At 71.5% G+C, this 57,287-nt stretch carries 56 protein-coding genes and 2 pseudogenes (1 of these 58 cut by a window edge); 46 read left to right on the forward strand and 12 right to left on the reverse strand.

All coding sequences use genetic code 11. The features are described 5' to 3' along the window. Positions 1-163: 163 nt before the first annotated feature. The gene (cofC, locus tag BM204_RS03190) at positions 164-793 is read right to left on the reverse strand and encodes a 2-phospho-L-lactate guanylyltransferase (RefSeq protein WP_246165832.1); all 630 of its coding nucleotides are present in this window, start codon (positions 791-793) and stop codon (positions 164-166) included. A gap of 74 nt (positions 794-867) precedes the next feature. On the opposite strand from cofC, the gene BM204_RS03195 reads away from it, so the two are divergent. Further along, positions 868-1,626: a lysophospholipid acyltransferase family protein gene (locus tag BM204_RS03195; RefSeq protein ID WP_246165834.1), complete on the forward strand. Its 759-nt coding sequence runs from the start codon at positions 868-870 to the stop codon at positions 1,624-1,626. Next, positions 1,623-2,627, forward strand: coding sequence for an NAD(P)H-dependent glycerol-3-phosphate dehydrogenase (locus BM204_RS03200; protein ID WP_091110347.1), 1,005 nt, complete (start codon positions 1,623-1,625; stop codon positions 2,625-2,627). Before BM204_RS03195 ends, BM204_RS03200 begins: the two co-directional genes overlap by 4 nt. A gap of 94 nt (positions 2,628-2,721) precedes the next feature. Here the strand turns inward: BM204_RS03200 and BM204_RS03205 are convergent, their stop codons facing one another. Continuing rightward, positions 2,722-3,798: a trans-sulfuration enzyme family protein gene (locus BM204_RS03205; RefSeq protein ID WP_091110349.1), complete on the reverse strand. Its 1,077-nt coding sequence runs from the start codon at positions 3,796-3,798 to the stop codon at positions 2,722-2,724. Between the two features lie 32 nt (positions 3,799-3,830). On the opposite strand from BM204_RS03205, the gene BM204_RS03210 reads away from it, so the two are divergent. Next, the gene (locus BM204_RS03210) at positions 3,831-4,961 is read left to right on the forward strand and encodes a D-alanine--D-alanine ligase family protein (RefSeq protein ID WP_091110350.1); all 1,131 of its coding nucleotides are present in this window, start codon (positions 3,831-3,833) and stop codon (positions 4,959-4,961) included. 3 nt (positions 4,962-4,964) lie between these two features. Here the strand turns inward: BM204_RS03210 and BM204_RS03215 are convergent, their stop codons facing one another. Then, positions 4,965-5,501, reverse strand: coding sequence for a DUF3515 domain-containing protein (locus tag BM204_RS03215; protein WP_170259066.1), 537 nt, complete (start codon positions 5,499-5,501; stop codon positions 4,965-4,967). Between the two features lie 11 nt (positions 5,502-5,512). After that, a complete protein-coding gene (locus BM204_RS22510) occupies positions 5,513-5,749 on the reverse strand; it encodes an Lrp/AsnC ligand binding domain-containing protein (protein WP_091021602.1) in 237 nt (78 codons plus the stop codon). A 147-nt stretch (positions 5,750-5,896) separates the two neighbouring features. Here BM204_RS22510 and BM204_RS03225 point away from each other — a divergent pair, with 147 nt between their 5' ends. Next, on the forward strand, positions 5,897-6,850 hold the full coding sequence (locus BM204_RS03225; RefSeq protein WP_091110352.1) for a thiamine-phosphate kinase: 954 nt from the start codon (positions 5,897-5,899) through the stop codon (positions 6,848-6,850). Between the two features lie 217 nt (positions 6,851-7,067). Here BM204_RS03225 and rpmB read toward each other — a convergent pair whose 3' ends face one another. Next, the gene (gene rpmB / locus BM204_RS03230; protein ID WP_056862348.1) at positions 7,068-7,253 is read right to left on the reverse strand and encodes a 50S ribosomal protein L28; all 186 of its coding nucleotides are present in this window, start codon (positions 7,251-7,253) and stop codon (positions 7,068-7,070) included. Positions 7,254-7,396: 143 nt separating this feature from the next. Between rpmB and BM204_RS03235 the strand changes: the two genes are divergently transcribed. The 16 genes from BM204_RS03235 (at position 7,397) to ftsY (ending at position 24,866) form a co-directional block, all read left to right on the forward strand. Beyond that, the gene (locus BM204_RS03235) at positions 7,397-9,067 is read left to right on the forward strand and encodes a DAK2 domain-containing protein (protein ID WP_091110353.1); all 1,671 of its coding nucleotides are present in this window, start codon (positions 7,397-7,399) and stop codon (positions 9,065-9,067) included. A gap of 10 nt (positions 9,068-9,077) precedes the next feature. After that, positions 9,078-11,330, forward strand: a complete 2,253-nt coding sequence (locus tag BM204_RS03240) for an ATP-dependent DNA helicase RecG (protein ID WP_091110355.1) — start codon at positions 9,078-9,080, stop codon at positions 11,328-11,330. A gap of 7 nt (positions 11,331-11,337) precedes the next feature. Further along, positions 11,338-11,928, forward strand: coding sequence for a 16S rRNA (guanine(966)-N(2))-methyltransferase RsmD (gene rsmD / locus BM204_RS03245; RefSeq protein ID WP_091110356.1), 591 nt, complete (start codon positions 11,338-11,340; stop codon positions 11,926-11,928). A gap of 10 nt (positions 11,929-11,938) precedes the next feature. Then, positions 11,939-12,439, forward strand: coding sequence for a pantetheine-phosphate adenylyltransferase (gene coaD, locus BM204_RS03250; protein ID WP_091110358.1), 501 nt, complete (start codon positions 11,939-11,941; stop codon positions 12,437-12,439). A gap of 104 nt (positions 12,440-12,543) precedes the next feature. Continuing rightward, positions 12,544-13,071, forward strand: a complete 528-nt coding sequence (locus BM204_RS03255; RefSeq protein ID WP_246165836.1) for a YceD family protein — start codon at positions 12,544-12,546, stop codon at positions 13,069-13,071. A gap of 63 nt (positions 13,072-13,134) precedes the next feature. Next, a complete protein-coding gene (gene rpmF, locus BM204_RS03260) occupies positions 13,135-13,320 on the forward strand; it encodes a 50S ribosomal protein L32 (protein ID WP_091110359.1) in 186 nt (61 codons plus the stop codon). Positions 13,321-13,382: 62 nt separating this feature from the next. Continuing rightward, complete coding sequence (gene rnc, locus BM204_RS03265) at positions 13,383-14,096, forward strand: ribonuclease III (protein ID WP_439895887.1); 714 nt, start codon at positions 13,383-13,385, stop codon at positions 14,094-14,096. 17 nt (positions 14,097-14,113) lie between these two features. Beyond that, positions 14,114-15,001 carry a bifunctional DNA-formamidopyrimidine glycosylase/DNA-(apurinic or apyrimidinic site) lyase gene (gene mutM, locus BM204_RS03270; protein WP_091110361.1) on the forward strand — a complete coding sequence of 296 codons (888 nt, stop codon included), beginning with the start codon at positions 14,114-14,116 and terminating at the stop codon, positions 14,999-15,001. Positions 15,002-15,075: 74 nt separating this feature from the next. After that, positions 15,076-15,282 (forward strand): hypothetical protein, encoded by a 207-nt coding sequence (locus BM204_RS03275; RefSeq protein ID WP_091110363.1) that lies wholly within the window; start codon positions 15,076-15,078, stop codon positions 15,280-15,282. Positions 15,283-15,375: 93 nt separating this feature from the next. Beyond that, positions 15,376-16,884 (forward strand): LVIVD repeat-containing protein, encoded by a 1,509-nt coding sequence (locus BM204_RS03280; RefSeq protein WP_091110365.1) that lies wholly within the window; start codon positions 15,376-15,378, stop codon positions 16,882-16,884. A gap of 27 nt (positions 16,885-16,911) precedes the next feature. Next, on the forward strand, positions 16,912-18,153 hold the full coding sequence (locus BM204_RS03285; RefSeq protein WP_091110367.1) for an MFS transporter: 1,242 nt from the start codon (positions 16,912-16,914) through the stop codon (positions 18,151-18,153). A gap of 271 nt (positions 18,154-18,424) precedes the next feature. Continuing rightward, positions 18,425-21,973 (forward strand): chromosome segregation protein SMC, encoded by a 3,549-nt coding sequence (gene smc / locus BM204_RS03290; protein ID WP_091110369.1) that lies wholly within the window; start codon positions 18,425-18,427, stop codon positions 21,971-21,973. Next, positions 21,973-22,425, forward strand: coding sequence for an acyl-CoA thioesterase (locus tag BM204_RS03295; RefSeq protein ID WP_091110371.1), 453 nt, complete (start codon positions 21,973-21,975; stop codon positions 22,423-22,425). Before smc ends, BM204_RS03295 begins: the two co-directional genes overlap by 1 nt. Then, entirely contained in the window at positions 22,422-23,387 is a 966-nt protein-coding gene (locus tag BM204_RS03300; RefSeq protein ID WP_091110373.1) for a class I SAM-dependent methyltransferase, read from the forward strand. Before BM204_RS03295 ends, BM204_RS03300 begins: the two co-directional genes overlap by 4 nt. Positions 23,388-23,454: 67 nt before the next feature. Further along, positions 23,455-23,679, forward strand: a complete 225-nt coding sequence (locus tag BM204_RS03305; protein WP_091110374.1) for a hypothetical protein — start codon at positions 23,455-23,457, stop codon at positions 23,677-23,679. 35 nt (positions 23,680-23,714) lie between these two features. Further along, positions 23,715-24,866, forward strand: coding sequence for a signal recognition particle-docking protein FtsY (ftsY, locus tag BM204_RS03310; RefSeq protein WP_174812975.1), 1,152 nt, complete (start codon positions 23,715-23,717; stop codon positions 24,864-24,866). A 49-nt stretch (positions 24,867-24,915) separates the two neighbouring features. On the opposite strand, the gene BM204_RS03315 is transcribed toward ftsY, so the two are convergent. Continuing rightward, positions 24,916-28,029 (reverse strand): glycosyltransferase, encoded by a 3,114-nt coding sequence (locus BM204_RS03315; RefSeq protein WP_091110376.1) that lies wholly within the window; start codon positions 28,027-28,029, stop codon positions 24,916-24,918. A 246-nt stretch (positions 28,030-28,275) separates the two neighbouring features. Between BM204_RS03315 and BM204_RS03320 the strand changes: the two genes are divergently transcribed. The 7 genes from BM204_RS03320 (at position 28,276) to BM204_RS03350 (ending at position 36,074) form a co-directional block, all read left to right on the forward strand. Then, positions 28,276-29,586, forward strand: coding sequence for an ammonium transporter (locus BM204_RS03320; protein ID WP_218031129.1), 1,311 nt, complete (start codon positions 28,276-28,278; stop codon positions 29,584-29,586). Continuing rightward, a complete protein-coding gene (locus BM204_RS03325) occupies positions 29,583-29,921 on the forward strand; it encodes a P-II family nitrogen regulator (protein WP_091110378.1) in 339 nt (112 codons plus the stop codon). The genes BM204_RS03320 and BM204_RS03325 overlap by 4 nt, the downstream gene beginning before the upstream one ends. 92 nt (positions 29,922-30,013) lie before the next feature. After that, positions 30,014-31,384 carry an ammonium transporter gene (locus tag BM204_RS03330; protein ID WP_246165837.1) on the forward strand — a complete coding sequence of 457 codons (1,371 nt, stop codon included), beginning with the start codon at positions 30,014-30,016 and terminating at the stop codon, positions 31,382-31,384. Further along, entirely contained in the window at positions 31,381-31,719 is a 339-nt protein-coding gene (locus BM204_RS03335) for a P-II family nitrogen regulator (RefSeq protein WP_091110379.1), read from the forward strand. The genes BM204_RS03330 and BM204_RS03335 overlap by 4 nt, the downstream gene beginning before the upstream one ends. A 4-nt stretch (positions 31,720-31,723) precedes the next feature. Then, positions 31,724-33,949, forward strand: coding sequence for a [protein-PII] uridylyltransferase (locus BM204_RS03340; RefSeq protein WP_091110381.1), 2,226 nt, complete (start codon positions 31,724-31,726; stop codon positions 33,947-33,949). Between the two features lie 79 nt (positions 33,950-34,028). Continuing rightward, the gene (gene ffh / locus BM204_RS03345; protein WP_091110382.1) at positions 34,029-35,594 is read left to right on the forward strand and encodes a signal recognition particle protein; all 1,566 of its coding nucleotides are present in this window, start codon (positions 34,029-34,031) and stop codon (positions 35,592-35,594) included. Between the two features lie 108 nt (positions 35,595-35,702). Next, on the forward strand, positions 35,703-36,074 hold the full coding sequence (locus BM204_RS03350; protein ID WP_091110384.1) for an NYN domain-containing protein: 372 nt from the start codon (positions 35,703-35,705) through the stop codon (positions 36,072-36,074). A gap of 14 nt (positions 36,075-36,088) precedes the next feature. Here the strand turns inward: BM204_RS03350 and BM204_RS03355 are convergent, their stop codons facing one another. Further along, a complete protein-coding gene (locus BM204_RS03355) occupies positions 36,089-37,258 on the reverse strand; it encodes an ROK family transcriptional regulator (protein ID WP_091110386.1) in 1,170 nt (389 codons plus the stop codon). A gap of 166 nt (positions 37,259-37,424) precedes the next feature. Between BM204_RS03355 and BM204_RS03360 the strand changes: the two genes are divergently transcribed. Both BM204_RS03360 and BM204_RS03365 read left to right on the forward strand, forming a co-directional pair. Further along, positions 37,425-39,416, forward strand: a complete 1,992-nt coding sequence (locus tag BM204_RS03360) for a glycoside hydrolase family 3 protein (protein ID WP_218031130.1) — start codon at positions 37,425-37,427, stop codon at positions 39,414-39,416. A 47-nt stretch (positions 39,417-39,463) separates the two neighbouring features. Continuing rightward, a complete protein-coding gene (locus tag BM204_RS03365) occupies positions 39,464-40,534 on the forward strand; it encodes an amidohydrolase family protein (RefSeq protein ID WP_091110387.1) in 1,071 nt (356 codons plus the stop codon). A 17-nt stretch (positions 40,535-40,551) separates the two neighbouring features. On the opposite strand, the gene BM204_RS03370 is transcribed toward BM204_RS03365, so the two are convergent. Then, on the reverse strand, positions 40,552-41,142 hold the full coding sequence (locus tag BM204_RS03370; protein WP_143099643.1) for a hypothetical protein: 591 nt from the start codon (positions 41,140-41,142) through the stop codon (positions 40,552-40,554). 181 nt (positions 41,143-41,323) lie between these two features. Here BM204_RS03370 and rpsP point away from each other — a divergent pair. From rpsP to BM204_RS03405, 8 genes and pseudogenes are all read left to right on the forward strand, one after another. After that, positions 41,324-41,773, forward strand: a pseudogene (gene rpsP, locus BM204_RS03375) (30S ribosomal protein S16); the annotation flags it as partial. Positions 41,774-41,910: 137 nt separating this feature from the next. Beyond that, complete coding sequence (locus BM204_RS03380; protein WP_091110393.1) at positions 41,911-42,153, forward strand: RNA-binding protein; 243 nt, start codon at positions 41,911-41,913, stop codon at positions 42,151-42,153. A 107-nt stretch (positions 42,154-42,260) separates the two neighbouring features. Beyond that, positions 42,261-42,812, forward strand: coding sequence for a ribosome maturation factor RimM (gene rimM / locus BM204_RS03385; protein WP_218031131.1), 552 nt, complete (start codon positions 42,261-42,263; stop codon positions 42,810-42,812). Next, positions 42,809-43,480: pseudogene (gene trmD / locus BM204_RS23125) on the forward strand (tRNA (guanosine(37)-N1)-methyltransferase TrmD); the annotation flags it as partial. The gene rimM and the pseudogene trmD, both read left to right, overlap by 4 nt. Positions 43,481-43,606: 126 nt before the next feature. Then, complete coding sequence (locus tag BM204_RS23130; RefSeq protein WP_256215530.1) at positions 43,607-43,978, forward strand: GNAT family N-acetyltransferase; 372 nt, start codon at positions 43,607-43,609, stop codon at positions 43,976-43,978. 197 nt (positions 43,979-44,175) lie between these two features. After that, on the forward strand, positions 44,176-44,526 hold the full coding sequence (rplS, locus tag BM204_RS03395) for a 50S ribosomal protein L19 (protein WP_091110397.1): 351 nt from the start codon (positions 44,176-44,178) through the stop codon (positions 44,524-44,526). A gap of 42 nt (positions 44,527-44,568) precedes the next feature. Beyond that, positions 44,569-45,450: a signal peptidase I gene (gene lepB, locus BM204_RS03400; RefSeq protein WP_246165838.1), complete on the forward strand. Its 882-nt coding sequence runs from the start codon at positions 44,569-44,571 to the stop codon at positions 45,448-45,450. Between the two features lie 6 nt (positions 45,451-45,456). Next, positions 45,457-46,161: a ribonuclease HII gene (locus BM204_RS03405; RefSeq protein ID WP_091110399.1), complete on the forward strand. Its 705-nt coding sequence runs from the start codon at positions 45,457-45,459 to the stop codon at positions 46,159-46,161. On the opposite strand, the gene BM204_RS03410 is transcribed toward BM204_RS03405, so the two are convergent. Continuing rightward, complete coding sequence (locus tag BM204_RS03410; protein ID WP_246165841.1) at positions 46,144-46,875, reverse strand: YqjF family protein; 732 nt, start codon at positions 46,873-46,875, stop codon at positions 46,144-46,146. The two genes, BM204_RS03405 and BM204_RS03410, sit on opposite strands and share 18 nt — an antisense overlap. A 140-nt stretch (positions 46,876-47,015) precedes the next feature. Between BM204_RS03410 and BM204_RS03415 the strand changes: the two genes are divergently transcribed. The 9 genes from BM204_RS03415 (at position 47,016) to BM204_RS03455 (ending at position 56,152) form a co-directional block, all read left to right on the forward strand. Next, positions 47,016-47,324: a DUF2469 domain-containing protein gene (locus BM204_RS03415; protein ID WP_091110400.1), complete on the forward strand. Its 309-nt coding sequence runs from the start codon at positions 47,016-47,018 to the stop codon at positions 47,322-47,324. 128 nt (positions 47,325-47,452) lie between these two features. Beyond that, a complete protein-coding gene (locus BM204_RS03420) occupies positions 47,453-47,926 on the forward strand; it encodes a TadE/TadG family type IV pilus assembly protein (protein WP_170259068.1) in 474 nt (157 codons plus the stop codon). Next, a complete protein-coding gene (locus BM204_RS03425; RefSeq protein WP_091110403.1) occupies positions 47,923-49,626 on the forward strand; it encodes a pilus assembly protein TadG-related protein in 1,704 nt (567 codons plus the stop codon). The genes BM204_RS03420 and BM204_RS03425 overlap by 4 nt, the downstream gene beginning before the upstream one ends. A gap of 133 nt (positions 49,627-49,759) precedes the next feature. Beyond that, positions 49,760-50,182, forward strand: coding sequence for a TadE family protein (locus BM204_RS03430; RefSeq protein WP_091110405.1), 423 nt, complete (start codon positions 49,760-49,762; stop codon positions 50,180-50,182). After that, complete coding sequence (locus tag BM204_RS03435) at positions 50,182-51,930, forward strand: pilus assembly protein TadG-related protein (protein WP_091110407.1); 1,749 nt, start codon at positions 50,182-50,184, stop codon at positions 51,928-51,930. The genes BM204_RS03430 and BM204_RS03435 overlap by 1 nt, the downstream gene beginning before the upstream one ends. A 115-nt stretch (positions 51,931-52,045) precedes the next feature. Continuing rightward, positions 52,046-52,411 carry a YraN family protein gene (locus tag BM204_RS03440; RefSeq protein WP_091110409.1) on the forward strand — a complete coding sequence of 122 codons (366 nt, stop codon included), beginning with the start codon at positions 52,046-52,048 and terminating at the stop codon, positions 52,409-52,411. Further along, a complete protein-coding gene (locus tag BM204_RS03445; RefSeq protein ID WP_091110410.1) occupies positions 52,411-54,039 on the forward strand; it encodes a YifB family Mg chelatase-like AAA ATPase in 1,629 nt (542 codons plus the stop codon). Before BM204_RS03440 ends, BM204_RS03445 begins: the two co-directional genes overlap by 1 nt. Continuing rightward, the gene (dprA, locus tag BM204_RS03450; RefSeq protein WP_091110412.1) at positions 54,036-55,166 is read left to right on the forward strand and encodes a DNA-processing protein DprA; all 1,131 of its coding nucleotides are present in this window, start codon (positions 54,036-54,038) and stop codon (positions 55,164-55,166) included. The genes BM204_RS03445 and dprA overlap by 4 nt, the downstream gene beginning before the upstream one ends. Before the next feature lie 86 nt (positions 55,167-55,252). Next, positions 55,253-56,152 carry a tyrosine recombinase XerC gene (locus tag BM204_RS03455; RefSeq protein ID WP_091110712.1) on the forward strand — a complete coding sequence of 300 codons (900 nt, stop codon included), beginning with the start codon at positions 55,253-55,255 and terminating at the stop codon, positions 56,150-56,152. A 36-nt stretch (positions 56,153-56,188) separates the two neighbouring features. On the opposite strand, the gene BM204_RS03460 is transcribed toward BM204_RS03455, so the two are convergent. The 3 genes in view from BM204_RS03460 to BM204_RS03470 are tightly spaced (at most 5 nt apart) and all read right to left on the reverse strand, a layout consistent with a single transcriptional unit that may run on beyond the window. Next, positions 56,189-56,575: a type II toxin-antitoxin system VapC family toxin gene (locus BM204_RS03460; RefSeq protein WP_091110413.1), complete on the reverse strand. Its 387-nt coding sequence runs from the start codon at positions 56,573-56,575 to the stop codon at positions 56,189-56,191. Continuing rightward, complete coding sequence (locus BM204_RS03465) at positions 56,572-56,832, reverse strand: type II toxin-antitoxin system Phd/YefM family antitoxin (RefSeq protein WP_091110714.1); 261 nt, start codon at positions 56,830-56,832, stop codon at positions 56,572-56,574. The genes BM204_RS03460 and BM204_RS03465 overlap by 4 nt, the downstream gene beginning before the upstream one ends. A gap of 5 nt (positions 56,833-56,837) precedes the next feature. After that, positions 56,838-57,287 carry the 3' portion of a M23 family metallopeptidase gene (locus BM204_RS03470; protein ID WP_091110415.1) on the reverse strand. Its footprint extends 204 nt past the window's final position, so the window shows 450 of its 654 coding nt (coding positions 205-654); its start codon lies beyond the right edge, outside the window; it ends in the stop codon at positions 56,838-56,840.

The following is a 57,287-nucleotide window of genomic DNA, read 5'->3' on the forward strand; positions in this document are numbered from 1 at the left end:
AAGAAGGCGGCTCCGGCGAAGAAGGCGGCACCTGCTGCCAAGAAGGCGGCTCCGGCCAAGAAGGCAGCACCTGCTGCCAAGAAGGCACCTGCGAAGAAGGCTCCCGCCAAGAAGTCCTGAACCACCACGAACGGGCCGTCCTCCATCGGGGGACGGCCCGTCGTCATGTCAGGTCGAGCTCTGCGACGAGAGCGGCGGTCTCCGGCCCGAGCCCCAGGGACCGGGCGTCGCGCAGGTCGTCGAGGTCGTCCACGTCACGCCGCAGCGAAGGCAGGTCGAGTCCGACCTCGACCCCGCCGGAAGCGCGGTGCGCACGACGAGAGCCGACGCCGAACTCGGGGTCGAACTCGTCGTACGGCGCCGTGTAGAGCGTCGTTCCGACGCCCTCGGCGTCAGGTGCGAACGACGGCCCGCCGGGCACGACCGAGGCGAGGGCCCGGCTGAGGTCAGCGGGCCGGAGGGATGGCAGGTCGGCGCAGAGCGCGGCCGGCGTGAGGTCGGGGAAGCGGCGTCGCGCCTCCGCCACGGCCTGGCGCAACGCGGCATTGAGGTCGTTGGTGTCGCCGTCGGGGATGGTCACGCAGCCGAGGCTCTCGAACTCCCGGGAGAACGCGGCGTCATCGGTCGCGACGAGCACGGCATCGACGTGCTCCGTGGCCAGGCAGGCGGCCACGGTGTCGAGGGCGAAGGCGCGCGCGAGGGCGCGACGCTGTCGGTCGTCGAGACCTGTCATCCGGGACTTGCCGTGCGCCGGGGGCTTGACCGGCACCACGACGACGTAGGACGTGACCACCCCACGATCCTGTCAGGAGACTCGGCGCGGCGAGACGGTGGCCTCGGTCACGTCGGCGAGTAACCTGCACTCCCGTGAAGGTTCGCACAATGCAGGAGAAGCGCCGACCGGGATTCGCGTTCGCCGTGGCGATCGTGAAGCCGGTGCTGCTTGCCACGACGACCCACGACTGGATCGACGGCGAGAAGCTGCCGGCCAGCGGGGGGTGTGTCGTGGTGCTCAACCACGTCTCCCACGTCGACCCGCTCACGGCGGCCCACCTGGTCTACGACCACGGGCGTGTGCCGCACTACCTGGCCAAGTCGAGCCTCTTCGGGAACTTGGTGCTGGGCTTCCTCATGCGTGCGGCCGGCCAGATCCCCGTGGAGCGGGCCAGCAGCAACGCGGTCGGTGCCTTCACCGCGGCGGTGGATGCCGTGCGCGCGGGCAAGGTCGTGGTGGTCTACCCCGAGGGCACCATCACCCGCGACCCCGACCTGTGGCCGATGACGGGCAAGTCCGGCGCCGCCCGCATCGCCCTCGAGACCGGCTGCCCGGTCATCCCGGTCGGTCAGTGGGGTGCCCACCGCATCCTCTACCCCTACGCCAGCAAGCCCGACCTCTTCCCGCGCAAGCTGATCCGGATGAAGGTCGGCGACCCGCTCGACCTGTCCGACCTGGCTGACCAGCCACGCGGCCACGTCGTCATCAAGGAGGCGACCGACCGCATCATGGCGGCGATCACCGGTCTCGTGGAGGACGTCCGGGGCGAGAGCGCCCCCGCCGAACGGTTCGACATGCGCAAGGTCGGCACCCGCCCGGCCAGCACCCCCGACACGAAGGACGAGCTGTGAGCACGAAGATCGCGATCCTCGGAGCCGGTTCCTGGGGGACGGCGTTCTCCATCGTGCTCGCCGACGGTGGCAACGACGTCACGATCTGGGGGCGGCGCGCGGAGGTCTGCGCCACCATCAACGATCAGCACGAGAACGTCGACTACCTGCCCGGCATCGAGCTGCCCTCGGCCGTCAACGCCACGCACGACCCCGAGAAGGCCCTCGCCGACGCCGACGTCGTGGTGCTCGCGGTCCCCTCCCAGTCCTTGCGCGCCAACCTCGTCGAGTGGGCGCCGTACGTCGGCAAGGACGCCGTCATGGTCTCGCTGATGAAGGGCGTCGAGCTCGGCAGCCTCAAGCGGATGAGCGAGGTGATCGCCGAGGTGACCGGAGCCGGGCCTGAGCGGATCGCGGTCATCAGCGGCCCCAACCTGGCCAAGGAGATCGCCCGTCGCGAACCCGCGGCGTCGGTGGTCGCGTGCGAGGACGAGGACGTGGCGCGGATGCTCCAGGCCCGCGTGCACTCACCGGCCTTCCGGCCCTACACCAGCGTCGATGTGCTCGGCTGCGAGCTCGGCGGCGCCTACAAGAACGTCGTGGCCCTGTCGGTCGGCATGGCCGTGGGTCTCGGCTTCGGCGACAACACGACCGCCTCGGTGATCACCCGTGGCCTGGCGGAGACGGCCCGACTCGCGATGAAGCTCGGCGCCAACCCGCTCACCCTGATGGGTCTCGCGGGGCTCGGCGACCTCGTCGCGACATGCTCCTCCCCGCTCTCGCGCAACCGGACCTTCGGGGAGAACCTCGGCAAGGGCATGACCACCGAGGAGATCATCGCCTCGACGCGTCAGGTCGCCGAGGGCGCCAAGTCCTGCTCGTCGCTGCTGGCGCTGGCCAACCAGTCGGGCGTCGATGCCCCGGTCGCGCACCACGTCGACGCGGTGGTCGCGGGCACGATGACGGCCAAGGACATGGTCGACGCGTTCATCGCACGCGACACCAAGGCCGAGACTGACTGAGCGGCCGGCTGGTCCGCGTGGGCGGTGGACCTTGGGAGGTATGACGAGTGCGGGATCGCCCACAGGTCACCGCCACCCGTCGGCGCGCCGACCCTCAGACGACCAGCGTGTCCAACGCCGAGCCGAGGTCGCGCCACAGGTCCTCGACGTCCTCGATGCCCACGGAGAGCCGCACCAGGCCTTCCGGGATCGTGGTCGGCTCGGCCTTCCAGCGGCGCCGGCGCTCGAAGGTCGACTCGACACCACCGAGGCTGGTCGCGTGGACCCACAGCCTGGTCTTCTGCACCAGCAGGTCGGCGGCCAACGCCTCGCCGGCCAGCACGATCGAGACGATGCCTCCGAAGCCGGGGTAGCGGACCTCGCTGATCGCCGGGTGCTCGCGCAGGCGCTCGACGAGCGTGGTGGCGTTCGCCTGGGCCCGCTCGACACGCAGGTGGAGCGTGCGCAGCCCGCGCAGCGCGAGGTAGGCCTCGAGGGTGCCCGGCGTCGATCCGAGGAGGTCGCGGCGGCCCTTGAGCACACCGTAGAGCTCGTCGTCGGCGGTGACGATCGCGCCCATGAGGACGTCGCTGTGGCCGGCGAGGTACTTGGTGACGGAGTGCACGACGATGTCGGCCCCCATCGTCAGCGGCTGTTGGAGCAGCGGAGTGGCGAAGGTGTTGTCGACGACGACGTAGGCACCCGCGTCGTGTGCGGCCTCGGCGATGGCGGCGATGTCGGCGACCTCCAGCGCGGGGTTGGTCGGGGACTCGAACCACACGAGCGCGGCGTCGACGCAGGCGGCCGCGACGGCCGCGGTGTCGGTGATGTCGACGAGCTCGCTGGTGATGCGACCGCGGGACTCGAGGTCTGCCAGCTGGAGCAGCGTGCCGGTGTAGGAGTGCTGGGGGGCGACGACCTTGCCGCCCTGGCCGACCAGGTCGAGCACCGTCGAGACCGCGGCCATGCCGCTGGCGTAGCTGAGGCAGCGACCACCCTCCAGGGCGCCGAGTGCCTCCTCGAACGCCGCCCAGGTGGGGTTGCCGTAACGGCCGTACTCACGGTCGCCACCGGCGACGTACGTCGAGGTCATCGTGATCGGGGTGTTGAGGGGCTCGTCGGACACGTGCGGGGGGCGTCCGGCGGTCACCGCGATGGTCGCTGGCTGCAGGTCGGGCGAGTCCTCGGTCATGTCCGGAAGCCTAGGCCGATAAGGTCGTTGCGATGAACGCGACCACCCCCGAGAGCCGCAAGCCCCGCGTCGCCGTCGTCTTCGGCGGCCGCTCCAGCGAGCACGCGATCTCGTGCGTCACAGCCGGCAGCGTCCTGAAGGCCATCGACCGCGACGTCTACGACGTGGTGCCGATCGGCATCGCCACCGACGGACGCTGGGTGCTCGAGAGCGGGGACCCGGACCGGCTGCGCATCGAGGGAGTCGGCCGACTGCCGAGCGTGGACGGCGAGAGGGCACCGGTGGCGCTGGCGCAGCAGGCCGCGAGCACCGACCTGGTCGTCACCGAGCCCTCCCAGCCCCCGCGCACCCTCGGCGAGGTCGACGTCGTCTTCCCGCTGCTGCACGGGCCGTGGGGCGAGGACGGCACCATCCAGGGCATGTTCGAGATGGCAGGCGTGAGGTACGTCGGCGCGGGCGTGCTCGCCTCGGCCGTCAGCATGGACAAGGCCTATATGAAGGTCGTGCTCACTGCTGCAGGCCTGCCCGTCCTGCCCTCGGTCACGATCACCGCGCGAGACTGGGCCCGCGACGCCGGGGCGTGCCGCGCGCAGGCCGACGAGCTCGGCTACCCCCTCTTCGTGAAACCCGCTCGCGGTGGCTCGAGCATCGGCATCTCCAAGGTCCACGACGCCACCGAGCTCGACGCCGGCCTCGAGGAGGCGCACCGTCACGACCCCAAGGCGCTCGTCGAGGTCTCGGCCGAGGGCGCCCGCGAGGTCGAGTGCGGGGTCCTCCAGGCCCTGGACGGCACTCCCGAGACCAGCCAGCCCGCCGAGCTGCGGGTCGGCAGCGACCACGAGTTCTACGACTTCGCCGCCAAGTACCTCCCCGGTGAGCACACCGAGATCGACATCCCGGCCGAGCTGCCCCCGGGCGTCGCCGAGGAGCTGCGGGCGCTGGCGGCCCGGGCGTTCGAGGCAGTGAGCTGCGAGGGACTGGCCAGGGTCGACTTCTTCGTGATGCCCGACAGCTCCCTGGTCGTCAACGAGATCAACACGATGCCGGGCTTCACGCCGACCTCGATGTATCCCCAGATGTGGGCGGCGAGCGGCGTGCCCTATCCCGAGCTCGTCGACCGGCTGATCCGGCTTGCCCTCGCGCGCGACACCGGCCTGCGCTGAGGGTCAGGTGCAGGGCTGCTCGAGGCGCAACGTCGACTTCACGGCCTCCGTGAGGTCGGTCAGCGCCGCGGACACGCCGTCGGGGCGGTAGTCCGCCGGCACCACGAGCTGGATGAGTGGGCGGTAGCTCACCGCGGTCACGGTGACCTGCTCGTCCTGCGCGTCCTCCTCCAGCGAGTCGGGCGGCGCGAACCAACCCACCCCGTTGACGTCGTCGCAGGTCGAGAACGGGTCGTAGTCGTCGGGCAGCGCGACCCCGCACGTCAGGACGATGGCCGGGTCGCCCCAGGCCGCACCGAGCGCGTCGGCCGGCTCCACGTCGACCTGCTCGAGGTCGTTGAGCGTCGCGGGCAGGGCGTCGACCAGCTGCTCGCATGCCTGCTGGTCCTCGGTCCCGAGGTCGGCCGAGGCGATCTCGGGCGTGCTGCTGCAGGCGCTCAGGAGCAGCGAGAGCGTGGCGAGCGTCGGGAAGGCAGCGGACGCGGCGACGCCCCGGACCCGAGCGGGTCCGGGGCGTCGCCGGAAGTGCGTGAGGCTCAAGCGCCCGGTGCTCAGATGTGGACGACCGGGCAGGTCAGGGTGCGGGTGATCCCGTCGAGGGTCTGCACCTTGGCGACCACGAGCTTGCCCAGCTCGTCGACGTTGCGCGCCTCGGCGCGCACGATGACGTCGTAGGGGCCGGTGACGTCCTCGGCGAGCGTCACGCCCTTGACCGCGGCGATCGCCTTGGCGACCTCGGCGGCCTTGCCGACGTCGGTCTGGATCAGGATGTACGCCTGGACGACCATGGGTGTCTCCCTCAGCTGACGATGTCTCGTGCGACATCTGTGTGTCGGTGCGTGGATCAGTGTGACGGCCAACCTATCGGACCGCTCACGGGTGTCCATAGCCGTCCCCGGTCGGGGAGCCGCGCACGCATCTGGTGGGATGGGGTCATGCCTCTCCCGCCCGACGCGACCCTGGCCGACGCCGGTGAGTTCGGCCTCATCTCCGACCTCGTGGCGCTCTTCCCCCAGGGCGAGCACGTCCTGATCGGGCCGGGCGACGACGCCGCGGTGCTGCGGATCCGCAACGGGCACGTGGTGGTCTCCACCGACCTCATGGTCGAGGGACGTCACTTCCGCCGTGACTGGGCCTCGGCCGAGGACGTCGGGCACCGAGCGGCGGCGCAGAACCTCTCCGACATCAACGCGATGGGCGGCCGGGCGCACTCCCTGACCGTCGGCCTGGCGGCCCCGCCCGACCTCCCGGTCCGGTGGGCGCTGGACTTCGCTGCCGGCTTCGCGGCCGAGTGCGCGCTCGTCGGTGCCAGCGTCGTCGGGGGAGATGTCACCCGCGCCGACCAGGTCGTCATCGCAGTCACCGTCATCGGCGCCTGCACCCAGGCCCCGGTCGTGCGCTCCGGTGCCGGGCCCGGCGACGTCCTGGCGATCACCGGCCGCCAGGGCTGGGCCGCCGGGGGACTGGCCGTCCTGGGCCGCGGCTTCCGCTCCCCGCGGATCCTGGTCGAGGCCTACCGACGCCCCGAGCCGCCCTACGACGCCGGCGCGATCGCCGCCGAGGCGGGCGCCACCGCGATGATCGACGTCTCCGACGGCCTCCTCGGCGACGCGGCCCACCTCGCCGAGGGCTCCGGGGTCAGCATCGACGTCCGTCGGGCGGCCTTCGAGATTCCCGAGCCCCTCCAGGCCGTCGCCGCCGCCACCGGCGCCGACCCCATCGAGTTCATCCTCGGAGGCGGCGACGACCACGCCCTGCTCGCCACCTTCCCCGACGCAGCATCAGTCCCCGACGGCTGGACGGTCGTCGGCGAGGTCCTCGAGGGCGACCCCGTCGTCACCGTCGATGGCTCGGCGTACGACGGCGCCACCGGCTGGACCCACTTCTAGTTCCGCCGCCGTCGCGGCGAGATGGGGTCGCGTCGCCGGATCTGCTCCAGGCGCGGTCGCCCTGGCTCCCGGGCCATCGCGTGCGGTCTGCCCGTCTCGCCGAGGCAGGTGGCCAGGCAGGTCTCGGGCCGGTGCGCTGCACGGCTCGGTGTCGCGGGACGAAATGCAAGAAGACCGCCACCCGGAGGTGACGGTCTTCTCGAAGCTGTGGCTCAGGTCAGCGAGAGACCTTGCCGGCCTTGAGGCAGCCGGTGCACACGTTGAGGCGCTTGGGGGTGCCGTTGACCTTGGCACGCACGCGCTGGATGTTGGGGTCGAAACGGCGCTTCGTGATCTTGCGCGACCATGGCCGGTTGTTGCCGAAGCCAGGCTTCTTGGCGCAGATGTCGCAGACGGCAGCCACGGTGATTGCTCCTGATGATCGAGGTGATGAACGAGGGGCCCGCAGAACGGGCAACCGAGCAAGAGTATCCGACTGATGCCTGAGCAGAAAATCGTGCCGGTCCGACTAGTCTTGCCGCTCCGACCCCCGACCCGAGGCAGGCGATGGAAGAGACCCCGCGCAGCGGCATCATCGAGCTCGCGGTCGTGCTCCGCTTCGTCGACGTGGCCACCGACGCCCTCGCCGAGGCCCGGGAGGAGATCGACGCCCTCAACGTCTACCCCGTGCCCGATGGTGACACCGGCACCAACATGTATCTCACCGTCTCCGCCGCGCGTGACGCCATCCGCGAGGCCGCCGGCAGCAAGCCCGACATCGACCGGGACGAGGCCCTCGCGGTCTTCCGCCGGGGTGCACTGCTGGGCGCGCGGGGCAACTCCGGGGTGATCCTCAGCGAGATGCTGGGGGCGATCGCGCGACGCATCGCGACCTCGAAGCCCGAGGAGCGCAACGCGCGCGTCATGGCCGACGCGCTCCACGACGCGACCGAGGCGAGCTATGCAGCGGTCGGACGCCCGGTCGAGGGGACCATGCTGACGGTCGCGCGGGCCGCCTCCGAGGCCGCGCTGGCGCTGGCCGGCGACCCCCGGGTGCGGGCCGGCGACGTGTTCACCAGTGCGGCCCGGGCGGCACGCGAGGCCCTGGCCCGCACCCCGGAGCAGCTGCAGGTCCTGCGTGACGCGGGGGTCGTCGACGCCGGTGGCCGCGGGCTCAGCGTGATCCTCGACGCCGCCGAGACCGTGCTGACCGGCCGTCGACCGGTGCCGGTGACCAGCCCGCTCGGCCAGGGCTCCATCCCCATCCCGAACGCGCCGACCCGAGCCCTGCCCGAGGGCGACCTCACGGCGGACGGCCCGGCCTACGAGGTGATGTACCTCCTCGACGCCGCCGATGAGGCCATTGCACCCCTGCGCGCCGCGCTCGACGGACTGGGCGACTCCCTCGTCGTGGTCGGCGGCGAGGGCCTGTGGAACGTCCACGTGCACGTCGACGACGTGGGCGCCGCGATCGAGGCCGGCATCGAGGCCGGGCGTCCGCACCGCGTCCGGGTGACGCACTTCGCCGAGCAGGTGGTCGAGGCCCGGCGGGTGCGGGGCGCGCGCTCCGGTCGCAGGATCGTCGCGGTCGCCGCCGGCCCCGGCCTGGCCGATCTGTTCGGCGAGGCCGGTGCGGTGGTCGTCCACGGCGGTCCCGGTCGCCGGCCCTCCACCGGTCAGATCGTCCAGGCCATCACCGGCTGCCGAGCCGAGGAGGTCGTGGTGCTGCCCAACGACGCCGACTCCGTCCGCGTCGCCCAGATCGCCGCCCAGCTGGTCGAGACCGACGCGGCCCTCGGCACCGTGCGGGTGGCGGTCATCCCGACGCAGGCGCAGGTGCAGGGCCTGGCGGCCCTGGCGGTCCACGAGCCGGCCCGCACCTTCGACCAGGACGTGCTGGAGATGACCGCGACCGCCCGCCACGCGCGCCACGGAGCGGTCACGATCGCGGCACGCCAGGCCATGACCATGGCCGGGCCGTGCGAGCCCGGCGACGTGCTCGGCGTGATCGCGGGCGACTTCGCGGTCGTCGGTCACGACCTGGCCGACGTCGCCTCGGGCGTCCTCGACCGGCTCCTGGCCGGCGGTGGCGAGCTGGTGACCCTGGTGGCGGGGGAGGGGAGCGACGGGCTGGCCGAGCAGGCGGCCGCCTGGGTCGACCAGCACCACCCCCATGTCGACGTCGTGGTGTACGACGGTGGTCAGGAGCGTTACCCGCTGCTCCTGTCCGTCGAGTGAGAGGGCACGTGTGATCAGCCTCGACAGCCCCGTCGCCGCGGTGTTCGGCGACGCCAAGGGCAAGCGCGACAAGGTCGTGAAGAACCTCCGCATCGAGACGGTCGGAGACCTCCTGCACCACTTCCCCCGGCGCTACATCAAGACTGGCGAGCTGACCCGCGTCGACGAGCTGGAGCCCGGCCAGATGCTTACCGTCGTGGGGGAGCTCGGCAAGACCGAGGTGCGCTCCTACACCGATCGGCGCTCCGGCAAAGTGGCCTACCGCCTCGAGACCCTCGTGCACACCGATGGGACGAGTCTGCGGCTGACCCACTTCGCCAAGAGCAAGCACGTCTCCGACTACCAGGCGCGCCGGCTCCCTGCGGGGCGCCAGGGCCTCTTCATCGGCCAGGCCGGGCGCTTCCGCGACGAGTGGCAGCTCACCAACCCGACGATGGTGCTGTTCGGGAGTGGAGGCGGGTCCGGCGACGGGTCCGGGGAGGAGGTCGACGCGCTGGAGCTGATCCCGCCGCTCTACCCGCTCTACCCCCTCACCAAGGGTGTCGATCACTGGGACATCCTGCGCGCGGTCACCTTCGCCCGCTCGGTCGTCGAGCCTCCCCTCGAGCTCATCCCTGACGACGTACGCCGCGTGCACGACGTCGTCGACGCCCACACCGCCCTCACCTGGATCCACGCGCCCGAGGACTTCTCCCAGGTCCAGGCGGCCCGTCGGCGCTACCGCTTCGAGGAGGCGCTGGTCACCCAGCTGGTGCTCGGCAAGCGTCGCCGCGCTGTCCGGGCCCTCGGCGCCCACGCCCGCACCGGCGGCGACGGCGCGCTGCTCGCAGCGTTCGACGACCGGCTGCCCTTCACGCTCACCGACGGGCAGCGCCAGGTAGGGGCGCAGGTCGAGGCCGACCTTGCCCAGCCACACCCCATGAACCGACTGCTCCAGGGAGAGGTCGGCTCCGGCAAGACGCTCGTGGCGCTGCGCGCGATGCTGACGGTCGTCGACTCCGGGGGACAAGCGGCGCTCCTCGCGCCGACCGAGGTCCTCGCCCAGCAGCACTACCGCTCGATCACCGCCATGCTCGGCGACCTCGCGCTCGGCGGGATGCTCGGCGGGCCCGAGGCGGGCACGGCCGTCGAGCTGCTCACCGGCTCGATGACCAAGACCCAGCGCACGGCGCCGATGTCGCGTCTGGCCAGCGGGGAGTCGGGCCTCGTGATCGGCACCCACGCCCTGCTGGAGGACAAGGTGATCTTCGCCGATCTCGGCCTGGTCGTCGTCGACGAGCAGCACCGCTTCGGCGTCGAGCAGCGCGCCGCCCTTACCGCCAAGTCGGTGATGCCGCCCCACGTGCTGGTCATGACGGCGACCCCGATCCCGCGCACCGTCGCGATGACCGTCTTCGGCGACCTCGAGACCTCGGTCCTCACCGAGCTGCCGGCCGGGCGGGCGCCGATCCAGACCAACGTCGTCAACACCCTCGAGCACCCGACGTGGATCTCCCGGGTGTGGGAGCGGATCCGGGAGGAGGTCGCCAAGGGCCACCAGGCCTACGTCGTGTGCCCCCGCATCGCCGGCGACGAGCTCGAGCAGGGGGAGGCCGACCAGCTCGAGCTCGACGAGGACGGCCTGCCGATCCCGCCCGAGGAGACGCGTCCGCCGCTGGCTGCCGTCGAGCAGGTCGTGGTCGAGCTCCAGCTGGGCGAGCTCAACGGGCTGCGGGTCGCCATGCTCCACGGCCGCATGGGCGCCGACGAGAAGGACGCCACCATGCGGGCCTTCAACGCCGGCGACATCGACGTGCTGGTCTCCACGACCGTCATCGAGGTCGGCGTCGACGTCGCCAACGCGACCGCGATGGTGCTCCTCGACGCCGACCGCTTCGGCGTCTCCCAGCTCCACCAGCTGCGCGGCCGCGTGGGCCGTGGCGGACACCCCGGCCTGTGCCTGCTGGTGACGCACGCGCCGTACCTCTCGCCCGCGCTCGAGCGGCTCGCTGCGGTGGCGAGCACGACCGACGGCTTCGAGCTGAGCCGCCTCGACCTCGAGCTGCGCCGCGAGGGCGACGTGCTCGGCGCCTCCCAGGCCGGCGGCCGCTCCGGCCTGGTCAACCTGCGGGTCCTGCGGGACGAGAAGACGATCCTTCAGGCCCGCGAGGCCGCGGAGACGCTGCTCGACCGTGACCCCGACCTGCTCGACGCCCCCGCCCTCGGGGTGGCCGTCGCCGACCTGGAGCTGTCCCAGCAGGGCCAGTTCATCGAGAAGTCATGAGGACCGCGTGACCCGGATCATCGCCGGCGCAGCCAAGGGCCGCCGCCTGAAGACACCGCCCGGCTCCACCACCCGACCCACGAGCGACCGGGTCCGCGAGGCCTTCTTCTCGGCAGTCGAGGCGTGGTGCGGCTCCCTGCACGGCCTGCGCTTCCTCGACCTCTATGCCGGCTCAGGTGCTGTGGGCCTGGAGGCCTGGTCCCGCGGCGCCGGGGTCGTCACCCTCGTCGAGCAGGACCGACGTACGGCGGCGCTGGTGAGTGACAACGCCCGCACGATCGGCTTCACTCGGGCCGACGTGCGCGCGGTCGCCGTGGGCGCGACCCTGCGCCGGCCCCCGGCGGCGCCCTACGACGTCGTCTTCAGCGACCCGCCCTACGCCCTCGACGAGGACGGGCTGGCCGTCGACCTCGCGGCCCTGGTCGAGCACGGCTGGCTCGTCCCGGGCGCCCTGGTGGTCGTCGAGCGCTCCCGGCGCAGCCCCGAGCCGACCTGGCCGAGCGACTTCGAGGACACCCGGTCGAAGCACTACGGCGAGACCGTTCTTTGGTACGGTCACGCAGCCCTCGACGGGCTCCCCGACCACCAGCAGGAGTGAGGACCACCTCGTGCGCCGAGCCGTCTGCCCCGGGTCCTTCGACCCCGTGACCAACGGTCACCTCGACATCGTCCAGCGTGCCTCGACGCTCTTCGACGAGGTCGTCGTGGCGGTCGGGGTCAACAAGTCCAAGAATCGGCTGTTCACGGCCGAGGAGCGCATCGCGATGCTCGAGCAGGCGTGCGCGCCGTTCGCCAACGTGCGCGTCGACGGCTTCAAGGGGCTCCTGACGACCTTCTGCCAGCACCACGGCATCCACGCCATCGTCAAGGGGCTGCGCGCCGTGAGCGACTTCGACTACGAGCTCCAGATGGCCCAGATGAACTCCTCGCTCACCGATGTCGAGACTGTCTTCGTGCCCACCAGCCCGGAGTACTCCTTCCTGGCCTCGAGCCTGGTCAAGGAGGTCGCGACCTTCGGCGGCGACGTCTCCGGGCTGATCCCCGACTTCGTCAACACCGCGCTGCTCGCGCGGCTCGCCGAGCGCGCGGCACAGGCCGACGAGGCGTAGTCGTTTTGCCCCGGGCCCGCCCGGACGGATACGATCATCGCTGATCTGTTGTGCCCGGAACTGAAAGTGATCCACTGAGCAAATTGGACCCGAGAGCGCCGCTCGTGCTCGATACACGCGAGCTCGGCCGCCGCCCGGGGTCCCAGCGCGAAGTGTCACGGACGATCCTGGCCCCGGCAGATCTGGGCATCGAAGTCCTTCGTGTCCCCGAAGGTGCGCCGGTCGAACTCGACCTGCGGATCGAGGCGGTCATGGAGGGTGTCCTGGTCACGTGCGAGGCCCTGGCCTCGCTCGAGGGTGAGTGTGTGCGGTGCCTGGAGCCGATCGACGACGACGTCGACGTGAGGTTCCAGGAGCTGTTCCTCTACGACGACCAGGCCGCCACCGCGGGTTACGACCCCGAGGACGACGACGGGGTCAGCATGCTCGAGGACGACCTGCTCGACCTCGAGCCCCTGCTGCGGGACGCGGTAGTGCTCGCGCTACCGTTCCAGCCGCTGTGTGAAGAGGATTGTCCCGGATTGTGCGTCGAGTGTGGCGCGCGGCTGGCGGATGACCCCGAGCACACGCACGAGGCGCCGATCGACCCGCGTTGGGCGGGGCTGACCGAGCTCCAGCACGACGAAGACTGACCAGCGAAGACTGACTTGTTCAGAGCCTGACCGGGCCTCCGGTCGATGTAAGAGGAGATAACAGTGGCTGTCCCGAAGCGGAAGATGTCGCGCAGCAACACGCGTCACCGTCGCTCGCAGTGGAAGGCCGTCGCGCCTTCCCTGGTGACCTGCGCCAACCCCGCCTGTGCTGCCAAGCACCTCCCGCACCGTGCCTGTGGCACCTGCGGCCAGTACGGCGCGAAGGCCGACCGTCGCCAGGTCCTCTGAGGCCTGCGACGCCTCCGCTGAGCAACTACAGCGAACTGCGACGAGCGCTCGGTGATCCAGAGCTGGATCCCGGGCTCCTCGAGCGCGCCCTGACGCACCGGTCCTACGCCTACGAGAACGGTGGGCTGCCGACCAACGAGCGCCTGGAGTTCCTGGGCGACTCCGTGCTCGGCGTCGTCGTGACCGAGACGCTCTACCTCACCCACCCGGACCTCTCCGAGGGCCGGTTGGCCAAGCTGCGCGCCGCGGTCGTCAACGCGCGTGCCCTGGCCGAGGTGGCGCGCGGCATCGGGCTCGGCGACTACGTCAAGCTCGGACGCGGCGAGGAGGCGACCGGCGGTCGCCACAAGGCCTCCATCCTCTCCGACACCGTCGAGGCCGTCATCGGCGCGGTCCACCTCAGCGGTGGCGGCATCGTGACGTCCTCCGAGGTCGTCCACCTGCTCTTCGACCCGCTCATCGAGGCGGCGTCCGCCATGGGTGCGGGGCTCGACTGGAAGACCTCCCTGCAGGAGCTGGCCGCCGAGCACGCCCTGGGCGTCCCGGAATACCTCATCGAGGACGACGGCCCCGACCACATGAAGACCTTTACCGCGCAGGTCCGGGTGGGGGAGTCGATCTACGGCAACGGCGTCGGCCGCTCCAAGAAGGAAGCCGAGCAGGCGTGCGCCGAGACCGCCTACGGCGAGATCGTCGCCGGGCTGCCGGTGGCCGACATCCCCTCTGGCAAACCCTCGGGCAACTCCTCTGGCAGCGCGTCCGCCGCCACCGACTGACGTGCCGGAGCTCTGAGGTGCCGGAGCTGCCCGAGGTCGAGGTCGTCCGCGCCGGCCTCGAGCGCCACGTCCTCGGCGCCACGATCACCCGCGTCGACGTCCTCCACGGCCGGCCCGTACGCCGCGATCCCCGCGGCGCCTCGGGCTTCGCGCAGGCCCTGGTCGGTCGCCGCCTCGTGGCGGCCCGGCGTCGCGGCAAGTACCTCTGGATCCCGCTCGACAACGGCGACGCGATCCTCGGCCACCTCGGCATGAGCGGCCAGCTGCTCGTCCAGCCGCCCACGCTGCCTGATGAGCGCCACCTGCGGGTGCGTTTCGTGCTCGACGGCGCGGACGAGGGGCGTGAGCTGCGCTTCGTCGACCAGCGGATGTTCGGCGGCCTGTCGGTCTCGACCGGCGGCGCCGACCTGCCCGCCGAGATCGCCCACATCGCCCGCGACCCCCTGGACCCCGCTTTCGACGATGACGAGTTCCTGCGGCGAGCCCGTCGGCGCAGCTCGGGGGTCAAGCGGCTGCTGCTCGACCAAGGGCTCATCTCGGGTGTCGGCAACATCTACGCCGACGAGTCGCTCTGGCGCTCACGGCTCCACGGCGACCGACCGGGGGACCGCCTGACAGGCCCCCAGCTGCGGACCCTCCTGGGCCACGCCCGCGACGTGATGAGCGAGGCGCTCGGCCAGGGCGGCACGTCCTTCGACGCCCTCTACGTCAACGTCAACGGGGAGTCGGGCTACTTCGACCGCTCGCTCCACGCCTACGGACGCGAGGGCGAGCCGTGCGAGCGCTGCAGCACCCCCATCCGACGGATCGCCTTCATGAACCGTTCGTCGTACTTCTGTCCGGCCTGCCAGCCGGCCCCGCGCGCCCGTCGCGTGGGGCGCCCCGGCACCCCCGTCCCGGATTGACCCCGACGCCCCTCGGTGGGACTCTTGTAGACGGCTCACTCCGGGCCGCCACCGCTTCCGAAAGGCTCGATGTCATGGCCAAGGCGCTGATGGGACACATCTACAGCGACCTGCGAGACCCGCGACTGTCTGCCGACAACGCTCGGCTCCGCACCCGCGTGCGTGAGCTGGAGGACCTGGTCCTGCGGCTCAGCGAGGAGAACGACCAGCTCGTCGCCGCCCAGACGGCCGACCTGCACGACCTCCACGCCGCGCCCCTGCAGGAGATGCAGCCCGCCTGAGCCTCACGGCTCCTCGCACAGCTCGTCCAGCTCGTTCCCCCGGGCACACCGGGCGGTCGCGTGACCGCTCCGCACGTAGGTCGTTGACCCTCCGTGCGCCTCTCCTTCGCCGCTCTAGCGGCCAGCCTCCTCCTCGGTTCCTCCCTCGCGCTGGCGACACCGGCCGCGCCGGCGTCTGCCGACAGCACCCGCGACCGGCTCGCCGAGATGTCCGAGCGTCAGGGCCGGACCAGCTCGGTCGTCGAGAGCGACCGGATCGCGCAGCTCTCCTCCAACCCGACGCAGACCGGCATCTCGGGCTGCTTCATGAAGACCGCGCCGATCTTCGTGACCAGCGGCGTCGACTCGCTGCGGGTGTGGAACGTCAGCAACCCGGCCCAGCCGCGCCTGGTCGGCACGCTGCTCGACGTCCTCTTCGAGAACGAGGCGATGAACTGCGGTGAGCGCACCACCTCGCGCGGCACCCAGCGCTTCGCGCTGATCGGCGTCGACCTGGTCCAGGCCTCGCCTGACGACATCGAGCACGTCAACGCGGGCGGCAACGAGCTCATCGTGGTCGACGTCACGAAGCCGTCGGCGCCCACGATCCTGTCGCGCACGCCCGGGGCGACCAGCACCCACACGGTCGCCTGCGTCCAGGAGCGCAGCTGCCGCTACGCCTACTCCGCCGGCGGCAGGGACGACTTCTCCGTCTTCGACCTGCGCAACCTCCGCAAGCCCGTCGAGGTCGACGCCCGGCCGAAGCAGGCCGGGGTGCAGCCCTTCGCCTCGCCGACCGGCGGCCACAAGTGGAACTTCGACGCGGCCGGCGTCGGCACCCACACCGGCTTCAGTGGTGCGTCGATGTGGGATGCCAGCACGCCGGCCCGGCCGCGGCTGATCACCACGACCGGCAAGGCCGGCGCCGGCGAGGACCCGCGGTTCCCGGGCTACAACGACTTCATCCTGCACAACTCCTTCCGACCCAACGCGACGGCGTTCGAGCCCGGCACGCGGCCCTCGATCGCCAACGGCAACGTGCTGCTGGTGACCGAGGAGGACTACGAGCAGACCGACTGTGCCCTCGCCGGTTCCTTCCAGACCTGGTGGGTCAAGCGCCTCGACGGCACCCCGTCGGCGATCGTCCCACTCGACAAGGTCGAGCTGGCCGACCTCGGAAACTTCCCGCTGCCCCGAGGGGCCTTCTGCTCCTCGCACTGGTTCGACTACCGCCCCGGCGGTCTGGTCGCTGCCGGTTTCTACGGCGGTGGCACCCAGGTGCTCGACGTGCGCGACCCCCGCGACATCAAGCCCTACGCCCACTCGATCTGGGGCCTCTCGGAGGTCTGGGACGCGATGTGGGTGCCGGTCTACAAGAGCGGCAAGCAGACCGGAGCGCGCACCAACGTCCTCTACGCGATCGACCTCGTGCGTGGGCTGGACGTCTACGCCGTCGACGTGCCCGGCGACGGTCGCGGCGCCGTCCCGCCTGCCTCGAGGGGCAGCGAGCGCACGGTCGGGCAGCGCGTCACGGGCGGCGTCGTACCGCTCGGGGTCGTGGGTGCGGCGATGGCCGCCGCGTTCGCCGTACGACGCCGGCGTCGGCCGGCTCCAGTGGCCTGACGCCGGTCGTCGTAGGGTCTGCTGCTTGTGAGCAGACTCGTCGAGACCGTGGTGCCGCGGCGCCTCGGCACCGACTTCAGGTGGCTGCTCGCGTCGTCCTGGATCAGCAACCTGGGCGATGGTCTCGCGCTCGCCGCGGGCCCCCTCCTGGTCGCGTCGCAGACCGACCAGGAGTTCCTCGTCGCGCTGGCCGCGCTGCTGCAGTGGGCGCCGCCGCTGATCTTCGGGCTGTACGCCGGTGCGCTCACCGACCGCCTCGACCGGAGGCTGATCGTGGTCACCGTCGACCTCGTGCGTTGCGGGGTGCTGGTGGTGCTGGCGGGCGCGGTGGCGACGGACCATGTGTCGGTCGGGCTGGTGCTCGGGTCGCTCTTCCTGCTCGGGACGGCCGAGATCTTCGCCGACAACGCCTCGAGCACGCTGTTGCCGATGATCGTCGACCGCGACGACCTGGCAGTGGGCAACGCGCGGCTGCAGACCGGCTTCATCACCGTCAACCAGCTCGCCGGTCCGCCGATCGGGGCGGGGCTGTTCGCCGCGGGCATGGCCTGGCCCTTCGCCATGCAGGCGGTGCTCGTGCTGCTCGGCGCGGTGCTGATCTCGCGGCTGACGGTGGGGCGCCCGGTGCGTGCGGCGGTGGAGGGCCAGCGGGTGCGTGCCGAGATCGTGGAGGGCTTCCGGTGGGTGCGCCACCACGCAGCCGTGCGCACCCTGGTGCTGACGATCTTCACCTTCAACATCACCTTCGGTGCGGCCTGGTCGGTCCTGGTGCTCTACGCCAGCGACCGGCTCGGGCTCGGTGCGGTCGGCTTCGGCCTGCTCACGACGATCTCGGCGGTCGGGGGGCTGATCGGCACGCTCTGCTACGGCGCGATCACGCGGCGGGTGTTGCTCGGCAACCTGATGCGCGTCGGGCTGGTCATCGAGACGTTCACCCACCTCGCGCTCGCGATCACCACGGTCCCGTGGGTCGCGATGGTCATCTTCTTCGTGTTCGGCGCCCACGCGTTCATCTGGGGCACTACGTCGGTGACCGTGCGCCAACGCGCGGTGCCGACGGCGCTCCAGGGCCGCGTGGGCTCGGTCTACACCGTCGGCATCTACGGCGGGCTGGTCGTCGGCGCGGGCATCGGGGGAGCGCTGGCGCAGTCCTTCGGCGTCACCGCGCCGTTCTGGTTCGCGTTCGCCGGCTCCGCGGTGTTCGTGGTCCTCATCTGGTCGCAGCTGAGCCACATCGCTCACGCCGACGAGGCGCCCGCGCCCGGGTGAGCCGCGCCCTCCTCGGGGTGGCTGTCGACCTTCGGGCTCGTCGTACCAGGTGGGCGAGTCGGTCGCTTGTCAGGGGTTGCAACACCCCTCAAGCGACGGGGTCCCCGGACATCCGGGTAGTCATGCAGCCCGGCCCCGCCGCCCCGCCTCCCACCTCCGGCAGGACGCGGCGATCGGAAGGTAGGGTGAGGCGCGCTGAGCTTCCCCGGCGGCGGGCGCCCCCGCACCCGCGCCTCAGTGCAGCCACGTCGACCACTGATGGAGTCTCGCGTTGTACCTGAAGAGCCTGACCCTCAAGGGGTTCAAGTCCTTCGCCTCCTCGACCACGCTCCAGCTCGAGCCGGGCATCACCTGCATCGTGGGCCCCAACGGCTCCGGCAAGTCCAACGTGGTCGACGCGCTCGCCTGGGTCATGGGTGAGCAGGGCGCCAAGTCGCTGCGCGGCGGCAAGATGGAGGACGTCATCTTCGCGGGCACCTCCGGGCGCCCGCCGCTGGGTCGCGCCGAGGTGCTGCTGACCATCGACAACTCCGACGGCGCCCTGCCGATCGAGTACGCCGAGGTCACGATCAGCCGCACGATGTTCCGCTCCGGGGGCTCGGAGTATGCGATCAACGGCACCTCCTGCCGCCTGCTCGACGTGCAGGAGCTGCTCAGCGACTCCGGCATCGGTCGCGAGATGCACGTCATCGTCGGCCAGGGCCAGCTCGACACGATCCTGCACGCGACGCCGGAGGACCGCCGTGGCTTCATCGAGGAAGCGGCGGGGGTCCTCAAGCATCGCAAGCGCAAGGAGAAGGCGCTCCGCAAGCTCGACTCCACCGACGGCAACCTCACCCGGCTCCACGACCTGCTCAGCGAGATCCGCCGCCAGCTCAAGCCGCTCGGCCGCCAGGCCGAGGTCGCCCGTCGTGCGGCCGGCGTCCAGGCCGACGCCCGCGACGCGCGGGCCCGGCTGATGGCCGACGACCTCGTCACCGCCCGCACCGCGCTGCAGCAGGAGATGGCCGACGAGTCGATCCTGGTCGAGCGCCGTGCGGCGGTCGAGAAGGCGCTGGCCGAGGGGCGCGAGGCCGAGACCGTGCTCGAGGCCGCGCTGCGCGAGGACCTGCCGGCGCTGTCGAAGGCCCAGGACGTGCAGTACTCCCTCAACGGTCTCCGCGAGCGCCTGCGCGGCACCGCCTCCCTCGCCGCCGAGCGGGTCCGCAACGCCGCCAGCGTGAGCGAGAGCGAGCCGCAGGGACGTGATCCGGAGGAGCTCGAGGCCCAGGCCGAGCAGGTCCGCCAGCAGGAGCAGCAGATCGGTGCCGAGGTCGACGCCTCCCGCACCGGCCTCGAGCAGGCGGTCTCCGGGCGTCGTACGGCGGAGGAGGCGGCCGCCGAGGAGGACCGCCGCGTGGCGGGGCTGGTGCGCGCCGCGGCCGACCGTCGCGAGGGCCTGGCCCGGCTCCACGGCCAGGTCAACGCGCTCAGGTCTCGCGCCGCGGCCGCCGACGACGAGATCGGTCGGCTCGGGCTGGCGCGCGAGGAGGCCGTCGCGCGTGCCGACCGGGCCCAGCGCGACTTCACCTCGCTCGAGACCAGTGTTGCCGGCCTCGACGCCGGCGAGGAGGGTCTCGATGCGGAGCACGAGGCCGCCACCAACGTCCTCGACGACCTGGAGGAGCGCCTCGCCAAGACCCGCGAGGAGGCCCAGCAGGCCGACCGCGACCGCTCGTCGCTGGCCGCCCGCAAGGACGCCCTCGAGATGGGCCTCAACCGCAAGGACGGCGCCGGCGCCCTGCTCGCCGCCACCGACGCCGTCTCCGGGTTGATGGGCTCGGTCGCCGCGCTGCTCTCGGTGCGCACCGGCTTCGAGACCGCGATCGCCAGCGCCCTCGGCTCCGCTGCCGACGCCGTCGCCGTGACCGACGCGGGCGCCGCGGTGGTCGCGATGGGCCACCTCAAGACCGACGACCTGGGGCGTGCCGGCATGCTGCTCGGCGGCCTCGTCGAGACCGCCGACCGCACCTGGCCCGGCCTGCCGGACCACGCGACGTACGCCGTCGACGCCGTCGAGTGCCCCGACACCCTGCGCCCGGCGTTGAGGCGGCTGCTCCTCAAGGTCGCCGTCGTCGACGACCTGGCGCTCGCGCAGGCGCTGGTCGCCGACCTGCCGGACGTCACGGCGGTGACCCGCGAGGGCGACGTGCTCGGGACCCACTTCGCGGCCGGCGGTTCCACGAGTCAGCCCAGCCTGATCGAGATCCAGGCCGCGGTCGACGAGGCGTCCACGCGGCTGACCGAGGCGATCGCCGCCTCGGAGCGGCTGACCTTCGACCTGTCCCGCCTCGAGGCCGAGCGGCTCGAGGCACACAAGCGCGCCGACGTGGCGCTGGCCAAGCTCCACGAGTCCGACGCCACGCTGGCGGCGGTGGCCGAGGAGCTCGGTCAGCACGGCTCGGCGGCCCGCTCGGCCCGTGGCGAGGCCGACCGGCTCGGCCAGGCGATCGACAAGGCGCAGGCGGCCCGCGAGCAGGACCTCGCCGGGCTCGCCGACCTCGAGCAGCGCCTCGCGACCGCCGAGGACGCCCCCGACGAGGAACCTGACACCGCCGAGCGCGAGCGGCTTGCCGAGGCCGCCAAGGCCGCGCGCCAGGGCGAGATGGATTCCCGGCTCGCGCTGCGCACCTCAGAGGAACGCGCTCGCGCCCTGCACGGCCGCGCCGAGTCGCTGGTGCGCGCCGCCCGCACCGAGCGCGAGGCCCGCGCCAAGGCCGCAGCCCGCCGCGAGCGGCTGCTCCGCGAGGGCCAGGCCGCGGAAGCGGTCGGCGTCGCGGCGTCCTACGTCCTGTCGCGCCTCGAGGTCTCCATCCACCGGGCGACCGAGGCCCGCCAGGAGGTCGAGGCGTCCCGCACCGGCCGTGAGCAGGAGCTGCTGACCCGGCGGGGGAGCCTGCGCGACCTGATGCGCGAGCACGACGAGCTGGTCAACTCCGTCCACCGCGACGAGATGGCCCGCACCCAGCAGCGCATGCGCATCGAGCAGCTGGAGGAGCGCGCGCTGGAGGAGCTCGGGCTCGACGCCGACGGGCTGGCGTCCGACTACGGCCCCCACAACGACGTGCCGGCGACGGCGCCCGACGCGGAGGGCAACATCCCGGACCCGGTGCCGTTCGTGCGCGAGGAGCAGCAGAAGCGGCTCAAGACCGCCGAGCGCGAGCTGGCCATGCTCGGCAAGGTCAACCCCTTGGCGCTCGAGGAGTTCTCCGCGATGGAGGAGCGACACAAGTTCCTCACCGAGCAGCTCGAGGACCTCAAGAAGACCCGCGCCGATCTGCTCGACATCGTCAAGGAGGTCGACGCCCGGGTCGAGGCCGTCTTCACCGAGGCCTTCGCCGACGTCACCGTGGCCTTCGACCAGACCTTCGCCCGGCTGTTCCCCGGCGGCGAGGGCCGGCTGGTCCTCACCAACCCCGGCGACATGCTGTCGACGGGCGTCGAGGTCGAGGCCCGCCCACCGGGCAAGAGGGTCAAACGGCTCAGCCTGCTCTCGGGTGGGGAGCGGTCGCTGGTGGCCGTGGCGTTCCTGGTGGCGCTCTTCAAGGCCCGGCCGTCGCCCTTCTACATCCTCGACGAGGTCGAGGCGGCGCTCGACGACACCAACCTCGGTCGGCTGCTGCAGATATACGAGGAGCTTCGCGAGAACTCCCAGCTCCTCGTCATCACCCACCAGAAGCGGACCATGGAGGTCGGCGACGCCCTCTACGGCGTGACCATGCGCGGAGACGGCGTCAGTGCTGTCATCAGCCAGCGACTGCGAGAGACCGAGCCTGCCTGATGTCCAGCGGCCCCGGACGACCCACGCGCGGCGACTACGTCGCCTGGCGCACCGTCACCACGCGTTGGCGCGACGACGACGCCTACGGCCACCTCAACAACGCGACCTACTACGAGCTGTTCGACACGGCCGTCAACGCCCACCTCTACGAGGCGACCGGGCTCGACATCCGGTCCCTCCCACAGATCGGCGTGGTGGCGGAGACGTCGTGCCGCTACTTCCGCGAGCTCGGCTTCCCGGAGCCGATCGAGACCGGCCTGGTCGTCGACAAGGTCGGCACCTCGTCGGTCGTCTACCGGATCGGGCTCTTCCAGGGTGACTCCGACGAGGCCGCGGCCGAGGGCCGGTTCGTGCACGTCTACGTCGACAACACCGATCCCGCGCGGCGGAGCACCCCGATCCCCGCCGAGATCCGCGCCGTCGTGGAGCCACTGCTGAGGACCCCGTCATGACGTCCTCCCCGTCCTCGATCCTGGACTTCCCGCGTCGCTACTGCCCGACCTGCGACCGGATCGTCACGAAGGACTTCCGACCCGGCCCGGGCGGACGCCCCGACGCGTCCTGCCCGCGGTGTCGGAGCCTGGAGCGGCACCGGTTCTTCGCGATCCTGCTGAGCGTGCTCTCGCCGCTGCTCGACGACGTCGACCTGCTGCTCGAGGTCTCGCCCTCGCCGCAGACCACACCGCTGCTGGGCCGGTTGGGTGCGCGCACCCACCTCAAGCTCGACCTCGGCGCCGACAACCGCCGCGTCGACGTGCTCGGCAGCCTCACCGACGTGCCGCTCGCGGACGACTCGGTCGACCTGCTGGTGTGCTACCACGTGCTCGAGCACATCCCCGACGACCTGGCGGCGATGCGCGAGATCGCCCGGGTGCTGGCTCCCGACGGCCTGGGCATCCTCCAGGTCCCGTTCCGCCCCGGCACGGTCACCGACGAGGACCCGTCGGCCGGCGAGGAGGAGCGGCTGCGGCGCTTCGGGCAGGCCGACCACGTGCGCTACTACGGCGACGACTTCGAGGACCGGCTGGCCTCGTGCGGCCTCGCGATCCAGCGCATCACCCCGCGCTCGCTGCTCGGTGAGGAGATGTCGACCTGGGTGCGGGCCGAGCCCGACGAGATGGTCTGGCTGGTCCGGCCCGCGACCGGCGCCGCGGTGCCGGAGCCGTTGGTCGTGACGTCGACGGCGCTGACCCGCACGTTCGACGCGATGCTCGGGGAGATCACCCGCCTGCAGGGCGAGGTGCTCCAGGCGCGTGGTCGGCTCGAGCGGGTCCGGGCCGAGCGTGACCGGCTCCGTGGGGCAGTTGCCGCTCCCGGGGCGCCGGCTCCTGCCGCGACGCCCGCCTCCGGCGCGCGCCGCGTCGTACGACGGGTGCGGGCGATGAGGGGCAGGTCACGGGGCCGCGCCGACTGAGGAGTGGAGCTCGGTCCACCTGGGCGTGGGAGGGTGAGGTTCAGTTCCTCGTCTCTCGGGAGTCACCTTGCTGATCGCCTGGATCGCCATGCTCGTCATCCTGCTCATCTGCGCGGGCGTGGGTCTGTTCGTCGCCTTCCCGCACCGCGGGGAGCGGCTGCCGGCCGCTCCGTGGCTCGGTGAGGCGATGGCGCGTGCCGCCGACGCCGTCCCCACGCTCGACCCGGAGGACGACGAGCGCGACGCCGAGACCGCCGACCGCCTGACCTCGCGGGGCACCGCACAGCGCTGATCGGGGCGGCACCCGCCTCTGGTTGGATTGGGGCCATGGACGGCTTGGCTCTCGTGATCCTGATCATCGCCCTCGTGGCGCTCGCCCTCGTGGGGACCGTCACCGGGCTCGTGGTGACGCGCCGGCGCACGCCGGCACCGCTGCCCGACACCTGGACCGACGACCTCGGCATCCCGCCCGGCGCGCAGCCGGGGGCCACGGACGTCCTGGAGCCGGAGGTCCTGGATCCTGAGTTCGTCGAGCCCACCGCGGCGGTCCTCGAGAGGCCCGAGGGCACCGCCTCCAGGCTGGTCCGGCTGCGTCAGCGGCTGGCGGGCTCGCAGGGCGGCCTCGGACGCGGCCTGCTCGCACTCCTGAGCCGTGACCGCCTCGACGAGGACACGTGGGAGTCGATCGAGGACACCCTGCTCACTGCCGACGTCGGTGTCACCCCGACGCAGGAGCTCGTCGAGCGGCTGCGCACCCGGCTGCGGGTCGACGGCAACGAGGCGGGCGACCCCCGCACGGTGCTCCGCGAGGAGCTCCTGACCCTGGTCGACCCGAGCATGGACCGTCGTCTTCAGGTCAGCGGTGCCGACGGCCAGCCCGGCGTCGTGCTCGTCGTCGGGGTCAACGGCGCCGGCAAGACCACCACCGTCGGCAAGATCGCCCGGATCCTGGTCGCCGAGGAGCGTTCGGTCGTGCTCGGCGCGGCCGACACCTTCCGGGCCGCCGCGGTCGAGCAGCTGGCGACCTGGGCTGAGCGCGTGGGCGTCGAGGTCGTGCGCGGCCCCGAGGGCACCGACCCCGCCAGCGTCGCCTTCGAGGCGGTCAAGGAGGGTGTCGACCGGGGTGTCGACACCGTCATCATTGACACCGCCGGCCGTCTGCAGAACAAGCAGGGCCTCATGGACGAGCTCGGCAAGGTCAAGCGGGTCATCGAGAAGCAGGCCCCGGTCACCGAGGTGCTGCTCGTCCTCGATGCGACCACCGGGCAGAACGGCCTGATTCAGGCCCGGGTCTTCAGCGAGGTCGTCGACGTCACCGGCATCGTCCTCACCAAGCTCGACGGCTCCGCCAAGGGGGGCATCGTCGTCGCGGTCCAGCGCGAGCTCGGCGTACCGGTCAAGCTCGTCGGTCTCGGTGAGGGTGCCGACGACCTGGCGCCGTTCGACGCCGGCGCGTTCGTCGACGCGCTCCTGGGCTGAGGCCGGCTGAGCGCCGCCCTGCAACATCGCGCCGACTCGGCGATGCGGGTCAGCCCTGGCGGGAGGTCCAGATGGCGGAGGCGTCGTCCAGCAGCTGAGCAGCACGCGCATCGAAGGAGTGGGCAGCAGCCACCCGGTCGGAGATCGCTGCCAGCTCGTCCTCCGCGGGCCAGCGTGAGCGCCCCTCGGGCGAGCAGAGGAGCGCGAGCTCCTCGGGCGTGCGGTAGACCTGCACGGCGCCGTCGAGCTCGTCGACCCCCGGCACGTCGTCGCAGATGACCCGCGCGCCGGCCGCGACGGCGTCGAAGAGCCGGTTGGCCAGGAAGCCGTGGGTCGCCATGTCGCCCCAGTGGTCGGCGAGCACCAGCCCGTGGGTGCGGTAGAGGGTCAGCAGCACGTCGTTGGCGACGTACGGCGAGCGCAGGTGACCGTCGGGGAGCACTCCGTCCCAGCCCGGACCGTGCACCTCGACCGGGACCCCGGCGGCCACGGCGTCGAGCACGATCTGGCGCGGGCGGCGGGCGTGGGTGTTGCCGACGAAGAGCGGACGCGAGCCGTCCCCGAGAGGGACCGAGCGGGCGGGTCTCAACGCGGTGTCGGTGGCCTGGAGGAGCGGCTGGACCAGCCGCCCGGTCCGCCGGCTCATCTCAGCGGCCCACGACGCGGACGCGGCGTAGACGAGCTCGAAGTCGAGCAGCTCCTCGGCGGACACGTCGTCGGGGTGGCTGATCACCCAAACCGCGTTGACCTTGCCGGGGATGGGACGGATCGGGTCGAGGCCGCGGATGCCGAGGACCACGTCGTCCATGCGGGTGGCGGCGACGTGGTGGGCGCCGTGGCGGAACAGCACCGGGTCCTGGCCGCGCGCAGCCAGGGACCGCGCCAGCGAGCGGGCGAAGTGCACGTCGCCCCACAGGTCGCCCTTCTCCCCCCCGGGAGCGGCGATCTTGAGACCCCAGCGCAGCGCCGGCGACCCGTCGTCCATCGGCGCAGCGGGAGGCCGCACGATCAGTGGCTTGGGTCGGGGGAGAGGCACGTCCTCGCCACCGATGTGGGCGATCGCGAAGCCGGCCTCGGTCCAGCGCTGACGGTCGGCCAGTGGCAGCCGACCGCGCCAGCGCCCCAGAAGGTGCACGCGGTTCTCCATGACCTGCGTCATCCGGCCAGCGGTCTTGCCCTCGTGGTGCGTGATCCGCGACGCCGTCTCGACGACGAAGTGGCCATCGCGCAGCTCCGCCGCGCGCAGGCACAGGTCGACGTCCTCGGCGCCGTTGACGAAGATCGGATCGAAGCCGCGCAGTTCGGCCACGTCGCTTGCCCGCATCAGCAGCGCCGCCGCGGTGACGGCCCGGAAGTGCGGGTCGGTGATCCTGAGCGCGTCCTCCAGGGGGTGCCCCACCAGGTAGTGGCACGGGATGGCGTGGTCGACCGGGAAGACGGTGCCCGCGGTTTGGATCGTGTCGTCGGGGTAGAGCAGCAGCGGCTGCACGCCGAGCACCCGGTCGTCGGCGAGGTGCCCGACCAGCGGCTCCCACCAGCCCGGGCGCGGCTCGGTGTCGTTGTTGAGGAAGAGCACGTGCTCACCGGTCGAGCGCGCGAAGCCGACGTTGCAGCCGATCGCGAAGTTGAGGTTGCGCGGGAGGCGCACGAGCCTCAGCCGCGAGTCACCGAGCAGCCCGGCGCCCAGCGTCATCGCGATGTCGGAGCCTGAGCCGTTGTCGAGCACGACGACCTCGACGTCGACCCCGGGGGTGTTGCGCAGCACGGTCTCGACCGCGCGCAGCGTCATCGCCGAGTCGTTCCACGTCGGGATCACCACCGACACCCGGCCCGCCACCCGCGAGCCCACCTCGCGCCGCACGCCCTCCCAGTCGACCCAGTGCTGCCCGAGCACGACGTACTGCCAGGCGTCGGACTCGCTCGTGGTGATCCGGTCGGCGACCGCGCGCGAGTCGTCGTAGTCGACCGCGAGGAACGGCAGCAGCTCCAGCTCCACCTCGCGCGCCAGCTTGAGCGCGAAGTCGTGGTCCACCCAGCGCCGCAGCGCGACGTCGAAGCCACCGACCTCCAGCGCCAGCTCCCGCTCGACCACGAGCACGTTGAGGTCGACGTGGTTGACGACCATCAGCGCGTCGCGGGAGCCGCGGAAGGCGCGGTGCACCACCCGCTCGGAGTCCTCGGCATCGCGCAGCGCCATGCCGGCGTAGGCCGCCCGGAGTCCTTGCCCGTGCATGGCACCCACCGCGAGGCGCAGGAAGTCCCGGCGCCAGGTGTTGTCACTGTCCAGGAAGGCGACGTACGGCGAGCGCGCGGCGGCGAGTGCGGTGTTGCGGGCCGCGCAGACCCCGCCCCACTCCTGCTGGACGACGCGGATGCGGGGGTCGCGGGCGGCCCACGCCTCGAGCACGGCGACCGTGTCGTCGGTGGAGCCGTCGTCCACGACGACCAGCTCCCAGCGCTCGAGGGTCTGTTCGGCGAGCGAGGCGAGGGCGACCTCGACGACGCCGGCGCGGTTGCGCACGGGCATCACCACGCTCACCAGTGGGCTCTCGTCGTCCGGGCCGTCGCCGTCCGGGAGCGGCGCGTCCCGCCACCGGGCCCGCCACGCGGCCTCAGCGGCGGTGTCCCAGGTCTCGGTCGTCCTGGGGCCGCGACGCTCCTGTTGCTCGCGGACCAGCCGCGCATGCTCCAGCAACAGGCCACGCGCGACGCCCCAGGTCAGGCCCCGACCACCCGGAAGCTCCGTGTCCGGACCCGCGGTCGAGAGGAAGAGCCCGAGGGTGCCGCCCGGGTGTGCGGACTTCTGCTCCCCGGTGCCGGCGGCCGACGACGCGTCGAAGAGCGGGCTCAGCCGGTCACTGCTCCCGGCGCGCGTCAGGTAGCGCAGCAGGGGCGCGACCGACCCCTCCTCGAGCTTGGCGCGCAGCCACTGGGGGAGCGAGCCGAGGTCGAGCAACGGGTGCGGGGACCAGGCGCCCGCTGCGGCCACGCACGATCGCGCTGCTGCGAGGTCGGAGGTGAAGGTGAGGCCGGTCTGCGCCTCGCAGAACTCCCGGTCCACGATGCCGGCCTCGACCAGGCGCTGGGCCGGTGCGGCCGGTGCGGCCGGTGCGGCCGGTGCCGGGGCAACGACGGCATCGGGTTGCCTCCTGGTGAGCTTCACGCAGTCAGCCTAGGGCCGCGCGACCGCCGCCGAGGCGTCCCCCTCCGGACTGCTTCCCATGCGGGACGCGCCCGATCGGTAACACCGAAGTAACACCGAGCCGGGACTCGTTTCATGTTCGCAACAAAGTGGCGCGAGGGCCGAAACCTCGGGTTGTGAAGGTTCAGGCAATGAGGCGGGGACCTCGCCACGACAACGCAGTCGTGAGCCGGCCACGCCCCCGGACAGTGATTCCCTGGAGGTTCTGTGGACGGCTATTACGCCTTCATGCTGGTGGCGACGGCCCTGGTCCTGATGATGACGGTGCCCGCGCTGGCGCTGTTCTACGGCGGCATGTCTCGCTCTAAGTCAGTGCTCAACATGATGATGATGTCCTACGTCGCCGCAGCGATCGTGGGCATCCTCTACGTCGCCGTCGGTTGGTCGATGGGCTGGAGCGGCGACGGCACGTTCTTCGCCGACCCGACCGCCCTGATCTGGCTCAAGGACGTCCCGACGGACACCTACATCTTCGTGATGTTCCAGATGACCTTCGCCGTCATCACGGTCGCCCTCATCAGCGGCGCGGTGGCAGACCGGATGAAGTTCTCCGCCTGGCTGCTCTTCGTCCCGCTGTGGGCGCTGCTGTGCTACTTCCCGATGGCCCACATGGTCTTCAGCTGCACCGACGACTCGCTCATCTGCGGCCGCATCGGCGCGCAGGACTACGCCGGCGGCACGGCCGTCCACATCAACGCCGGAGTCGCGGCCCTCGTGCTCGTGCTCCTGCTGGGCAAGCGGATGGGCTGGCCCAGGGACCAGATGCGTCCGCACAACCTGACGCTGACCATGCTCGGCGCCGGTCTGCTCTGGTTCGGCTGGTACGGCTTCAACGTCGGCTCGATCGTCTTCACCGGCGACACCGACGAGGCCAACATGGCCCAGTTCTTCTCCGAGACCGGTCGCACCTTCACGACCACCACGATGGCCACGATGGCCGCCATCCTCGGCTGGCTGCTGATCGAGAAGCTCACGCACGGCAAGGCCACCTCGCTCGGCGCCGCCTCCGGCATCGTCGCGGGCCTGGTCGCCATCACCCCGGCCACCGGCGCCGTCGACATCGAGGGCGCGGTCGCGATCGGCTTCATCGCCGGTGCCGTCTGCGCCTGGGCCGTCAGCCTCAAGTACAAGCTCGGCTACGACGACTCGCTCGACGTCGTCGGGGTGCACCTCGTCGGCGGCATCATCGGCACCATCCTGATCGGCGTCTTCTCGACGTCCGACGGTGCGGGTGGCATCGACGGCCTCCTCTACGGCGGTGGCGCGGGCTCCCTGGGCGACCAGGCGCTCGGTGTCCTCGTCGCGGTCGCCTACTCGGGCGTGGTCACCGCGATCATCGCCTTGGCCATCAAGTTCACGCTGGGCCTGCGCATCACCGAGGAGGACGAGGCCGAGGGCATCGACCTCACCGAGCACGGTGAGTCTGCCTACGACCTGCACACCAGCATGAGCGGCGGTGGCGGCAAGACCGGCGTCCTCGCTGCCAGCATGGCTCCCTCGGAAGGACACCAGGCATGAAGCTCGTGACCGCGGTCATCAAGCCGCACAAGTGGGAAGACGTCCGCGAGGCGCTCGAGATCTTCGGGGTGACCGGCATGACGGTCTCCGAGGTGAGCGGCTACGGCCGGCAGAAGGGCCACACCGAGGTCTACCGCGGTGCCGAGTACGACATCGCGCTCGTGCCCAAGATCCGCATCGAGATCGTGGTGGACGACGACGACTCCGCCGACATCGTCGGCATCATCGTCAAGACCGCACAGACCGGCCGCATCGGTGACGGCAAGGTGTGGGTGAGCCCCATCGAGACCGTCATCCGCGTCCGCACCGGCGACAAGGACGAAGCCGCTCTCTGAGCGGTGACCAAGGCAGGGTGGACGACCCGGCTGCCGTGAGACAGCCGGGTCGTTTACATGTCTGAAACAAATCGCTTGGAGGGTGGTTGCCCGTGACCGCTCCCTCTCTCCTCGACCTCGCGCCGCTCGTGGCGGACCCGACCGGGCTCGACTCCGGCGACACGGCCTGGCTGCTCGCGGCCAGCGCCCTGGTCCTGCTCATGGCCCCGGGCCTCGCGCTCTTCTACGGCGGCATGGTCCGCTCCAAGAGCGTGCTGAACATGATGATGATGACGTTCGGCTCGCTGGCCGTCGTCACGATCCTCTGGGTCCTCGTCGGCTACTCCATCGCCTTCGGTGACGACCTCGGGCTCGGCCTCGTGGGCGACCCCACGCAGTACGCCGGGCTCTCGCAGCTGATGTCGGAGGAGAGCAACGGTGACTCGAGCGTCCCGCTGATCCTCTTCGCGGTCTTCCAAGGACTCTTCTGCGTCATCACCGGCGCCCTCGTCTCCGGGGCGATCGCCGATCGCGCCCGCTTCGGCGCCTGGATGGTCTTCGTCGGTGTCTGGACGCTCGTCGTCTACGCACCGATCGCCCACTGGATCTTCGACTTCTCCGCCGGTGACCACGTCGGCGGCTGGATGGCCAACAACCTGGGGGTCATCGACTTCGCGGGTGGCACCGCGGTGGAGATCACCTCCGGCGCCTCGGGGCTGGCCCTGGCCCTGGTGCTCGGTCGCCGCATCGGCTTCGGCAAGGACCCCATGCGCCCGCACAACCTCACCTTGGTCATGCTCGGCGCCGGCCTGCTGTGGTTCGGCTGGTTCGGCTTCAACGCCGGCTCCGCGCTCGGTGCCAACCAGACGGCCGCCGTGGTCTTCACCACCACGCTCCTCGCCGGGGCGGCCGGTGCGTTGGGCTGGCTGGGGGTCGAGCGGCTGCGCGACGGCCACGCGACCTCGCTCGGTGCCGCGTCGGGCCTGGTGTCCGGCCTGGTCGCCATCACGCCTTCCTGTGCATCGGTCTCGCCGGTCGGCGCGATCGTGATGGGGGCGGTGGCCGGTGTCGTCTGCGCCCTGGCCGTCGGCCTGAAGTACCGCTTCGGCTACGACGACTCCCTCGACGTCGTCGGGGTCCACCTGGTCGGCGGCCTGGTCGGCACGTTCGGCATCGGGCTGATCGCCACGGCGGCCGCCCCGACCGGGGTGGACGGCCTGTTCTACGGCGGTGGTCTCGACCAGCTGGGCAGGCAGTTGGTGGGCGGCGGCGCGGTGTTCGTCTACGCCTTCGTGGTCTCGGGCATCATCGGTCTCGTCATCGACAAGGCCATGGGCTTCCGGATCGACGAGGAGCACGAGCTCAACGGCATCGACCTCGTGGTCCACGCCGAGACCGCCTACGACCTGCACGCCACCGCCGGTGCCCGCTCGGGCTCGGGGGTCCTGGGCGGATCCACCGCCACGAGGGAGGAAGAACGATGAAGCTCATCACCGCGGTCATCAAGCCGCACAAGTGGGAGGACGTCCGCGTCGCCCTGGAGTCGGTCGGGGTCACCGGCATGACCGTCAGCGAGGTCAGCGGCTACGGCCGCCAGAAGGGTCACACGGAGGTCTACCGGGGCGCCGAGTACGACATCGCCCTGGTGCCCAAGATCCGGCTCGAGGTCGTCGTGAGCGACGACGACGTCGAGGCGATCGTCGGTGCGATCCAGACCAGCGCCAGCACCGGTCGCATCGGTGACGGCAAGGTGTGGGTCGCGCCCCTCGACTCCGTGCTGCGCGTGCGCACCGGCGACCGGGACGACGCGGCGATCTGACCCGATGACGGCACCCGAACGGGCCGCCCGCACCGCGGAGGCCGACGCGCTGTGCGCCCGGGCCTATGCAGACTGCGGGGGACTCGACGTCGGTGCCGCCCTGGTGGCGGTGGGGGGTTACGGCCGCAGCGAGCTGGCCCCCCACTCCGACCTCGACGTCGTCCTGGTCTCCGACGAGGGCGTCGACCTGGGCGAGCTGGCCCAGAAGATCTGGTACCCGCTCTGGGACTCCGGCTCCAAGATCGACCACTCCGTGCGCACGCTGCCGGAGATGCTCGCCGCCGCGGAGGCCGACCTGAGGGTGGCCTCCGGCCTGCTCGACCTGCGTCACCTCGCGGGGGACCCCAACCTCACCCTGCGACTGCGCACGACGATGCTCGCCAACTGGCGCAAGGGTGCCAAGGAACGGCTCCCGGCCCTGCACCAGATGGTGCGCTCGCGCCACGACCTGATCGGCGAGCTGGCCCACCTGTCGGTGCCCGACCTCAAGGAGTCCGAGGGTGGGCTGCGCGACGCGACGGTCCTGCGCGGCATGGTCGCGACCTGGCTCGTCGACGTGCCCCACGCCGACCTCGAGCGCTGCCGCCTGGCGCTGCTCGACGTGCGCGACGTCGTGCACGGCACGGCGGGGCGGGCGACCGAGCGCATCACACCGGAGATGTGGCCCGACCTCGCGCAGGGCCTCGGGCTCCCGGACGACCGGGCCGCCCAGGTGCACGTGCGCGAGCTCGGCCGCCGTCTCACCCACCTCTCGCGCCTGGCCTGGCGCCGCGTCGACGCCGTGCTCGCGCGACCGGTGGCCGTCGGTGCCCGCCGTCCCGCGCTCGAGCCCGTCGCGGCCGGGGTCGCCCTCTCCTCGGGCGAGATCGTCCTGGACAAGAAGGCGCGACCGGCCGAGGACCCCGTGCTCCTGCTGCGCGCCGCCGTGGCCGCCGCCGAGCGCGACGCCGTGCTGGCCCCGGCCACCGCGGCGCGGCTGGTGCGGGAGTGCTCGCCGCTGCCGGACCCGTGGCCGGCCGAGGCCCGTCAGCTCCTGGTGCGGCTCCTGGCCTCCGGGCGCAGCCTGCTGGGCGTGTGGGAGACCCTCGAGGAGACGGGGGCACTCTCCGGCTTCCTGCCCGAGTGGGAGCGGGTGCGCCTGCTGCCTCACGCCTCGGTCATCCACCGCTTCACCGTCGACCGCCACGTCATCGAGACCGCCATCGAGGCGTCGTCCCTGATCCGGGGCGTGGCCCGTCCCGACGTGCTCATGGTGAGCGCGCTGCTGCACGACATCGGCAAGGGCGGCCTGACCGAGCACAGCGTGGCGGGGGAGCCGATCGCGCGCACCATCGCCACGCGGATGGGCTTCGCCCCCGACTGCGTCGACCTGATCGCGCTGCTGGTGCGCTGGCACCTGCTGCTCGCCGAGACCGCGACCACGCGTGATCCCGACGACCCGGCGACCGTCGAGCTGGTGACCTCGCGGCTCAGGACGGTCGAGGCGGTCTCGCTCCTCGGTGCGCTGACCGAGGCCGATGCCAAGGCCACGTCGCCCAAGGCATGGTCCTCGTGGCGCTCGGGGCTGATCCTCGACCTGGCCCGTCGGGCGCACGCCGGCCTCGACACCGGCTCGGCGCTGCCGGCGATCCAGAGCGACGACGTCCCGATCCCGGGTGACCTGCGTGCGGAGCGCGTCCACATCTCCGTCGAGCCGGGCGACGACGGCTCGCGCGTCACCACGATCGCCGTCGACCGGGTGGGCCTGCTCGCCGACTTCGCCGCGATGTTCGCCCTCCAGCGCACCCCGGTGCGGGCCGCGCGGGTCTGGGCCCAGGGCGACTACGGCGTGTCCGTGTGGGAGGTCGCGGCGGAAGACCTGGAGCCTGCGATCCTGCGCCAGAAGTACGACGCGATCGTCGACGGCCGGCTCGACCCCTCCCACCGGCTGCGGCCCGCGGCGGGCGCCGAGCTCGCGCCCACGGTCGTCGTACGCCCGGAGGCCAGCGACCTTGCCACCGTCCTCGAGGTGCGCACCGCCGACCGACCCGGGGTGGTCTACCTCGTCTGCAGGGCGCTGGCCCGGCTCGACGTCGCGGTCCGCTCGGCGCACCTCGACACCCTGGGGCCTCAGGCGGTGGACGTGTTCTACCTCCAGGAGCCCTCGGCCGGTGTGCTGTCGGAGACGCGGGCGGCCGAGGCGGCGCATGCCGTGCGCGAGGCGCTGACGGGGCCGGCCGTGACCGCGTGAGCGGCGACCCGCGGGCCCGGCGTTAGGCTGGGGCACGCCACCAGACCCATCGATTCGCCTGCCCTAGGACGTCACTTCCGTGTTTGCCACCCTTTCCGACCGGCTCGCCGACACCTTCAAGAACCTCCGCGGCAAGGGCCGGCTCTCCGAAGCCGACATCGACGCGACCGCGCGCGAGATCCGCATCGCCCTGCTCGAGGCCGACGTGGCGCTCCCCGTGGTCAAGGAGTTCGTCGGCGCGGTCAAGGACCGCGCGCGCGGCGAGGAGGTCAGCGGAGCGCTCAACCCGGCCCAGCAGATCATCAAGATCGTCAACGAGGAGCTCGTCACCATCCTCGGCGGCGAGACCCGCCGGCTGCGTTACGCCAAGTCCGGCCCGACCGTCATCATGCTCGCCGGTCTCCAGGGTGCCGGCAAGACGACGCTGGCCGCCAAGCTCGCGCTCTGGCTCAAGGACCAGGGCAAGTCCCCGGTCCTGGTGGCCTGCGACCTCCAGCGCCCCAACGCCGTCAAGCAGCTCCAGGTCAACGGCGAGCGCGTGGGCGTCCCCGTCTTCGCCCCCGAGGCCGGCAACGGCGTCGGCGACCCGGTCTCCGTGGCCCGCGCGTCGATCGAGGAGGCCGGGCGCAAGCTCTACGACGTCGTGATCGTCGACACCGCCGGCCGCCTCGGTGTCGACGCCGAGCTGATGCAGCAGGCCTCCGACATCCGCGACGCGGTCAACCCCGACGAGGTGCTCTTCGTCGTCGACGCGATGATCGGCCAGGACGCTGTCGTGACGGCGCGGGCCTTCCTCGACGGCGTCGGCTACGACGGCGTGGTCCTCACCAAGCTCGACGGTGACGCCCGCGGCGGTGCCGCGCTCTCGATCGCCTCGCTCACCGGACGACCGGTCATGTTCGCCTCCAACGGCGAGAAGCTGACCGACTTCGACCTCTTCCACCCCGACCGCATGGCGTCACGCATCCTCGACATGGGCGACATGATGACCCTGATCGAGCAGGCCGAGAAGACCTTCGACCAGGACCAGGCCATGAAGGCCGCCGCCAAGCTCAGCGGCCAGGGCGGCGAGTTCACCCTCGACGACTTCCTCGAGCAGATGCAGCAGGTCCGCAAGCTCGGCTCGATGTCCAAGATCATGGGGATGCTGCCCGGGATGGGCCAGTTCCGTGAGCAGCTGGAGAACTTCGACGAGCGTGAGATCGACCGGATCCAGGCGATCATCCAGTCGATGACGCCCTCCGAGCGCGCCAACCCCAAGATGATCGACGGCTCGCGCCGCGCCCGCATCGCCAAGGGCTCCGGTCGCATGGTCTCCGACGTCAACCAGCTCGTCGACCGGTTCTTCGAGGCCCGCAAGATGATGATGCAGATGGCGCGTGGCGGCGGGATGCCCGGCATGCCGGGGATGCCGGGGATGCCTGGTGCCGGCAAGCGCGGCAAGCCGAAGGCGGTGGCCAAGAAGGGCAAGGGCGCCAAGAAGTCCGGCAACCCGGCCAAGGCCGCCCAGGAGGCGGCAGCGGCCAAGGAGAAGGCCGACGCTGCCGCGGCCAACCCCTTCGGCACGCCGAAGGAAGACATCGACTACGAGGCGGCCGCCGCCAACCTCGACCTGCCGAAGGACTTCTCCAAGTTCCTCAAGTGAGACGCCCAGCCGCGCGTCAGCGCAGCGAGCGCACGGCGTGGGGGCGACCCGGTGACGGACCCGCCGGCGCCGGGGACCGGCGTACGGCCTGAGACGAGAGGCAACCTGATGGGCACGGTCCTCGTCGTCGACGGCGCCAACGTGGTGGGCGCCCGCCCCGACGGCTGGTGGAAGGACCGTGCCGGCGCGGCGACCCGGCTGCACCTCCAGCTGATGGTGGCCGACGTGCCCCAGGATCGCGTGGTGCTGGTGCTGGAGGGCGCGGCCAAGGGCGGCGTACGCCCCGGCAAGGACGCCCATGTGCGCACCGTGCACGCCAAGGGCAACGGCGACGACACGATCGTGGCCGAGGCCAAGGCAGCCTCCGAGACCGGGGACCGGGTCTTCGTCGTGACGGCCGACCGGATCCTGATGGGCCGTGTCGAGCGCTACGGCGCGCTGATCATGAGCCCGACGTGGTTGCTCGGCCACCTCGAGTAGCCCGACGGCGCGGCTCAGGTAGCCGCGACGCGCACGATGGCCAGCGACACCGCGCCCACGATCTCGGCCCGGTCACCCAGGCTCCCCGCGGCGACACGGACCGCGGCGGCCGTCTCCGGCTGCGCGTAGCGGTCGAGGGCCTCCCGGATGCCCAGCGCCACCGACGGGGACGCCCCCAGCGAGCCACCGAGCAGCACCATCTCCGGGTTGAGGCTGTTGCAGAGGTCGGCCAACGCCCGCCCGATGGTCCGCCCGGCGTCGCCGAGGACCCGTCGTACGCCGGGGTCGCCGTCGGCGTCGAGGCCGAGCACCCGTGCCATGTCGAGCGGCTCGTCGTGGGCCGGCTGGAGCACCTGCACCAGGCGGGACGCAGAGACCAGCGTCTCGAGGCAGCCACGGTTGCCGCAGCGGCAGACCGGTCCGTCCTCGCCGACCTGGACGTGCCCGAGCTCGCCGGCGATGCCGGTGGCACCGCGGTGCAGCCGCCCGCCCAGCACGATCCCGGCGCCCAGGCCGCTCGCCACCTTGACGTAGACCAGATCCGCCACGCCTTGGGCGGCGCCCCGCCCGACCTCGGCGAGCGCACCCAGGTTGGCGTCGTTGTCGACGAACACCGGAAGTCCGAGACGGCGGTGCAGCTCCTCGCCAGGGCAGAGCCCCTGCCACCCGGGCAGTATGCCGGTCCGGATCTGTGCCGAGGCGCGGTGCAGCGGTGCGGGCACGCACATGCCGACCGCCAGCGCGTCATCGCGGCCCAGGCCGGCGCGGGTCAGGGCCGCGCGGACCATGGACGCCGCCCGGTCCAGGGTGTGGGCGCCGTGGGAGTCGACGTCGACTGCCGCGGTCTCCTCGGCCAGCACGTCACCGGTGCGATCGGCCACCGCGACGCGGACGTGGTGGTGCCCGACGTCGACCCCGACCACGCTGCCGCCGGGCGTGGCGAGGGCGACCAGCAGGGGCGGGCGTCCGCTGCCGCCCTTGTGCGGTCGGCCCCGGTCGGTGGTCTCGATGACCTGACCTGACGCGATCAGCTCGGTGACCAGGCTCGAGACCGTGGTGCGCGACAGTCCGGTGGCGCGGGTCAGGTCCGCCCGACTCAAGGGGCCGCCGGCGAGCAGCCCCGTGACCGCCCGGCGGTGGGCGCCGCGCAGGCGTTCCAAGGCTCCGGGGCTGGGCGCGGACATGAGGCGAATCCTAGGCAATTCATCCGGAAAGTGCACTAAAAAGACCCTGTTCTTGGATCTTTTGGCATTGACGCGGCGAATTAGCGCTTCCTACGTTGACGGAGCGCCTCGGCGCGCCCCATCGGTCTCCGGCCGTCGGGCTCTCGTTCTCGGGCTAGGGGAAACCATGTCACTGCTGCACCCACGATGGCGGCCCACCGCCGCCCTCGGCGCCGTCGCCGTCGCCGCACTCACCGTCTCGTTGCTGTCTCCGATCACCGCCGGAGCGCAGGTCGCTCCGGCGGGCGCCGCTGCGTCCGTGCGGACCGCGCCGGGCGCGCTGCCCTACCAGGACGCGCACCTGCCGACGCCTCGTCGCGTGGCCGACCTGCTCGATCGCATGACGCTGGCAGAGAAGGTCGGCCAGATGACCCAGGCCGAGCGCGCCGACGTGGCCGCCGACCCGACCCTCATCGCCACCTACGGCCTGGGCAGCGTGCTGTCCGGCGGCGGCTCGGTCCCGGCCCAGAACACCCCGGAGGCCTGGGCCGACACCGTCGACTCCTTCCAGGAGGCGGCGCTCTCGACCCGGCTGTCCATCCCGCTCCTCTACGGCGTCGACTCGGTGCACGGCCACGGCAACCTCCAGGGCGCCACCGTGTTCCCGCACAACATCGGCCTGGGTGCGACCCGCGACCCCGGGCTGCTGGAGCGGATCGGGCACATCACGGCGATCGAGACTCGAGCCTCAGGGCCGCAGTGGACGTTCGCGCCGTGCATCTGCGTGGCCCGCGACGACCGGTGGGGCAGGACCTACGAGTCCTTCGGCGAGGACCCGCGCCTCGCCACGCGGCTGGAGACGGTCATCGACGGGCTCCAGGGCCGGCCGGGGCAGCTCGACCGACGCGACCGCGTGCTCGCCACGGCCAAGCACTACGCCGGCGACGGCCTGACCGCCTGGGACACCGGCGAGGGCGACTACACCCTCGACCAGGGCATCGACCGGGTGTCCCGTGCGGAGTTCCGCAAGCTGGCGCTCTCGCCGTACCCCGCCGCGATCAGCAAGCACTACGTCGGCTCGGTGATGCCGTCCTTCTCATCGGTCGACTGGACCGATGACGGGATCGGCAACCCGATCAAGATGCATGCCAACAAGGAGCTGTTGACCGGCGTGCTCAAGGGCGACCTCGGCTTCGACGGGCTCGTCGTCTCCGACTGGCTGGCGATCCATCAGCTGCCCGGCGACTATGCGCAGCAGGTGGCCACCTCGGTCAACGCCGGTGTCGACCTGTTCATGGAGCCGGCCAGCTACCAGGAGTTCGTGACCACCCTGACCTCGGCCGTCGAGGGTGGTCAGGTCCCGATGAGCCGGATCGACGACGCGGTCTCGCGGATCCTGACGGTCAAGTTCGACCTCGGCCTCTTCGAGAAGCCGCTGACAGACCGGACCAACATCGAGACGATCGGGAGCCCTGCACACCGCCGCGTCGCTCGTGAGGCGGTTGCCAAGTCGCAGGTGCTGCTGCGCAACCAGCACGACACGCTGCCCATGAGCCCCCGCCAGCCGATCTACGTCGCCGGCAGCAATGCCGACAACATGGGCAACCAGACCGGTGGTTGGACGCTCACCTGGCAGGGCGGTTCGACGAACGTGGTGCCCGGCCAGACGATCCTCGAGGGCCTCCGCGACGCAACCCGCGCCCCGGTGCGGTTCAGCGAGACCGCCAGCACCCCGGTCCCGCCCGGTGCAGCAGGGGTCGTGGTCGTCGGCGAGACGCCGTACGCCGAGGGATTCGGCGACGTGGGTGGCCCGCGCTGGGCCTACGACCCGGGCGACAACAACGTCCCGCGTCCCGCTCAGACGATGCAGCTCTCCGACGCCGACATCCAGGCGGTGCGTGAGGTGTGTGCCCAGGCAGCCACCTGCACGGTGCTCGTGGTCTCGGGCCGGCCGATGATCATCCCGCCCGAGCTGCTCCGGAAGACCGACGCGCTGGTGGCCTCGTGGCTGCCGGGTGCCGAGGGGGGTGGGGTCGCCGACGTGCTGCTGGGACGTGAGCCTTTCTCCGGGCGTCTGCCCGTCACCTGGCCGCGCTCGGTCGCCCAGGAGCCGATCAACGTCGGCGACGCCGACTACGACCCGCTGTTCGCCTACGGCTGGGGTCTGCGCACCCGCTGACGGGTCCGCAGCACGTCGTGGCCCCGGACGTCGGTAACGTCCGGGGCATGACGGTCAACAGGTTCCGAGGTCCGGTGCTCCCCGACGGGGAGGCCCGTGACCTCTTCGTGGTGGACGGCCACGTCACCTACGAGCCGGTCCCCGGCGCCGAGACGATCGCCGAGGGCTGGATCGTCCCCGGGCTCGTCGACGCCCACTGCCACCTCGGTCTCGACGACCACGGCCCGGTCGACGACCAGGCGACGGAGGAGCAGGCGATCCTCGACCGCGACGCCGGAGCGCTGCTGATCCGCGACTGCGGCTCCGCGGCCGAGACTGCGTGGATCCACGAGCGTGAGGACCTGCCGCGCCTGGTCCGCGCCGGTCGCCACATCGCCCGCACGCGTCGCTACATCCGAAACTACGCGCACGAGGTGGAGCCGGAGGACCTCACCGCGCAGGTCGTGCGGGAGGCGCAGCGCGGCGACGGCTGGGTCAAGCTCGTGGGGGACTGGATCTCCCGTGAGGAGGGCGACCTGGCTCCCTCGTTCCCGGCTGCGGCGTTCGCCGAGGCGATCGCGGCAGCCCACGAGCACGGCGCGAAGGTGACCGCGCACTGCTTCGGCCGCGACGTCCTCCCGGGCCTGCTCGAGGCCGGCATCGACTGCATCGAGCACGGCACCGGGCTTTCCAGCGACCTGGTGGAGATGATGGCGGCCCGCGGGGTCGCGCTGGTGCCGACCGTGATGCAGCTGGAGAAGTTCCCGGACTACGCCGAGGCGGGCGCCGAGAAGTTCCCCGACTACGCCGCCACGATGGCGGACCTCTTCGCGCGCCGCCGCGACACGGTCATGGCCGCCTACGAGGCCGGCGTGAGCCTGTACGCCGGGTCCGACGGTGGTGGGGTCGCTCGCCACGGCAATCTGGCCGGAGAGGTCATCGCGATGGCCGAGCTGGGCCTGCCGGCGTCGTACGCGCTGGGCGCGGCGTCGTGGCGGGGTCGCGAGTGGCTGGGCTTCGACAACCTCACCGAGGGCGCCTCGGCCGACTTCGTGGTCTACGACCGAGACCCGCTCAGCGACCTCACCGCGCTCCTCGAGCCACGGTGCGTGGTGCTCCGAGGTCGGGTCGTGGCCTAGCGGCCGGTGGCGGACGACTAAGCCTCGTGACGGGGCCGGCCGGTGGCGAACAGCACGCCGGTGACGATCAGGACGACCAGCCCCAGCCCGCCGAGGACCAACGGCACCAGGATGGTGGCGAAGATGCCGCCCACGAAGCTGCCGATGGCGGGGGCAGGTCCGACCTCGACCTCACCGAGCGCGGCGGGGCAGGTGACCTCCAGACGGCCGGATCCGGCGTCGTAGCGGGCGACGCCCTCCCACTCGCGTCCATCGAGGGCGCGGGTGAACGACCCGCCGGGCGACCGACCCCTGATCTGCGAGCCGGACTCGGCGTCGACGACCACACAGTCCAGGTCCGGAGCGCTCGGGTCGGCCCAGAGCAGCACGTCCTGGTCCGTGCCGACCACGACGCTCTGGGGCGTGTCGTCGGCGGTGACGCGGGCGTCGACCTCCAAGAAGCCGGTCAACGTCCACACCAGCAGCCCGATGAACGCCACGATCGCGCCGACGACCATCGCACCCCCGAGGGCGAACCACCACGCGCTCGGCCGGCGGCGGCGCGGGGGAGGCGGAGGAGCGACGTACGGCTGCTGGCCGCCGTACGGTGGCATCGGGGGCTGGGTCATCCCTGCAGGGTGCCCGATTTCGGAGACCTCGCGCGACTCTGGCACAATCGGCGGCTGAGTCCTGCGCGGACGGACCCTCTCACCCGGCCGCCGCAGAGCCCATCGAAGGACCGCCCCGCGTGTTTCCCCACCCGGACCTCGATCCTTCACCCACCACTGAACTCAAGGAGACACCACAACCGTGGCCGTCAAGATCCGTTTGAAGCGCCTGGGCAAGGTCCGGGTGCCGCAATACCGCATCGTCATCGTCGACTCGCGCAAGAAGCGCGACGGCAAGGTGATCGAGGAGATCGGCAAGTACCACCCCAAGGAGGACCCGAGCTACATCAGCGTCGTGTCCGACCGGGCGGTCTACTGGCTCGGAGTCGGCGCGCAGCCGACCGAGGCCGTCGCCAAGATCCTCAAGATCACCGGTGACTGGCAGAAGCACAAGGGCATCGACGGCACCGAGGGCACCCTCAAGGTCGCCGCGCCCAAGCGCGACAAGCAGGAGATCTTCAACGAGGCTCTCAAGGAGTCGGCCAGCGAGCCCAAGGGCGACGCCGTCACCAAGAAGACCGAGAAGAAGAAGGCCGCCAAGGCCGTGGAGCCCGAGGCTGCTGCCGAGGCCCCCGCTGCCGAGGCTCCTGCCGAGGCCCCCGCTGCCGAGGCTCCTGCTGCCGAGGCTCCCGCCGAGGAGGCCGCTCCGGTCCCCGCTGACGAGACCCCGGAGGTGGCGGCCGAGCAGGCCGAGGCCACCGAGGGCGACCAGTCGAAGGCCTGAGCCCGATGCTCGCCGATGCTCTCGAACACCTCGTCCGTGGTGTCGTCGACAACCCCGATGACGTCGTCGTTCGAGACAAGCAGCTGCGTCGTGGCTCGATGCTCGAGGTCCGGGTCCACCCCGACGACCTCGGCAAGGTGATCGGCCGCGGCGGCCGCACGGCGTCCGCGTTCCGCACCGTGATCGGTGCGCTCGCGGGCAAGGACGGCGCCCGCATCGACTTCGTCGACGTGGACCGCCGCCGCTGACGGCGACTCGCACAACAGGTCGAAGAACCACGGACCGGGCGTCCTCCTGCGGGAGGGCGCCCGGTCTGCTTTTCCTGCCCACGGTGCGCTGGCCCTACCCTGAGGCCGTGCAGCAGATCGAGCTCGTGGTCGGACGGATCGGCAAGCCCCACGGCATCCGCGGTGAGGTCACCCTCGACCTGCGCAGCGACGAGCCGGACCGGCGCTTCGCGACCGGAGCCGTCCTCGACGTCGAGGTGCCGCAGGGATCGGGCTTCGCCCATCGCACGCTCACGGTCGCCCGCGCCCGCTGGCACCAGCAGACCCTGCTGGTGACCTTCGAGGAGCTGGTCGACCGCACCACCGCCGAGACCGCCCGCGGCGTCGTCCTGCGCGCCACCGTCGATGCCGGCGAGACGCCCGAGGACCCGGACGAGTTCTACGACCACCAGCTCATCGGGCTCACCGCGGTCGACCTCGAGGGCCGCGAGCTCGGCACCGTCAGCTCCGTCGCGCACGGCGGTGCCCAGGACCTGCTGACCATCCGCACCGCCGACGGGCGCGACGGGCTGGTGCCGTTCGTGAAGGCGCTGGTGCCCGAGGTCGACGTCTCGGGTGGCCGGATCGTCATCGCCGACCGGCCGGGACTGGTGACCCCCCTCGAGGACGACGAGTCGTGAGGCTCGACTACCTCACGATCTTCCCGGACTACTTCGCCCCTCTCGCGCTCTCGCTGCCGGGCAAGGCCCGTGACCGTGGCCTGATCGACGTCCACGTCCACGACCTCCGCTCGTGGACCACCGACCGCCACCACACCGTCGACGACACGCCCTACGGCGGCGGCGCCGGCATGGTCATGAAGCCCGAGCCCTGGGGGGCGGCCTTCGACGAGCTCGAGGTCGACGGCGGCTGCACGATCGTGGTCACCACGCCGTCGGGCGAGCCGTTCAGCCAGGCGCTGGCCCGCGACCTCGCGACGCGTGAGCGCCTGGTCTTCGCCTGCGGGCGCTACGAGGGCATCGACCAGCGGGTGCTCGACCACGCCGCGGGCCGTGCCGAGGTGCGTGAGGTGTCGATCGGCGACTACGTGCTCAATGGAGGAGAGGTCGCGGCCCTCGCGATCACCGAGGCCGTCGTCCGGCTCCTGCCCGGCTTCATGGGCAACGCCGAGTCGCTCACCGAGGAGTCCCACGAGGACGGCCTGCTGGAGTACCCCGTCTACACCAAGCCCGCGAGCTGGCGCGACCTCGACGTGCCCGACGTGCTGCTCTCGGGCGACCACGCGCGCATCGCCCGCTGGCGCCACGACCAGGCCGAGCGTCGTACGACGCAGCGCCGGCCGGACCTGCTGCGACCCAGCAGCGCGGCCGGCCCCGGCGAGTGGGAGGTCGTGCCCGCGACGCGCGGCGACGCGGGGGAGCTCCTCACCCTGCAGCGTGCCTGCTGGCTCCAGGAGGCGGTCGCCAACGAGAGCGTGACCGGGATCCCCGCACTGCACGAGTCCCTCGACGACGTCGTCGCAGGGCTGGCGGGGCCGGATGGCTGGACCACCGTGGTCGTGCGCTCGCACGGTCGGCTGGTGGGGGCTGCGCGCGGCCGGCTCGACGGTGACGTCTGGGACATCGGCCGGATCATGGTCGCGCCCGACCTCCAGGGCCGCGGTCTCGGACGCCTGCTGCTGGAGCACGTCCAGGCGATCGCGCCGCCTGCCGCGACGTCGTACGCGTTGTTCACGGGGGAGCGCAGCGTCGACAACCTGCGGATGTACAAGAAGGCGGGTTTCCGGCGGCGCCCCGACCTGCCGTCGCCACCGCTCGCGGTGGTGCTGACCAAGCCGAGACGTTGATTTCGGTCGGGGCCCGGCGGTGTGGCAAACTCGACCCCCGGTCCAGTCGGCCGAAGGTCCGCTCCGAAGCACACCCGGAGGGTCTGCGTCGGGTTCCTGCCACAGGGGGAGCCTTGCGCCGCCGGCCACACGTCTGGCCCACACCGCTGAACCCACCCGACACCGCGCCTGACCTGTGGCACTCGCGAGGAGAAATCATGACCAACCTCATTGCCGAGCTCGGCAACGCCGCCAAGCGCGACGACGTCCCGGCCTTCCGCGCCGGTGACAACATCAAGGTCCACGTGAAGGTCGTCGAGGGCAACCGCGCGCGTGTCCAGATCTTCCAGGGTGTCGTCATCCGCATCCACGGCTCCGGCATCGGCCGCACGTTCACCGTCCGCAAGGTCTCCTTCGGCGTCGGCGTCGAGCGCACCTTCCCGCTGCACTCCCCGATCTTCGAGCAGATCGAGATCGTGACCCGCGGCGACGTGCGTCGCGCCAAGCTCTACTACCTGCGCAACCTGCGCGGCAAGGCTGCCAAGATCAAGGAGCGTCGCGAGTTCTGAGCCCCCGGCTCTCCCGCGAACGACCGTCCTTAGACTCTGCGCGTGACCTCTGACTCCCGCGGCAACGAGCCCGTCGAGCCCTCCCAGGAGGGCGCCTCCGACCCGGCTGCTGCTGATGACTCAGGGGTCGCGCGCACTGTCGTCTCCGAGCCCAGCAACGAGCCCGCCGCGGTCGAGGACGACGGCACGACGACGAAGAGGAAGCGCAAGAACCTGCCGATCTGGCAGGAGACGATCCTGCTGCTCGGCGTCGCGCTGGTGCTCGCGATCGTCATCAAGGCGCTCTTCGTCCAGGCGTTCTACATCCCGTCGGAGTCGATGGAGCCGGGCCTGGTCAAGAACGACCGGATCCTGGTGCAGAAGCCGTCCTACTGGTTCGATGGCTCGCCCTCGCGCGGCGACGTCGTCGTGTTCGAGGACCCGGGCGGCTGGCTCGGCGCCGCCGAGGACAGCGGCCCCACCAACGCCTTCACCGGCGCGCTGGCCAAGATCGGGCTCTACCCGACCGGCGGTCACCTGGTGAAGCGCGTCATCGGTGTCGAGGGCGACGTCATCGAGTGCTGCGACGTGGAGGGGCGGCTCCTGGTCAACGGCGTGCCGCTCGAGGAGGACGACTACGTCCCCGCCGAGGTCGGCATCAAGTGCAAGGGCCCGATGACGGGCAACTGCGACTGGAGCGCCGGTCCTGTGCCCGAGGGTCACATCTTCGTCATGGGCGACAACCGCGCGCACTCCGCCGACTCCACGGTGCACCTGTGCACCGATGCCGAGACCGACTGCAGCGACAGCCCCTACGTCTCCACCGACCTCGTGGTCGGCAAGGTCTTCGTGCTGGTCTGGCCGCGCGACCGCTTCGACTGGCTCGACCGGCCCGAGACGTTCGCGGACGTGCCGGCACCCGACGCTGCCCCCGCCGCAGACTGAGCGCTCGTGAGTGACCTGCCCCGAGGTCTCACCGTGCGTCGTGACGCCGGGCTCTACGGCTACGAGCGGGCGCTGCGCCGTCATGGCATCGAGCCGATCGCCGGGGTCGACGAGGCGGGGCGTGGCGCTTGTGCCGGACCCCTCGTGGCGGGCGCGGCCATCCTCCCGCCCGGGAGAGCCGGGATCATCCCCGGGCTGGCCGACTCCAAGCTGCTGACCGAGAAGGCGCGTGAGCGCTGCTATGAGCAGGTCGTGCGCCGCGCCTCGTCCTGGGCGGTCGTCGTCGTGGAGCACGACGAGTGCGACCGGCTCGGGATGCACGTGGCCAACATCGAGGCCCTGCGGCGTGCCGTCGCGCTGCTCGAGCTGCCTCCTGCCTACGTCCTGACCGACGGCTTCCCGGTCGACGGGCTCGGGGTCCCGGGGCTCGCGATCTGGAAGGGCGACCGGGTCGCGGCCTGCATCTCGGCCGCCTCGGTCCTTGCCAAGGTGACCCGCGACCGCCTGATGAGGGACCTCGACGGCGAGTGGCCGGCGTACGACTTCAAGACGCACAAGGGCTACATCACCGAGACCCACGCCGCTGCGCTGACCGAGCACGGCCCCTCGCCGGTGCACCGCATGCGCTTCGTCAACGTACGCCGTGCGGCCGGCCTGGAGCGCCTCCCGGGGCCGTCGGTGGCTGAGGGCGCCTCAGAGCCGCTGCGGTAGCCCGAAGACGGTCTGCACGCCGGAGGAGAACAGCACCGAGTCGGGAGCGCGGTCCGTGACGCCAGGCAGGCCCGCCGCTTTGACCAGCTGGTCGTCCACGGACAGGGCGCGGGCGTGGCGCAGCGGCCAGGGCGCATGGGTGTTGGGGATCCACCAGCTGCGACCGAAGCGACGCGTATGGAGCCCGAAGCGGGCGGTGAGGAACAGCTCGAGGCCCTGAGGGTCCTCGAGGGTGTCGCCGACCTCGACCTCGACGCGGCTGTGGGGCCGAGACAGGCTGCGTCGGCGGCTGTCGTAGCGCATCCGCAGTCCCCCCGGGTCCGGCGGCAGTGCCGGGGGAGTGCACGACATCCGCGCCCACTGGTAGGGCACACCGAAGGAGGCGTTGGCGCCGGCCACGACGGCCAGCCGCTCGGCCTCCAGCGAGGCGAACACGACGCCACGGCGTCCGGCGTCGTCGATCGTGTAGTAGCGCACGTTGGTCTCCAGGAACGTGCCCAGCCAGGGAACGGCAGGACCGTGACCGATGCCGGCACCGACCATCCGGAACGGGATGAGCCCGACCCAGCCGCTGCCGTCGTAGGTGTCCGGGCGGACGCCGTCGGGCAGCTGCGGAGCCAGCAGGTCGGGGTCGACACGCCAGTGCAGGAAGCTGATGTCGCGCCACCACTGGCTCATGATCTGCCGCGACGGCAGGGGCGGCCCCTGGGCCACGATCGGTCGGGGTATCCCTCGTGCCGCGCTGCCTTCCGTCGCCCTCACACGTCTACGATGCCAGTGCCGTGGGTACGCCCGACCGCGCGAGCCCGATCCGTCCGTCCCCGACCGCCCCCCGACGACCCGCAGGAGACCTGATGAGCGCCGAGGATCTCGAGAAGTACGAGACCGAGCAGGAGCTCACCCTCTACCGCGAATACCGCGACGTCGTCGGCATCTTCAAGTACGTCGTCGAGACCGACCGACGCTTCTACCTGTGCAACCAGGTCGACGTGAAGGCCCGCACCGAGGCCGGCGACGTCTTCTTCGAGGTGTCGATGAGCGACGCCTGGGTGTGGGACATGTATCGCCCCGCGCGCTTCGCCAAGAACGTGAAGGTCCTGACGTTCAAGGACGTCAACGTCGAGGAGCTCAACCAGTCCGAGATCGACCTGCCGAAGCCCTGACCTGGGGATATACCCCCTGGGGCATGTCCAGTCCGGAGCTCGTTTTCAGCACGGTTCCAGAGTGGAGGCTCTACCCTTAATTGGGGGAAGACCACATGAGGTGGGCCCGCCCCCACGGGGTGGGAGTCATGGACGGTTGGCACAGGCAGCAAGCACGTCGCTCGCAGAGCGGTGCGTCGGCCGTCGAGTTCGCCCTCGTCGTTCCGCTCCTGCTGCTCCTGCTCTTCGGCATCATCAGCTACGGCGTGATGCTCAGCTTCCGCCAGACGCTCAGCCAGGCCGCGGCCGAGGGAGCACGCGCTGCCGCTGTGACGTTTCTCGAAGCCGACAAGCAGGACGCCGGCTATGACGCGATCGACGGCGCCTTCGACAGCTTCGGGGCCACCTGTGATGCCGGCGTCCTTCGCAAGGGCAGCGCCGCGGTCGGCACCTGCAGCGTGACAGCACCGGGCCCCTGCACGCCGGCCTCCACCGGAGTCGAATGCGTGACCGTGACCCTGAGCTACAACTACCGCGACCACCCGATCGTCCCGTCCTTCCCTGGTGTGGGCTACGTGATGCCGTCGGTCCTGACCTATTCGGCCCAGGCGAGGGTCAGTTGACCAGGAGGCGCGATGAGCGGGGAGCCGTCGCGATCATCGCCGGGGTCATCTCGATGGTGCTCATCATCGTCGCTGCCTTCGCCGTCGACCTCGGGATGCAGCGCGTCGCGCGTCGTGACATGCAGTCGCTGGCCGACGTGGTCGCCCTGGACCTGGTCCGCGAGCTCGATGGTCAGCGAACCGTCTCGCAGCTGACACCGCTCATGCCAGGACTGGCCCAGGCCAGCCTGGTGCGCAACCAACTGTGCGGACCGGCGGCGAGCCGTCAGGTCTGCAACGTGGGTGGCGTCCCCCAGGTCACCGTCGAGCTGGGCACGCTCAGCCCCACGGGTGCGTTCATGCCCACCACAGCTGCGGCTGTCGTGCCGAGAGCCGTGCGGGTCACTGCGGCCACGAGCGTCGGCTTCGCCTTCGTCCCCGGCAGCGGGGGTGCTGTCCGCACGGCAGTGGCCAACACCGACTCGGGTGCCTGCTTCAAGATCGGTTCGGTCGGGGCAGCCCTCGACACCAAGCGCTCGGCCCTGCTGAACGCGGTGCTGGGCCAGGCCCTCGGGAGCCCGGTCAGTCTCTCGATCGCCAGCTACCAGGGTCTCGCCAACGCCTCGCTGTCGCTCCTGGACCTGATCGGCGTCCCGTCCCTGGGTGTCGGGACGGTCGACCAGCTGCTGACGACCGAGGTGTCGCTGGCCAAGCTCTACACCGCTTCAGCGGTCGTGCTGCGACGCCAGGGTGACACCGCGCAGGCCGCCGTGCTCGATGCGTTCGCGCTCGCGGTGGGATCGGCCGCCACCGTCGGTGTCGGCACGCTCATCAACGTCGACCAGGGCAACGGCGCCGCAGCCGCCGCGTCCCTCAACGCCCTCGACCTGCTCTACGGCGCTGCGACTGTCTCCAACGGCCAGTCGTTCGTCGAGGTACCTTCCCTGGGCATCAACCTGCCCCTGGCGTCCCTGACGGGCAGCGTCCGAGTAGGTCAGGCAGCCAAGGCCGGTTGCGGGCGAGTCCCGACAGCCACAGCGACCACACAGCAGGTGAGCGCCAACCTCAACGGCTCCATCGCCTCGCTGCCGGGGGTCACCGCCGTCGGGCTGACCGTCAGTTCCACGAGCGTCACCATCACCAACCTTAGCGTCACTGCCGCCAACGCCACCGGCACCCTGACTGCCGCGACCTGCGGGACTCCTGACGTCGCCAAGCCCGACGTGATGTCAGTCCTCGCAACGCCTGGTCTGGTGACCATCACCGGCAACCTGTCGGTCCGTCTCGGCGCCCAGATGCAGTTGCCCCTCGGGCTCCTCGGCGCGATGGTGCTGGTGGACCTCGACATCGTGATCCCGGCGACGTTGAACGCGAGCTCGTCAGCGGCGGGCACCACGGTCAATATGCAGTTCCCGACCCTGGGTTCCTACAGCGCTGCCTATCCGGCGGGCTCCGCCGGGGTAGGGCTCTCCCCAGGAGCGGTCACCCTGAGCAGGAGCACGACGACGGTCACGGCCACCCTGTTGGGCATCCCCCTCGCGTTGGGAGGCTCGTTGGCCACGGTCCTCGATGCGGCGATGACGATCACGTCCTCCCTGACGACCCAGCTCAACTCGGCACTCGTGCTGCCCCTGATGGCCACGCTCGGCGTGAGGATCGCCAGCGCGGACGTCTTCGGGCTCCCCAGGCCGCTCTGCTCCGAGCCTGCTCTGCGAGGCTGAGTCCGCTCCTCCGATCGGCCATTTCTGCTAGTCATCACTGCCCAACGAGTGCAGTAGTGGCACCGCGACGGCTCTGGCTGACCTAACGTGGGTCGTGGGGGTTGACTTGGGGGCCACCTAGAGGAGCAAGGACGTGCCGGAGCTGTTGCGACGACGGAGTGGTCGTCGCGCCGAGCGTGGCGCCGCTGCCCTCGAGTTCGCGCTGATCGCCCCGCTGCTAATGCTGATGCTGATAGGCATCATCACCTACGGCTACATGCTGAGCTTTCGCCAGTCACTGAGCCAGGCAGCGGCCGAAGGCGCGCGAGCAGCCGCGGTCGCCCCGTTGTCCGCGAACCGGGCTGCCCTGGCCACGTCGGCTGTCGGCTCGGCGATGGGCGTCGCCTGCGGTTCGACCTACCTGACGTGCACGGTGACCTTCCCGACAACCTGCACCTGTGTCTCGGTGACCGTGACCCACAGCTACAAGGCCGACCCGAGCAAGCCCGTCTTCCTCGGCCTGGGGCTCGTGATCCCCGACAAGCTCACCTACACGGCCGTCTCCGAGGTCAGCTGATGGCGCGCCGGGACGAACGAGGTGGGGTCGCGGTGCTGACCGCCGCTGCCGTGGCAGTGCTTGTCGTCGCAGCAGCGTTCGCCGTCGACCTCGGCATGCAACGGGTGGTGCGCAGCGACATGCAGGCCCTCGCGGACGTCGTAGCTCTCGACGCGGCCCGACTCCTCGATGGCAGGAAGGCCGGCGAGATCCGCACGGGGACGCCGTCGCTCCAGACCACCATCGACGCCAGTGCCGCCCGCAACTCCACCTCCCTCGGTCAGGTGACCGGCGTGACCGCCACGCTGATCTACGTCGTGACGGGAGCCGACGGCGCCCAGCTGCCCCGGACCTTGCCATCCGGTGCGGTGGAGGAGGTGGCCAACGGCGCCGTCCCCGACGGGGTCCTCGTCGAGGCCCGTGGCGTCGTCGACTTCGCGTTCGCGCCTGGCTCGGGTGCAGCCACCAGGACCGCGCTGGCGAAAGCATCGTCGACGGCGTGCTACCGGCTCGGCTCCTATGTCGCCGCGGTCCGATCCGGTGACTCCGCGCTCGTGAGCCAGCTCAACAACTTCCTCGGCCTCAACCTGAGCGTGCTCAGCTACCAGCAGATCGCCGCAGCCGACATCACTCTCGCCCAGCTCGCCGCGGACACCAGGATCGGAAGCGCCGAACAGCTCCTGACCGGGACGGTCGGTCTCGCCAACCTGGTGAACGCCACGATCGACGCCCTGAAGAAGGAGTCGACCGACAACAGCCTGGCCGTCACGGCGCTCTCGTCCTTCCTCGCGCTCGCGACGAAGACCCCCCTGGTCCGCGTCGGTGATGCGTTGAGCGTCTCCCCGACCGATGCGGCCGCACTGAAGACCGACTTCAGTGTGCTGGACATCCTGGCCGGTGCCGTGATGGTGGCCAACGGACGTCATGCGATCGACATCCCCAACATTCAGGCCGGGGTGCCCGGAGTCGGCAACGTGACCGGATCCCTCTACGTGCAGCAGGGTCCTCAGCTGGCTTGTGGTGCGCCCGGCAGCGCCGTCTCGGTCGCCAAGACGAGTCAGGTCTCCACTGACGCGACGGTCAGTTTCCTCAACACCCCCAGCATCAACATCGGGTCCGGCTTCCTCATCGACGGCACCCTCCAGACGAGCAAGGCGACCGGCGGCATCACGATCAACCTCGGCAACGCCCAGGGGCGGCTGAGCACCAGCCCACCGGTCCACTGTGGGGCACGGACGCTGGCTGACCCCCACACCTTCAGCGTGGACGTCACCTCCGGTGTGGCCGACTACTCGCTGAACGCGGCAATCGAGCTGGGTGGCAAGGTCACGCTCGGAGTGCTGGGCAAGATCGATGTCGCTGCCACGGTCTCGATCAGGCTGGCTGCCCCGACGGGAGCCCCGGCGACGATCGCAGCGCTGAGGATGCCGCCCAACGACACCGTCCCCGTCGAAGTCGGCCAGGACCCCGATCTGCTCCGGAGCGCGATCCCGGTGGTGAGCGTCGATCAGCTCGACTTCACCGTCTCGGCCGACGGGCTGCTCACGCTCGGGGTCACGCTCAGTGCTCTGACCGCCAATATCACGCAGGCGATCCTGTCGGGCGTCATCGGCCCGGACGGCTTCGTGGAGAAGACCCTGCGACCCTTCGCCTACAACCTCGACAGCATGGTCGTGAATCCTGTGGCATCCCTGCTGGGGCTCCGGGTCGGGGGAGCCGACGTCTTCGCCGTGCAGGCGATCTGCAACGTCCCTGTCCTCCGCCACTGAGGCGCGACCACGAGTCGTCCACAGGCCGACGGAGGACGGCGTCGTCCACAGCCCGCTCGCCCACGCGTCCCCGCCGTCGGCTCACTCAGGCAGCCTCGACGCAGGAGGTCAGGCGATGACGACGACAGCAGCGGCCCGGCAGGCGTTGGGCACGTACGGAGAATCGGTGGCGGCTCGCCACCTCGTGGAGCAGGGGTTGGTCCTGCTCGACCGCAACTGGCGGTGCGGCGCGGGGGAGATCGACCTGGTGCTCCGGGAAGGTCACGTGCTGGTCGTCTGCGAGGTCAAGACCCGCAGCAGCGACGCCTTCGGCACGCCCCATGAGGCAGTCGGTGCGGAGAAGCGGGACCGGCTCGGGGTCCTCGCCCTGCGCTGGGCCGCAGACCACGGCCTGACCCCTCCCGACACGCGCATCGACCTGGTCGCGGTGATGCGGCCACCGCGGGGTCCCGCCGTGGTCGAGCACGTGAGAGGGATCTGATGGCGTTCGCGACCGCACGCTCGGTGTGTCTCGACGGCGCAGTCGGCCACCTCATCGACGTCCAGGCAGACGTGTCACCCGGTGCGGTCGGCACCACCCTTGTCGGGCGTGCCGACCCGGCTCTCAACGAGGCGCGGGACCGCTGCCGGATGGCCATCATCAACAGCGACCTCCGGTGGCCTGCGACCAAGCGCATCACGGTGCTGCTCTCGCCTGCCGACCTGCTCAAGCGCGGCACCCACTTCGACCTCGCGATCTGCGTCGCGGTCCTGGCCGCCGACGCCGTGGTGCCGCGTGGCTCCCTCGAGCAGACGGCCTTCATCGGCGAGGTGTCGCTCGACGGTCGGCTGCGCTGCGTCGCGGGGGTCCTGCCGATGGTGCTGGCGGCGGCCGCCCGCGGCGTGACCCGGGTCTTCGTCCCGGAGCCCTGTGCCCAGGAGGCGTCGATGGTGCCGGGAATGACCGTGCTCGGCATGCGTTCCCTGGCCCAGGTCGCCGCCGAGCTTGCGGGGGAGGAGGTGCCCGAGGCGCCGCCCGTCGCGCCGATGTCGGGCACCCGGCTTCTCTCCTGGCGAGGCGACGAGCGCCTCGAGGAGGTCGACTTCGCCGACCTGCACGGGTTGCGCGAGACCAAGTACGCCGTTGAGGTCGCCGCCGCAGGCGGCCACCACGTCCTGCTCTCCGGGCCCAAGGGCTCGGGCAAGACCAGCATCGCCGAGCGGATCCCGACGATCATCCCGGAGCTGGCCCCCGAGGAGTCCCTGGAGCTCACCGCGATCCACTCCCTCTGTGGTGCCCTCGACGCCGGTCAGGGGATGGTGCTCCGGGCCCCCTTCCGAGCTCCCCACCACGACGCGAGCAAGGCCAGCCTGATCGGGGGCGGCTCCGGGCAGGTGCGGCCGGGCGAGATCAGTCGCGCTCATGGTGGTGTCCTCTTCCTGGACGAATTTCCTTTGTTCCGGTCCGACGTGATCGACGCGTTGCGCCAACCCATGGAGAGCGGCGACGTCACGATCGCCCGGCACGGTGAGGCGGCAGTCCTGCCGGCGCGGGGCATGGTGGTGCTGGCGTGCAACCCATGTCCCTGCGGCGACTACCGGCCGTCGGTCGGTCGCAACAAGTGCAGCTGCCGCGAGGTGGTCCGCCGCGACTACCAGGCCCGCGTCAAGGGGCCGGTGACCGACCGGATCGACATCACCCGACACGTCGAGCCGCCGATGCCGCACGAGCGCAGTGACCGGTTCGACGTCCTCGAGACCTCCGCGGAGATCCGGGCCAGGGTCGAGGTGGCGCGCCGCCTGCAGGCGGTCCGCTACGCCGACTGCAGCTGGCGGCTCAACGGCCAGGCGCCAGGACCTGCTCTGCGTGAGAGGTGGCCATTGCCACCGGCAGCCCAACGGCTGCTCGACGACGCGGTCTTCGCCGGTCGCCTCACGAGCCGTGGGGCAGTGCGTGTGCACCGGCTCGCGATGACGATCGCCGACCTCGCCGCGGTGCGGGCGGGTGTCAACGTGCGCCCCGGAGCGGTCGAGGTCGAGACGGCCCTCCGCCTCCGGGCAGGCGATCCGCTGCTGGCGCGCCAGGTCGCTCCAGCGGTCGTGGGCACGGTCGAGGAGGTGGCCGGATGACTTCCGCTGAGCGGTTGGCCCGCGTCGCGCTCAGCCGGCTGACCGAGCCCGGGGACCCCCGGTTCACCAAGCTCGTCGCCGAGCTGGGGGGCGCCAGCCTCCACGGCATGCTGCTGCGGCAGGAGGACTCCCACGGCATGCTCACCGACGTCGCAGCCCGGTTGGGTTCCACCGACCCGGAGCGAGAGCTCGACCGGGCCGACCGCCTCGGGATCCGCTTCGTCATCCCGAGCGACCCCGAGTGGCCCAGCCAGCTCGGAGACCTGATGAATGCCCCCGAGCTCCACCAGCGTGGTGGTCCGCCGATCGGCCTGTGGGTCAAGGGGCCGTGGCGCCTCGACCAGCTGGGGGCTTCCGTGGCCGTGGTCGGCTCGCGCTCCTCCACCACCTACGGCGACCAGGTGTCCTCCGAGATGGGGGCGGTCCTGGTGCGGCACGGTGCCCCGGTGATCTCGGGAGCGGCCTTCGGCATCGACCAGGCCGCCCACCGCGGGGCGATCGCCATGGAAGGACCGACCGTCGCGGTGCTGGCCTGCGGCGCCGACCGCGCCTACCCCGCGGCCCACCAGTCGCTGATCGACCACATCGCCCAGCACGGCGCCGTGGTCTCCGAGGCGCCGCCCGGCTGCGCGCCGACGCGGATCCGCTTCCTGGCGCGCAACCGCCTCATCGCGGCCTTGTCGCGCGGCACCGTCGTGGTGGAGGCCGCCCAGCGCAGCGGCGCCCTCAACACCGCCTCGTGGGCCGAGCGCCTCAACCGCCAGGTCCTCGCCGTCCCGGGCCCGGTGACCAGCGCCCAGTCCCAGGGGGCCCACGACCTGGTGCGGCGAGGCGTCGCCACGTTGGTGACGAATGCCCACGAGGTCCTGGAGATGGTGGGAGGAGTCGGGGAGCACCTGCTGGAGTCGCCGCAGGAGCCGCTCACGGTGCGGGACCGACTCACCCTGCGCCACCGGCAGGTGCTCGACGCCGTGCCGGTCGCCGCCGGCGTCGGCACCGACTCGGTGGCCCGCACCGCCGGCCTAGGCATCGTGGAGGTGCGCTCCGCGCTGGTGCACCTCGAGAAGACCGGGCTCGTCGAGCAGGACGGCGTCGGCTGGCGCCTCGGAGTGCTGGGGCGCGCCTGAGTCATGGCTGACCGCTGCGCTCCTAGAGTGAGGCCGTGACTGCCGACCCGACGCCCGAGGAGACGGCCGGCCTGCTGCCGGAGCCGATGGCGCGGGTGCTCGGCGACTACGAGCGTCACCTCGTCTCGGAGCGAGACCTCACGCCCCACACGGTCCGGGCCTACACCGCCGACGTCGCCGGTCTGCTCGAGCACGCCTCACGGCTCGGATGCACCGAAGTCACCGACGTCGACCTCCGCACGCTGCGCAGCTGGCTGGCGAAGCAGCAGACGATGGGCCTGTCTCGCACCACGATCGCCCGGCGCGCCACCGCAGCCCGCGTCTTCACGGCCTGGCTTGCGCGCACGGCACGGGCCCCCTCCGACGTCGGCGCGTCCCTGGGCTCACCCAAGGCCCACAAGACGCTCCCTCCGGTGCTTCGCGCCGACGAGGCGAGCGACCTGATCGCCGCCGCGGCCGAGCTGGCCGACGACGGCAGCCCGATCGGACTGCGAGACGTCGCGATGCTGGAGCTGCTCTACGCCACCGGCATCCGGGTCGGCGAACTCGTCGGTCTCGACATCGACGACATCGACCGTGACCGCTACGTCATCCGGGTGTTCGGCAAGGGCCGCAAGGAGCGCTCGGTGCCGTTCGGCCGGCCGGCCGCGCGGGCCCTGGACTTCTGGCAGCGCCAGGGGCGACCGCACCTGCAGGTGGACGGGTCCGGTCCGGCGCTCTTCCTCGGGGCCCGCGGCAAGCGCATCGACCCGCGGGCCGTCCGCACCCTGGTCCACCAGCGCATCGCCGAGGTGCCGGGCGCCCCTGACATCGGTCCGCACGGCCTGCGTCACACCGCCGCGACCCACCTGCTCGAAGGCGGGGCCGACCTGCGCTCGGTGCAGGAGCTGCTGGGTCACGCCTCGTTGGCCACGACCCAGCTCTACACGCACGTCACCACCGACCGTCTCCGTCGCGCCTACCAGCAGGCCCACCCCCGCGCCTGACGGGAACCGTCACCGGTAGGGCCGGGTCGGGCCGGGTCAGGGCGAGAGGGAGGGCAGGCCGACAGCCGAGGCAGCGGCGAGGAGCCTGCGGTCGTAGGTCACCATCACGTCGGCCTCGTGCAAGACCGCGGTGGCGAGGTGCAGGGCGTCGAGGCTGCGTAGGTCGGTGCCGGGCAGCACCCCGGCGGTGTGGAAGACCTTGCGGCCCATGCGCAGGAGGCGCACTCCGTCGACGAGGGAGGTCACGTCCTCCTGAGGGAGGGACACGCGGGCGGCGAAGCGACGCATCTCTGTCTCGAGCAGCACCGCTGACGCGACGACGTCGTCCTCGTGCAGCTGGGTCAGGAAGTCGACCAGGGCGGCGCTCTCGGGCTCCTCGACGAGGAGCTTCGCTGCGGCCGACGACTCCAGGTAGACGATCACAGCCGCTCCTCGCGCAGCTCGTCCAACACCTCCGCCGTCGATCGCGGAAGGCTGCGCCTCGGCAGGTCGGACCACCCACCTCGACGCGTCGCCTCCCGGTCAGTCGGTAGCCCCCCTCGACCAGCTGGCGGAGGAGAGATGATCGCGACCACGACGCCGTGGTTGGTCACCTCGAAGGCCTCTCCGTCGGCGACCCTACGGAGGATCTCGGCGCTGCTGTTGCGCAGCTCGCGGTGGGGAATCCGCTGCACGGTCATCTCCTTCACGTCACGCTCCAGTGCCGTAGCAACTGTAGCAATGAAGGCCATGTCGGGGGTGCGACGAGGAACGGGGCGGGACCTGCTCGCAGGATGGGTGCCTCCCGCGGGCCGACGACGGGCAGGTCTCGCCACAGTGGCAGCAAACGGACTGGGCCACCGCCCACGAGCCGCAGCGGGTCGAGGTAGGTCTCGCCCTCGATCCAGCCCCAGTGCAGGCAGGCGCGCGGGAAGCAGTGGGAGCCCGGGAGCTGGAGGGTGCCGATGCGACCTCCGCGAGCAACGCTCTCGCCGAGAGCGACGGTGGCCGTCACCGGCTCGTAGGTCGTGCGGGTCGGGCCGTGGCCTACGACGACCACCCCGCGGCCGGCGAGGGTCCCGGCGAACGTCACGGTCCCGGCCAGGGCGGCCCGGACCGGCTGGCCGGAGCGCGCCGCGAGGTCGACGCCTCGGTG

The organism is Nocardioides psychrotolerans, assembly GCF_900113685.1.
Classification (GTDB): domain Bacteria; phylum Actinomycetota; class Actinomycetes; order Propionibacteriales; family Nocardioidaceae; genus Nocardioides; species Nocardioides psychrotolerans.

Excerpts from the sequence above, each read along its gene's own strand:
- BM204_RS03205 (WP_091110349.1), bottom strand. The coding sequence starts at position 3,798 with ATGACCGAGGACTCGCCCGACCTGCAGCCAGCGACCATCGCGGTGACC.
- BM204_RS03210 (WP_091110350.1), top strand. The coding sequence starts at position 3,831 with ATGAACGCGACCACCCCCGAGAGCCGCAAGCCCCGCGTCGCCGTCGTC.
- BM204_RS22510 (WP_091021602.1), bottom strand. The coding sequence starts at position 5,749 with ATGGTCGTCCAGGCGTACATCCTGATCCAGACCGACGTCGGCAAGGCC.
- BM204_RS03225 (WP_091110352.1), top strand. The coding sequence starts at position 5,897 with ATGCCTCTCCCGCCCGACGCGACCCTGGCCGACGCCGGTGAGTTCGGC.
- BM204_RS03235 (WP_091110353.1), top strand. The coding sequence starts at position 7,397 with ATGGAAGAGACCCCGCGCAGCGGCATCATCGAGCTCGCGGTCGTGCTC.
- BM204_RS03275 (WP_091110363.1), top strand. The coding sequence starts at position 15,076 with ATGGCCAAGGCGCTGATGGGACACATCTACAGCGACCTGCGAGACCCG.
- BM204_RS03295 (WP_091110371.1), top strand. The coding sequence starts at position 21,973 with ATGTCCAGCGGCCCCGGACGACCCACGCGCGGCGACTACGTCGCCTGG.
- BM204_RS03300 (WP_091110373.1), top strand. The coding sequence starts at position 22,422 with ATGACGTCCTCCCCGTCCTCGATCCTGGACTTCCCGCGTCGCTACTGC.
- ftsY (WP_174812975.1), top strand. The coding sequence starts at position 23,715 with ATGGACGGCTTGGCTCTCGTGATCCTGATCATCGCCCTCGTGGCGCTC.
- BM204_RS03325 (WP_091110378.1), top strand. The coding sequence starts at position 29,583 with ATGAAGCTCGTGACCGCGGTCATCAAGCCGCACAAGTGGGAAGACGTC.
- BM204_RS03335 (WP_091110379.1), top strand. The coding sequence starts at position 31,381 with ATGAAGCTCATCACCGCGGTCATCAAGCCGCACAAGTGGGAGGACGTC.
- BM204_RS03340 (WP_091110381.1), top strand. The coding sequence starts at position 31,724 with ATGACGGCACCCGAACGGGCCGCCCGCACCGCGGAGGCCGACGCGCTG.
- BM204_RS03350 (WP_091110384.1), top strand. The coding sequence starts at position 35,703 with ATGGGCACGGTCCTCGTCGTCGACGGCGCCAACGTGGTGGGCGCCCGC.
- BM204_RS03355 (WP_091110386.1), bottom strand. The coding sequence starts at position 37,258 with ATGTCCGCGCCCAGCCCCGGAGCCTTGGAACGCCTGCGCGGCGCCCAC.
- BM204_RS03360 (WP_218031130.1), top strand. The coding sequence starts at position 37,425 with ATGTCACTGCTGCACCCACGATGGCGGCCCACCGCCGCCCTCGGCGCC.
- BM204_RS03365 (WP_091110387.1), top strand. The coding sequence starts at position 39,464 with ATGACGGTCAACAGGTTCCGAGGTCCGGTGCTCCCCGACGGGGAGGCC.
- BM204_RS03370 (WP_143099643.1), bottom strand. The coding sequence starts at position 41,142 with ATGACCCAGCCCCCGATGCCACCGTACGGCGGCCAGCAGCCGTACGTC.
- BM204_RS03380 (WP_091110393.1), top strand. The coding sequence starts at position 41,911 with ATGCTCGCCGATGCTCTCGAACACCTCGTCCGTGGTGTCGTCGACAAC.
- rplS (WP_091110397.1), top strand. The coding sequence starts at position 44,176 with ATGACCAACCTCATTGCCGAGCTCGGCAACGCCGCCAAGCGCGACGAC.
- BM204_RS03415 (WP_091110400.1), top strand. The coding sequence starts at position 47,016 with ATGAGCGCCGAGGATCTCGAGAAGTACGAGACCGAGCAGGAGCTCACC.
- BM204_RS03420 (WP_170259068.1), top strand. The coding sequence starts at position 47,453 with ATGGACGGTTGGCACAGGCAGCAAGCACGTCGCTCGCAGAGCGGTGCG.
- BM204_RS03435 (WP_091110407.1), top strand. The coding sequence starts at position 50,182 with ATGGCGCGCCGGGACGAACGAGGTGGGGTCGCGGTGCTGACCGCCGCT.
- BM204_RS03440 (WP_091110409.1), top strand. The coding sequence starts at position 52,046 with ATGACGACGACAGCAGCGGCCCGGCAGGCGTTGGGCACGTACGGAGAA.
- BM204_RS03445 (WP_091110410.1), top strand. The coding sequence starts at position 52,411 with ATGGCGTTCGCGACCGCACGCTCGGTGTGTCTCGACGGCGCAGTCGGC.
- dprA (WP_091110412.1), top strand. The coding sequence starts at position 54,036 with ATGACTTCCGCTGAGCGGTTGGCCCGCGTCGCGCTCAGCCGGCTGACC.
- BM204_RS03455 (WP_091110712.1), top strand. The coding sequence starts at position 55,253 with ATGGCGCGGGTGCTCGGCGACTACGAGCGTCACCTCGTCTCGGAGCGA.
- BM204_RS03465 (WP_091110714.1), bottom strand. The coding sequence starts at position 56,832 with ATGACCGTGCAGCGGATTCCCCACCGCGAGCTGCGCAACAGCAGCGCC.